Consider the following 55,916-nt stretch of genomic DNA (forward strand, 5'->3'; position numbering starts at 1 on the left):
CCACCGACCAGGAGGAAACCACCCCAGCACTGACCGCCTGACCGAACAGGATCACGCGGCAATCACCCCGTTACACCACCCGTTTGGACTTGACCCCGCCGATCGTCCCCATACATCCCCGCCACCTCCCGACACCGCTCCCCCGACAACAACGGCCCGGTCAACGCATACCCGAACTCATCCAACTCCCGCCCCAACCGCCCCCAATCCTGCCCCGCGACAACATCCGCCACCGACCGCTTCCCCGCCTCCCCACTCACCGCACCCCTCCCTCAACCACTCCCAACCGCCCCACGACCATCTCCTTCCTCGACCGCATTCCACTCACCCCACACCCTCGAGCTCCAACAACCGCCGCTTCCGCTCGATCCCGCCCGCGTACCCCGTGAGCGACCCGTTGGCCCCGATCACCCGATGGCAAGGCCGCACGATCAACAACGGATTGGCCCCGATGGCGGCCCCCACGGCCCGCACCGCCGCCCGCGGCGCCCCCACCCGAGCCGCGATCTCCCCATAACTCACGGTGCTCCCATAAGGAATCTCATCCAACGCCCCCCACACACGCCGCTGAAACTCACTCCCCACCCCCCGAACCTCGACATCGAACCGCCGAACCTCCCCCGCGAAATACCCCCGCAACTGCTCCACGATCCCCGCGAACCCCTCCCCCCACTCCACCCCGCCCCCGGTCCCCCCACCCATCGAAACCCGAGTCAAAACCACCGACCCCCCAACCTTCTCCCCCACCAACACCAACTCCCCCACCGGACTCTCCACCGTGGTGAACACATCCATGACCACTCCTTTCCGATTCCCGTACCCCACCAATCTCCCCCACCCCACCTCCCCACACTGGCGGCAATCGGCCATCACATTCCCCAGGTAAACCACCCCAGCCGCACCCTTTATTCGAATCCGCACCCCTTACAGGGCTATACAACGGGTGCGGATCCGAATAAAGGGTGCGGCTGGGTTCGTGGGCCTGGGGTCAGGAGCGGGAGTCGCGGCCTACCTGGAAGCGGTCGTGGTAGAGCTTCTGGGCCTCGTCGATGACGGTGTCGGAGATGCGGGCGACGGGGGTGATGGCGGTGACGACGGGTTCGTGGTCGGGGCCGCGGCCCACCTCGTGGCCGGTGAGGAGCCAGGCGAAACGGCCTCGCTCGGCGCCGAGTTCGGAGTATTTGCAGAGGCGGCGGGCCACCCATTCGCGGGCGGGGCGGGGCCACCAGGGTTCGGGGACGAGGGTGGTGACCGAGAGGCCGGGGAGGGTGACCTCGGCCTCGTAGTCGCGGCTGGGGCCGGCCTCGGCGTCGGCCTCGGGGCCGTGGGAGTAGCGGAGGTAGAGGGGGTTGTGGGTGATCAGGTCGGTGAGTTCGTCCAGCGTCTCGACAACGGGGAGCTCACTCATCGGGCCACGACCCGCAGCGTCTTCAATTCGGGATCCTGCGGATCGGGGACGTTCAGGCCGTATTCGATTCCGCTGCGCAGATAGTCGACGACGGCCCGATCAATCAACTCGCCGGGCACGATCACCGGAATCCCCGGCGGATACGGCGTCACCTGTTCGGCCGCGATCCGCCCGGCCGCCTGTTCGATCGGTACCGCCTCCGTCGGCCCGAAGAACGCGTCGCGCGGCAGCATGACCGTCTCCAACTGGAGATCGCGCGGCGCGGGCAGATCGATGGGATGCGGTGCGGGATCGGACAATTGGACGCGCCACGCGGTCAACGCGTCCACCAGAGCGTCGACGGTCGTCTTGTCGTCGGCCATCGACAGCGTCGCCAGCACCCGCCGATGATCGCTGTGCCCGAGGTCGATGCGGCGGTTCTCGCGCATCCAGTCCGCCACCTCGTAACCCGAAGCGCCCGTGGCGGATACGTCCATGAGCACCTGCATCCGATCGAGATCGTGCGACGCCTCCACGCCCAGCAGCTGCTCCTCCATCACCTCGATGCCGGGAATCCGCGCCAACTCCTCGCGCGCCCGTCGCGCGGTTTCCAGTGCGGCGCCGAGCAATTCGTTCCCGTGCTCGACCATCTGCCGCCGCCACCCGTCGATCGCCGCGTACAGCAACACATTCGGGCTCGTCGTCATGAGCAGATCCGCGCACAACTTCAACCGACCGAAGTCGACCAGATCGCCCTGTGCGTGGAAGACCGAACCCTGCTCGAAACCCGCACCCATCTTGTGCACGCTCACCACGCAGATATCCGCGCCCGCGTTCATGGCCCAGGTCGGCAGGTCGTCGTGGAACGGCAGATGCGCGCCCCACGCCTCGTCGATGATGAGCGGTTTGCCACGCTCATGGCAGATCTCGGCGATCGCCGCGATATCGGCGCAGGTGCCGTACGGGCTCGGGCTGACGATCAGCGCGCCCGCGGCCTCGGGATGTCGTTCCCACGCCGCGCGCACCTGCTCCGGCGAGGGCGGATGGGAGAAGTGCCGATCCTCGTCCCAGCGCGGCGTGATCCAGTGCGGCTGCACACCGGAGAAGATCAACCCGGCCGTCACGGACTTGTGGCTGTCGCGCCCGAGGATCAGGCCGCCGTCCCCACCCGCGATCGCCATCATCGCCGCCTTGACCGACAACGAACTGCCACACGTGGAGAAGAACGCCATCTCCGCACCCACGGCGTCGGCCATCAACTCCTCGGCGTCACCGAGATACCCGCCGCGCGAAAGCCGGTCGTCCACACCGGGCCCCGCCAGCACATCGACTTGCAGCGCGCCGCCGAGTATCTCGCGCACGCGCGGATCCGCCCCGCGCCCCTGCCGATGCCCGGGCGGGGTGAACCCGTACCGCCCCAGACGCTGGTAGTCGGCCAGTGCTTCCACCATCGGTGCCCGTGAATGGTCCACACCGGCCGCGTACCCACTGACGCCCCCAGCACACCTCCGGCATCAGGCCGGGCCGCGTCCACTCACCGTGAGCGATCCTCGAGGCCGCGGGAATTCACCCCCACCACACTCAGGCTCGCTGCAACGCCGGTGCCCGATCCACCGGCTTCAACGTCCGATCGAGATTGGTGCGCAAGGTCGTGGCGGAGTCGAGCAGGTAGTTCTGCCGCACCTTCCACGGATGCCGATCGCCCTGGCGCGGGAAGTCGGCGATCGAGCGCTGGATGTAGCCGGAGGCGAGGTCCAGCAGCGGATGCTCGGCCAGATCGCCCTCGGGCTCGGGGACCACGCCGCGATAGCCGCGCCGGTCCATGAACGCCAGCACCCGGCACACCAGCCGCGAGGTGAGATCGGCCCGCAACGTCCAGGAGGCGTTGGTGTATCCGATGCACACCGCGAAGTTCGGCACCCCGGTCATCATCGTGCCCTGCCAGACGAACCGCTCGGACAGTTTCACCGGCTCGCCGTCCACGACCAGCGAAATACCGCCGAACGCAAGCAGTTTCAGCCCCGTGGCGGAGACGACGATATCGGCGGGCAGCACCTTCCCCGACGCCAGCTTGATGCCCTCGGGCACGAAGGTGTCGATGCGATCGGTGACCACCTCGGCCTTGCCCTTGCGCATGGCCTTGAAGAAGTCCGCGTCCGGCGCGGCGCACAGCCGCTGATCCCACGGGTTGTAGCTGGGCGTGAAGTGCTCGGCGACCAGCGCCTCGTCCTTGAGGATGCGGGTGGTCAGCCCGGTCAGCAGCTTGCGCGCGGCCTCCGGGCGACGGCGGCAGTACTGGTAGAAGCCCACATTGAACAGGATGTTCTTCGTCCGGATCACCCGATGCGCCAGCGCGGGCGGCAGCAGCTCGCGAATCCGGTCGGCGTACTTGTCGCGCCCGGGCACCGCCGAGATCCAGGTGGGACTGCGCTGCAACATGGTCACCAGCTCGGCCTCGTCGGCCATGGACGGCACCAGCGTCACCGCGGTCGCGCCGCTGCCGATCACCACGACCCGCTTGCCCCGGTAGTCGAGATCCTCCGGCCAGAACTGCGGATGCACCATGGTGCCCGAGAACGACTCCACCCCAGGGAATTCCGGCGAATACCCCTGATCGTAGTCGTAGTATCCCGAGCAGCAGTACAGGAATCCGCAAGTGAGCGAACTCCTTTCGCCGTCGCGCTCGACGGTGAGCGTCCAGCGGGCGTCGCCGGTGGACCACTCGGCCCCGATCACCTTGGTGCGCAACCGGATTCGCTGCTCGATACCGTTGTCGCTCGCGGTCTCCCGGATGTAGCGCAGGATCGACGGGCCGTCGGCGATGGATTTGGCGTCGCGCCAGGGCGCGAACGGATAGCCGAGGGTGAACATGTCCGAATCCGATCGGATGCCCGGATAGCGGAACAGATCCCAGGTGCCGCCGAGGGCGTCGCGGGCCTCGAGGATGGCGTAGCTCTTACCGGGGAGCTCGGTCTGCAACCGGTAGGCGGCGCCGATGCCCGACAGGCCCGCGCCGACGATGACCACGTCGAGATGTTCCATACTTCCAGTTTCCTGACCGACGACCATGACTTCTTGACTCTACGCGACAACTATTTGATTCTGGACGACATGGCGGCGATCAGATCGGCCGGGTTGCGCGGGTTCCGCGCCACGGTCGCGGAATTGGGCGGGAACGCGGACGAATTCGCCGTGCTCGCCGGTCTGCCCGTCGCCGCGCTCGACGCCGACGACCTGCTGATCTCCGATACCAACGTGGCGGCCGTCCTGGAGATCGCCGCCGAGCGGCTGCACTGCCCCGATCTCGGCCTGCGCATCGCCGCCCGCCAGGATCTGGGGATGCTCGGCCCGCTGGCGCTGGCCATCCGCACCTCCCCGACCCTCGCCGACGCGCTCGAGTGCACCTCCCGCTACCTGTTCGTGCACGCCCGCGCCCTGAGCCTGCGCCTCGAGCCCGACCCCTACGGCGACCGCGGCCTGATCGCCCTGCACTACGGGGTGCCGTCGCCCCCGCCCGTGCAGGGCACCGACCTCGGACTGGCGTTCCTGCACCGCGCGATCCAGCGACTCGTCGAGGGTCCCTACGCGCTGCGCTCGGTGGATCTGCCGTATCGGCCGCCCGCCCCGGTGGAGGTGTACGAGCAGTTCTTCGGCGCCCCGGTCCGTTTCGAGCGGCCGCGCGCCATGCTGCGCGTCCCCCGCAGCCTCGCCTCGCACACCCTCGCCGCGGGCGACGAGAAGCTGCGCCGCCTGGCGGTGGCCTTCCTCGCCGAGCAGGCGGGCGACGCCGGAGCCTCCCTGGTCTCCCAGGTCAGCGCCGCCGCCCGGCAGCTCCTGGGCACCACCACTCCCGAAATCGCCGCCGTCGCAAGCCTTCTCACCATGCACCCGCGCACCCTGCAACGCCGCCTCGCCGCCGCGGGCACCTCCTTCGCCACCATCCTCGACGAGGTCCGCCGCACCGAGGCCCACCGCTACCTCACCTCCACCGACCTCCCCCTCAGCCAGGTCGCCTCCCTCATCGGCCTCGCCGACCAATCCACCCTCACCCGCTGCTGCCGCCGCTGGTGGCACACCACCCCCTCCGCGATCCGCCGCGACCACGCCCGCGCCCGAACCGCCTGACCCGACCGCCTCGTCGGCCCATCGGCTCGGCATCGGCCCCTCGGTTCGGCGTCGGCCCCTCGGTTCGGCGTCGGCCGGGGCAAGTACGGCCGCCCTGCCGACGGCGACCCCGCTCGCGCCATTGCGGGCTCGGCTCGCGGCCACCGGGGCCACTGCGGGCTCGGCTCACAACCGCCGACGCCACCGCGCGCTCGACTCGCGACCACCGACGCCACCGCGCACTCGGCTCACGGCCACCGAGGCCACCGCACGCTCGGCTCACAACCGCCGACGCCACCGCGCGCTCGACTTGCGACCACCGAGGCCACCGCGCACTCGACTCGCGGCCACCGACGCCACCGCACGCTCGACTCGCGACCACCGACGCCACCGCGCGCTCGGCTCACGGCCGCCGAGGCTGTTCTGCTCCCGAAGACGCTGAGCCGCATGGGGTTTCCCGATCGGGCGGACCAGGGCGCCCGATGCCGCGCGGCTACGACACCTGGTCCGGCGCCCAGCGATTGGCGGTGAGCGTGAATCCCGGCATCGACGACAGCGGCAGCATCGCCTCGTAGATGCGCTCGTACCCGGTGTGCGCGATCCGCCACCGCCCGCCGTCGAGCCGGTACCGGTCGCGGTAGTAGGCGGCGCCGCGGATCAGCACCCCGTGTTCGGGGACGATGACCGTGTCCTCCAGACACCAACTGCCCGTTGCGGTTTCGCCGTCCACCTCGATGTCCGGATGCGAGCACACGTGCACGGTGACGATATTGCCGCTCAGCGAATCCCGCATGAAGTCCACGATCTCCTGCCGGCTCGCGAACCGCAGCGGCCGCCCGCCCGAGGGCGAGCCGTACTCCCCGACCGCGTCCTCGGCGAGCGTGTCGGCGAACTCGTCCCAGCGCTTGAGGTCCAGCGCGCGCAGGTACCGGTACTTGAGCGCGCGAATCCGCTCCACGGCCACGAGATCCACGATGATCCACCTCCTGGCCGACACTGTAGAACGAGTTTCAGTTTCCCGCGAGCGAAGCCGCCTTTCCGTCCCGGCTCACCGCCGCGACCGCCAATCCGGCGTCGTCGGCGTCGACCCGCACGGTGTCCCCGGGGTTCAGTTCGCCGCCCAGCACGAGGGTGGAGATCCGGTTCTCCAGCTCCCGCTGCACGGTCCGGCGCAACGGCCGCGCCCCGAACTCGGGCTGATACCCGTTCTCCGCCAAGCGATCTCGTGCGGCGTCGGTGACGTCGAGGTCGATGTCCTGGGCGCGCAACCGGCGGCGCGGCCCGTCGAGCACCAGATCCACGATCCGGCGCAGCTGGGTCTTGTCGAGCCGCTGGAACACGATGGTCTCGTCGATCCGGTTGAGGAATTCGGGCCGGAAGTGCTGCCGCAGCCGTTCGGTCAGCTCCGGGGTGAGCGCGTCCACGTCCCCGGCCGGGGCGCGCAGGATGAGGTCGGAGCCGATATTGCTGGTCATGATGACGATGGTGTTCTTGAAGTCGACCGTGCGCCCCTTGGCGTCGGTGACCCGGCCGTCGTCGAGCAGCTGCAACAGCACGTTGAACACGTCCGGATGCGCCTTCTCGACCTCGTCGAACAGGATCACCGAATACGGTTGCCGCCGAACGCGATCGGTGAGCTGGGCCGCGTCGTCGTAGCCGATGTATCCGGGCGGGGCGCCGACCAGCCGGGAGACGGTGTGTTTCTCCTGGAACTCGCTCATATCGAAGCGGATCATCCGGTTCTCGTCGCCGAAGACGGCCTCCGCCAACGCCTTCGCCAGCTCGGTCTTGCCGACGCCGGTCGGCCCGAGGAACAGGAACGAGCCGATGGGCCGGTTCGGATCCTTCATCCCCGCGCGCGCCCGCCGCACCGCCTCGGCCACCGCGACGATGGCCTCGTCCTGCCCGACGACCCGCTTGTGCAGCACCTCCTCGAGCCGCAGCAGGCGCTGCTTCTCCTCGACGGTCAGCTCCGCGACCGGGATGCCGGTCCGGCGGGAGACGATCTCGGCGATGTCGTCGACCCGGACCGTGGGCGAGTCGTCGTTCGCCACGTGCTCGACCCGTTCCTGAGCCGCACCCAACTGTGCCTTGAGTTCGTCGGCGCGGGCGTAGTCCTCGGCCGCGACCGCGGCGTCCTTCTCCCGTTCCAGCCGGGCCAGCTCCTCCTTGGCCTCGCGCAGCTGCGGGCCGGGCATGTGCGCGCGCAACCGGACCCGCGCGCCCGCCTGATCGATCAGGTCGATGGCCTTGTCCGGCATGAAGCGGTCGGTGATGTATCGATCCGACATCTCCGCGGCGGCCACCAGCGCCTCGTCGGCGTAGTGCACCCGATGGTGTTCCTCGTAGGTGTCGACCAGGCCGCGCAGGATCTCGATGGTGTCGGTCACCGAGGGTTCCGACACCAGCACGGGCTGGAAGCGGCGTTCCAGCGCGGCGTCCTTCTCGATGTGGCGGCGGTACTCGTCGATGGTCGTCGCGCCGATGGCGTGCAGTTCGCCGCGGGCCAGGGCTGGTTTGAGCAGATTGCCCGCGTCCATCGAGCCCTCGCCGCCCGATCCCGCGCCGACGATCGTGTGCAGTTCGTCGATGAACAGGATCAGCTCGTCGGAATGCGCGCGCACCTCGTCGAGGACCTTGGTGAGCCGTTCCTCGAATTCGCCGCGATACTTGCTGCCCGCCACCAGCGAGCCGACGTCGAGGGCGACCACCCGCCGCCCGGCGAGGGTGCTGGGCACCTCGTCGTTGACGATGCGCTGGGCCAGCCCCTCCACGATCGCGGTCTTGCCCACGCCCGGATCGCCGATCAGCACCGGATTGTTCTTGCGCCGCCGCGACAGGATCTCGACGGTCTGCTGGATCTCCTCCGCGCGCCCGACCACCGGATCGACCTCGCCCGCGCGGGCCTCGGCGGTCAGATCGCGACCGTACTCGTCGAGCGTGGGGGTGTCGCTCTGCTTGCGCGGCCCCTCGCCGCTGGGCAGCTTGGCACCCGAAAGTGCCTGCGCCGCAGGCGAATCGGAGTTCGAGGCGATGCCGAGCAGAATATGTTCGGGCCCGATGTAACTGGCGCCCGCCTCGGCCGCGCTGCGCTGGGCCGCCCGCAGGGTGAGCCGGGCCGCCGGGCCGAACCCCACCACCCCGTCGTCTTGTCCGGCCGCGCTCGACCCGTTCCGGTTCATGGCCTCCCGCATCTGGTCGGCAATCTTGTCCGGGTCGAGGCCGAGTTCGCCGATCACGGTGCGGGACGGCTGCACTCGCGCGGCGGCGTAGAGGAGATGTTCCGGGGTGATCTCGGAATTTCCCCATTGCCGCGCCGCGTCGCGCGCCTCGGTGAGCAGATTCTTGGCATTATCGCTCAGGAGACGGGCCAGGTCGGTGCGTTGGACGGGTGGCTGAGCGGTGAGGCCGGTGCCGAAGAACCGGCTGAAGATGTCATCGAACGTTCCGAACGAGCTGGGCCAGGCTGCGGTCATGAGCACCCCTCGTCGTGTGGGTCGTTTCGGCGCGGGTACCCCGGTACCCGTGGCGACTAACGAGGTTTGGCGAACTTTTGGCGAACATTATCGGTCGGCATTCGGCGCAAACGATCTTCCCCCGGTGCCACACTCGAAACCGGTTGGGCTCGAGGAGGAACTGTGACCACAGCACCGTCCCGCGACACGCCCCGGATCGACGCGGCCCGGCCCTATCCGCGCCGCTCGGGCCCGAAGGGCTCTCGCGTCTGGGACGTCATGACCACCACCGATCCCAAACTGCTCGGGGTCATGTACATCGTGTCCGCGATGGCGTTCTTCCTCGTCGGCGGGTTGATGGCATTGCTGATGCGCGCGGAGCTGGCCCGGCCGCATCTGCACTTCCTCTCCACCGAGCAGTACAACCAGCTGTTCACCATGCACGGCACGATCATGCTGCTGTTCTACGCGACGCCGATCGTGTTCGGCTTCGCCAACTGCGTGCTGCCGTTGCAGATCGGCGCGCCGGATGTGGCGTTCCCGCGGCTGAACGCGCTGAGCTACTGGATGTACCTGTTCGGCGCGCTGATCGCCACGGGCGGATTCCTCACCCCGGGCGGCGCGGCCGACTTCGGCTGGACCGCCTACACCCCGCTCAGCCTGATCGAGCACTCCCCCGGCGTCGGTGGTGACCTGTGGGTGATGGGCGTGGCGCTGTCGGGTGTCGGCACGATTCTGGGCGGGGTCAACATGATCACGACCGTGGTGTGCCTGCGCGCGCCCGGGATGACCATGTTCCGGATGCCGATCTTCACCTGGAACGTCCTGGTCACCAGCGTGCTTGTGCTGCTGGCCTTTCCGATTCTGACCGCCGCGCTGATGGCCCTCGAGGTGGACCGGCATCTGGGCGGGCACATCTACGATCCGGCCACCGGCGGGCCCATTCTCTACCAGCATCTGTTCTGGTTCTTCGGGCATCCGGAGGTCTACATCGTCGCGCTGCCGTTCTTCGGGATCGTCACCGAGATCATTCCGGTGTTCAGCCGCAAACCGGTGTTCGGGTACACCGCGCTGGTGTACGCGACCCTGAGCATCGCGGCCCTGTCGGTGGCGGTGTGGGCGCATCACATGTATGCCACGGGAGCGGTACTGCTGCCGTTCTTCTCGATCATGACGTTCTTCATCGCGGTGCCGACGGGGGTGAAGTTCTTCAACTGGATCGGGACCATGTGGCGGGGTCAGCTCACGTTCGAGACGCCGATGCTGTGGGCGCTCGGATTCATCGTGACGTTCCTGTTCGGCGGGCTGTCTGGGGTCATTCTGGCGAGCCCGCCGCTGGACTTCCACGTGACCGACTCGTATTTCGTTGTGGCGCATTTCCATTACGTGCTGTTCGGCACGATCGTGTTCGCCACCTTCGGCGGAATCTACTTCTGGTTCCCCAAGATGACCGGCCGCTTCCTCGACGAGCGGCTCGGCCGGTTGCATTTCTGGACCACGTTCTTCGGCTTCCACCTGACCTTCCTCGTGCAGCACTGGCTGGGCGCGGAGGGTTTCCCGCGCCGGTACGCGGACTATCTGCCGACCGACAACTTCACCGTGCTCAACGAGATCTCCACGGTCGGCTCGTTCGTGCTCGGCCTGTCGATGGTCACGTTCGTGTGGAATGTGTTCAAGAGCTACCGGTACGGCGAGGTCGTCGCCGTCGACGACCCCTGGGGTTACGGCAACTCCCTCGAATGGGCCACCACCAGCCCGCCACCCCGCCACAACTTCCACGAGTTGCCCCGAATCCGTTCGGAGCGACCGGCTTTCGAGCTGCACTACCCGCACATGGTGGACCGCATGCGCGCCGAATCCCACGTCGGCTGGGGCGGAAGCTCCCACCGAACCGCCCAGGCCGTGCCCACAGAGGCGCCGCGGTAGGGGCGGTGTGAACCGCAGCTCACGGAGGCAACCCCACAGGACCGGTCCGGTGCCCAACCGCAGCGCACGGAGACGCCGCCACAGGACCGGTATCGTCGCTGTGTGGGTGCACTCCGACGAGCCGTGGTCGCGCTCGTCGGCTCGGTCGTGCTGATCGCGGGTGTCGCCATCGCGGGGCTGCCGGTGTTCGTGCGGCCGCAGATCGATCCGTTGCGGCCGGCCGACGCGATCGTCGTGCTGGGCGGGACGGCCTACGCGCGCTTCGACATCGGGCTCGATCTGGCCCGCCGCGGGTACGCCCCGGATCTGCTCATCTCGCGGTCGACCGGGGCCGACGATCCGGTGATGGACAAGTACTGCGACGGCGAATACCCGTTCCACGTCCAGTGTTTCGTGCCCGACCCGTGGACCACCCAGGGCGAGGCGCAGGAGATCGCGCGGCAGGCGGCGCGGCACGGGTGGCGGCACATCATCGTCGTCACGAACACCCCGCACGTCTCCCGGGCCCGCTACATCGTGGGCAAGTGCTTCTCCGGGGAGATCACCATGCGCGCGAGTCCCGCCGAATCCGGGCTGCGGTATTGGGCGTGGATGTACGTGCGGCAGTCCGGGGGCTATCTGCGCGCGTTCGTGACGCCGGGCTGTTGAATAGGCTGAGCGCCATGCCGACACTGCTGCCCAGTCAGCGCGCCGAGGTGGCCGCGGCCTGCCGACGTCTGGCCGAGGCGGGGTTGCTGATCGGGACCGCGGGCAATGTCAGTGTGCGCGTGGACGATCTGATCGCGATCACCGCGACCGGGACGGTGCTCGGACGGCTCACCGCCGACGAGGTGACCGTGGTCGATCCGGACGGGGCGGTCGTGGCCGGCGGGCTCGCGCCGACCTCGGAGCTGCTGTTGCATCTGGGGATCTATCGGGACTTCCCGGTGCGGGCGGTGGTGCACACCCACGCGCCGCGCGCGATCGCGCTCGGTCTGGTGCGCGACGAACTGCCGGTGATCCACTATCAGCAGCTGCCGCTGGGCGGCGCGACGCCGGTGGTGCCGTTCCACCCGTTCGGCACCCCGGAACTGGCCGCCGCCGTACGGGATTCGCTCGTCGACCGGCACGCGGTGCTGCTCGCCAACCACGGCGCGGTGGCGACCGGGCAGAGCCTCGACCAGGCCGTCGAGCACGCGCTGCTACTCGAGTGGGCATGCGGCATCTACCTCGACGCCGCGAGCATCGGCCAGCCCCGAGCCCTCACCGACGACCAACAGGCCGCCGTCGCCGCGGTCGTCGCACGCCTCGACTACGGCACCCCCAAACCACTCTGACCCGCACGCGACGAAACTTGTCGGACCCCTCCGGCATACTTCTCTCCATCGGACGCCGAACAGGTTGCACCACAAAGTCATCCGCAACCCGAGGAAAGGCGTTATCCATGTCCGAGTCGTACTCGTCGACGTCCGATGCCGGTTCCGCTCGCCTCGCCGCAGAGGCCGAGCGACACCGGGAGTTGCTGCGCAAGCCCGTCGAGGAGTACCGCCGACGGGTAGCGGAGCGGGCACGCTACCTGCAGCCGGCCTCGGCCTCGCTGCTGGACGACCAGGCGGACCGGCACATCGCCGACCTCCTGATCGACCCGGACCGTCATCGAGATCTCGATCTCGACGCCTACCGGGCCATCCGCGACGGCGTCCCGACCCGCTACGACGCACAACGCCACCTCTTCGTGGCCCGAACCACCCACGGCGAGATCGACATCCGCCCCGGCGGCCCGGAGCGACGGCTGGGCATCATCGCCCGGCTGGCCGCGGCGGGAGTCGATCTGGACCAGATCCTGACGGTGGCGGCGGTGGTGGTCACCCACCCCGGCGTCCCGGGCGAGGCGGGGAAGCCGGTCGCCCGGGTGTGGGTTGAGAGGTGAGGTGCGGGGTTCCCGAATCCGATCGGGAACCCCGCATCACGTCCGTAGTGCCGTCACGAGCGGCGGCTAGACCTCCTCGGCCGCGTTCGATCCGACAGCCTCCACCGGCCCCAACTTCCGATGCACATAATGCTGCTGCACGAACGTCCACACACTGTTGGTCGAGAAGTAGATCAAAATCCCGACCGGCATGATCAGCGCGGCGAGCAACGAGCCGATCGGCAACAGCCACAAGGTCATGAAATTGATGACACGGACCTGCGTGGTGGATTCCGTCTGGCGCGCGATCGATGCCCGGGCCGTGAAATGGGTTGCGACAGCGGACATCACGACCAGCGGTATGGCCAATGCCAGGAGCGGAAGAAGATGCCCGCCCGAACCGAAGACCGTGGCCGACAACGGCGCACCGAAAACGTCCGCCCGCAAGAAGGATTGGACCTGATCGGCGCCGAAGACGTAGTTGCGGCCGGCGTGGTCGAACGACCGCAGCACATGCAGCAGACCGACGAAGATCAGCAGCTGGGAGGCGATCGGAACCAGCCCGCTCAGAACGCTGAAGTTGTGCTCCCGCTGCAACTCCCGCATCTCCCGGGCCAACCGCTCACGATCACCGGCGTGCCGGGCCTGCAACTCACGAATCTTCGGCTGCAACACGGCCATCGTGCGCGCGAAACGAACCTGAGCCAGGAACGGCCGATACAACAACAGCCGCAAGGTGATGACCAGAAACACGATGGCCAACGCCCAGGACAAACCGACCGACGCGCCGAAGACAGCGGCGAAGGCCGTATGCCACACCCACAACACAGCGGACACGGGGTAATACACGAAATCGAGCACGAACGAACCACCTCACAAGGCGAAAAGGGAAACAGGGTCGCGGATCAGAAACGATCGCGACCCGGCGCCCTCGGCCGTGCCCGGCCGGGTGTGTCCGGATTGCTCTGCCGCAGGAACGATCCACGGCGCCGACGCTGCGCGGAACTCGGCGGCCCGACGTGGAACCCCAACGCGGGCAACGGGACTCGCGCCGACACCGAGGCGACCACGGCCAATGCCAGCACGGCCGCCGCACCCACGGCCAGCAGCGAATCGGAGGTGGCCGCGGGCAGCAGGACCGCCGCCCACGCGGAGACGACGAAGGCGCACACCAACAGCGCCGCCGAGCGAATCCGCATCACCATGGATTCGAGATTACCGCCTACTGCTTGGGCAGCGCGCCCGCCATGCCGCCGACGTCGGCGACCTTCCAGCCGTTGTTCGGGTCTACGTTCACGGTGTAGGTGACCGTGGTTTGCGCGCCCTCGGGGGTCTGGGCGCTGGTGGAGGTGACGTTCAGGAACACATCGACCTTGTAGACCCCGTTGTCGGTGCTCATCACCTTGGCGGTGATCGGCGTGCCGCTCGAGGTCCACTTCAGCGGGACGAGGATGTCGCGCAGCTTCGGCGCGGTGGCGTCGAATTTGGCGGCCAGCTGCGGGGTGGTGTTCGCCTTGAGCTTGCCCACCCAGGAGTCGACGTCCTGGAAGTTGATGTTCGACGCGCCCAGCGCGTAGTCGGTCGCCACCTGTTCGGCGTGCTTGTCGTTCGCGAGCGCGGCGTCCCGGTCGCTCAGCTCACCGCGCGCGGAGACCCACAACGACGCGAAGACGACGGTCGCGGCGACCAATGCCACCAACGCGACGGATACGGCCACGGTCGACAGCCGCAGCGAGACGGTCCGCGGGGCGCGAGCCTGTTCGGTTCCGGTCACAACGTCGTCCGACATCGCGAGCTCCTTCCTATTTCACGGCTACCCGCACCCGCACCGCGCCGTCCGCGTCGACGTCGCCGAGGGCCTGGGAGATGAGGTCCGAGATATCGATGCGCGGCGCGGTGGCGGTCGTCGCCTCCACCAGCGGCCGCAGCGCGGGGGCCAGGGATTGCAGGTCCGGTTCGAGTCGCCGCAGCGTCTCGATCACCTTGGTCAGCACCGGCACCAGCCCGTTGCCGGTGGTGTACCGCTCGACGGGCTGCCGGTCGACCATGGTACCGACGGTCCCGACCAGCGCGTTCAGCGACCGGGTGAATTCGATCCACTCCGGCGCGGCGGCGAGGGTGGCCGGGCCCGCCCAGTCCATATCGGTGGCGGTGGCCTGGAAGCTGTTCAGCAGTCCGGCGATCTGCGGGGTGCGGCTCATGATCGAGGCCGCGAGCAGATCGCCCGCGCGGGCCAGGTTCGGGATCGATCCGTCGGTGTCGGCCAGCGCCCTCTCCAGCGTGTTCACCAGCGAGCCGACCACCTGCGGATCGAGCTGGTTCAACGTCGTCGTCGCCAGCCGCGCCACATCCGGAATCGACAGCGGCATCCGCACATTCGCGGTCTGGACCCGCTGACCGTCCCGAATGTACGGCCCGCCAACGGAATTCGGCCGGAACTCGACATAGGGTTCGCCGAGCGCGGACAGATGTTCGATGACGACCGTGCTGTCGGTGGGCACGTGCCGATCGGCGGCCAGCCGCAGCCCCACCTCGACCCCGCCGCCGGTATTGCGCACCGAACTCACCCGGCCCACCTCGACCCCGGTGAGCAGAACGGGCGAATTCTCCGCCAGCCCACCGGAATTCGTGAGCACCATGGTGGCGTGGTCGTAGTCCGCGAACGGATCGACCTTGACCACCCCGAAGGTCAGATAGCTCGCGCCGAGCACGGTGATGGCCGCGATGCCGCCGAGCGAGACCAGCGAACCGAGTTTCATCGCACGACTCCGATCATGCGCAGGGTCTGGATGATCCGGTCGGTCTGCTCGGTCGCGGGCATCCCCGCCGCGGCGTCGGTGCGCACCCCGGTGATGTTCACCTTCGGCGCCTGCGCCAGCGGAATGATCTTGTCCCGCACCAGCTCGACGACCGCTCGCAGATTCGACGGCTGGCTCAGATCCAGCGGCCGCGCCGAGGCGACCAGCGGCAGGAAGGCGTTCACCGCTCCGTCGGCGTTCCGCAACAACGGTCCCAGCCATGTCAGCGAGGTGCCGATCGGACCGAGCACGCCGAAGATCTTGGTCACCCCCACGATCGACGGGGCGATGCCGTCCATCTGGTCCACCGAGACCTGTTGCAGCAGATCGAACAGCTCCGGCCGGATCTCGTGCAGCACATTGGGATTGTTGTCCACCCCGTCGAGCAGCGAGTCCAGCTCATCCAGGTGCGCGGCCAGGTCCACGGCGTCGGCGGCGAGGGTCTTGCCGATGCGCGCGGTCTCACTGGTCTGTTGCGGCAGCACGTCGTTGATCCGGTCGATGGTGTCCTGCAACTGCTGCACCGCGCCGCCCTGGGTGAAGGTGGCGATGGCGGCCATCGTATCCTCCAGCTGCACAGGCGGTTTCGTCTGCGCGAGCGGAATGGTGCCGCCGTCGGCGAGGAGGTGCCCGAAGCCGTCGGTCGGGGTGAGCAGGGCGACATGGATGTCGCCGAGCACGGTGTTCTGCCGCAGTTCGGCGCGCGTGGTCGTGGGCAGTCGCACGGAGCGGGAGATGTCGGCGTCGACCACCACGTAGCCGCCGCGCCCCCCGGATGTCGCGGCGTCCCTCAGCGAGACCCCGGTGACCGTCCCGACCTGCGCGCCGTTGGCCATGATCTTGGCGCGCGCGGGCAGGTTGAGGGCGTTGGCGAATTCGATGCGCACCCGGTAGGTATCGCCGGACACGGTCGTGCCGGGCACCGGCACCGAGGACGGGTCGAAGGCGCACCCGGCGGCGGGCAGCACCGCGACCAGCACGAGGGTCAGGCCCGTGAGCAGTCGTCTTCTCATCGCGCCCCTGCCAATCCGAATACCAGCGCCGCCATGTCGACCTTCGCCGCACCGCCCTCGGCGACGCAGCGGCCGGGCGCGAGCGCGTTCACCGCGGCGCACACCTGATCCGCGTTGTCCTGCGGCAGCGCCACTTTCGGCGGCGCGTACCCGATGCCGTGCTCCCCGACCGCGCGGAAGGCGTCGGTCAGCACCGGCGTCATCGAGATCACCTGCGCGAGCGAACCGACGTGCGTGCGAAGGAATTTCACCAGCGGCACCGTCGCGTCCAGACCCCGCATGAGCGGATCGCCGAAGATCGTGGTGAGGTCGTTGAGCACCGGCAGCAACTGCCCCAGCCCGTCGAGCACCTGTGCGCCCGGCTCCAGCAGATCGGTGCGCGCCGCGTTCAGCACGGGCGCGAGCCGGGTCAGCATGGATTGCAGGTCGCCCCAATACTGTTCGACCTTGCTACCCACCGACGCGAACGCGTCGAAGATCCCGGTGAGATTGGCGATATCGGCGTCCGGCGAGGCCAGCGCGGCGCTCAGCTTGGTGACGATCTCGTTGATCTGCGGGCCCGTCCCGGCGGTCGCCACATTCAGCTCGGCCAGGCCGTGCGCGAGCGCGTCGGGCGTCGTGCCGTCGCCGCCGTTGATCTGAGCGGCCAACTGCGCCACCGCGTTCAGCGTCTCGGTGATGCTCTTGGGCGTGAGCGTCTTGGTGATGCACTGCCCGGGATTCCAGTGCGCGGTGTTCTTGCCCGAGGTGACCACGGCCAGCTGCCGGGCGGCGACGATGCTGTCGGCGAGCGTGGTCGCGCCCGCGTCGGCGTAGACCGGTTTGTCCGCCTCGACGGCGAAGCCGACCTTGACGCCCTTGCCCTCCGGTGCGATGGAGGTGACCTTGCCGACCACGATGCCGCGCATGGTGACCTGGTTGCCGACGTAGAGGCCGAGGCTGTCGGGCATGATCGCGCAGTAGCTCTGGGTCTTCTTCATCGGCTGGAAGGCGATCACGTAGCCGACCACAACCACGGCGATCGCGACCACCGTGCCCGCCACCGACATGAACCCGCGCGAGGCGAGAACCTTGTGCAGCATCAGCAGTCCTTCCCCGGCACCGGCACGCACACGGGCGCGGTCACGGTCTGTGCGGACTGGTCGACGGTGATCCCGTTGTCGGGGATGTCCAGCCGCGACAGCTGCTGTTGCAGGTCCCGCACCGAGGCGACGACCGGATCCAGATCCTTGCCGAGCTGTTCCAGGCGCGGCGCGGCGTCGAGCAGCTGTTGCAGCTTCGGCTTCACCGTCGCGTCCCAGGCCGGGGCGAGCACCGCCAGCCGCCCGATGGTCGCGTTGAGCAGGCGCAGACCCTCGCGCAGTTCCGCGCGTTTGTCCAGGACCAGGGTCTCCATCAGGTTCGTGACATCGATCAGCCGGTGCAGCGAACCCTTCGCGCCGTCGTACATGGTGACGTACTCGCTCGCGGCGGCGATCGCCTTGGACACGTCGGTGCGCTGCCGATTCAGCAGGTCCACATAGGTGTTCAGGGTGTCCAGGGTGGTGCGCAGCGCGTCGGGGGCCTGTTCGGCGGTGGTGCCGAGCGCGGCCAGATTGCGGCGCAGGGTGTCGCCGTCGATCTTGCGCAGCGGTTCGGCCGCGTCCTGGAAGGTCTGCACCAGGCTGTAGGGCAGCCGCACCCGGTCCACAGGAATGTGCTTGTCGCCCAGGGCGTTCCGCCCCGACGGGAACAGCGCGACGTAGTTGCCGCCGATGATGGTGAGCATCCGCACGTCGAGGGTGGACTGGTCGCCGACGAACACCTTGCGGTCGACGGTGAACCGCATGAGCACCCGATCCGGTCGCAGCTCCAGCGATTTCACGGTGCCGACGGGGATTCCGGCGACGCGGATGTCGTCGCCAGCCTTGACCGACTGCGCCTCGGCCAGTTCGGCGACATAGGTCCTCTTCCCGAACGGCACCACGTACAGCGCGCCCGCCACGACCACGCACAGTGTCACCAGCACCGCGCCGATGACGCCGAGCCGCACCTCGCGACGGCGCTTGTCGGCGTCGCCGACCACGCGGCGCTCGGCGAACAGCCTCATCCGTTGCATATCGCCACCCGCTGTCCCGCGACGAGCACGCCCAGCACCTGCGGCACCTCCGCGTTTCCCTTGCTGCACTGCGGTTTCCAGCCCGCGCCGGACTTCGGCACGGCCGCGTCCAGTCCGGCGAGCAGGCCGGGCAGCTTGTCGAACACCTCGACGGCCTGCTGCGGATCGGGGAAGATCTGGCGGATCAGCGCGTCGACGTCGTCGGGGGTCCGCAGGCCGAGGGCGTCGAACAGGTTGTCCAGCGGTCCCAGCACCGAGGGCGCGGCCATCGCGAACTGCGCCAGGCCGGCCATATTCGATTGCAGCCCTTGGAAGATGTCGGCGAGCCGGGACAGCAGCGGCACCAGGTAGTGGATGTTGCCGCCGGTGGTGTCGTTGAGGTCGGCCAGATTGTGGATGACCGTATCGATGACGGCCTGGCGGTCCTTGACGTGCGAGGCGAGTTTGGCGATCGCGTCGAAGGCCGGGCCGACCCCGCCGCCGTCGCCCTCGATCAATGCGACCATGCTGGCGCTGAACTGGTTGATCTCCTCGGGGGAGATGGTGGCCAGCACCGGTTTCAGGCCGTTGAACACGCTGGTCACATCGAACGACGGCACGGTGCGGTCGGTGCCGATGGTGACCCCGGCGGCCAGCCGCGCGCCCGGCTGCGGCTGCTGTTGCAGGTCGATGTAGCGCTGGCCGGTGAGGTTCTGGTAGCGGATCGCCAGCTTCGAGTTGTCGTAGACCGGGGCATCGGTCTTCAGCGACAGGCGAACCCGCGCCCGCGTCCCGTCGAGTTCGATGCCGTCGACCTTGCCGATCTGCACGCCGTTCATGCGCACGTCGTCGCCGACCTTCAGCCCGTTGGCGTCGGTGAACAGCGCGTCGTGAGCCTCGGTCGGCCCGGCCACCGGCCGCTTGATCGCGGTGAACACCAGCCCGAGCACGACGATCATCACGACGGCGAACAGCCCCAGCCGCCACGCGGCGGCCCCGACCTTCACCGGGCACCTCCCCACGGAAGCGCCACGGACACAACGGAGTTCATCGCACCGTTCAGCAGCGGAACCGTCATCGCCACAGCGGTGGGGCCTTCCCGCGACGGGATCGGCTCGGGCACACCGGGATTCATCGGGCACCTCCCAGCAGCGGGGCCAGCACCGGCACACCGCTCAGATCGATCTCGGCGTTCAGCGCGGGCCCGGTGCCGGTCTCCGGCATGGCCGCGCGCAGGCGTCGGAGCAGTTCGGTCAGATCCGCGCCGGACTGCCGGGGAGTCGGGACCATCTGGGCGAGCAGCGCGAGCACCGGGGCCAGCATGTCGGTGGTGCCGGACAGGCCCGCGCCCGCGGCCGCGCCGAGGGCGGCGAGGCCGGGCAGCAGTTGGTCGGTCTGCATCCGCACGCCCGCGTCGAAGCTGTCCCGATCCGCTTGCAGCCGTGGGATATTGCGGATCAGGTCCATCATCTGGATGGTGGCCCCGGCGAACGCGCCGCCGCCGTAGAACGCCGGGCCGAGCGCACCGGCCAGCTGCGAGGGCGGCATCTTCTGGTTGTCGGTGACGATCTGCGCCACCGTGATGATGGCCTGCGCCAGCGGCGTGAACGCCCGCATATCGCGCGACACCTGCGAAATCGCCTGCGCCAGTTGCGGAGTCAGCACCGCGTCGCCGGTCTGGGACAGCCCGCGCAGCATCGCGCCCATGGTGGCGTCGAAGACCGCGTCGGAGCGGCTGCCGGTCAGATCGATCACGCTGTCGTCGCGCAGCGCGGAACCGCCCGGGCCGCGGCGCAATTCGAGTTCGCTGATGCCGAACAGATTGCCCGGCGCGTAGTCGACCTGGAGGCTGTCGTCGATGCCGTGCAGCTGGGAGGCGTCCAGCCGCAATGTGATTCGCTGGGTGCCGCGATCGGCGGGCGCGATGCCGGTCACCGAGCCGACCTGCACGCCGTCCACCCGCACCGGCGTGCCCGCGAGCACGCCGTCACCGATCTGCTCGGTGTGCAGGGCGACGCGCAGTCCGTCGTCGGAGCGCAGCTCGCGGTGCACCGCCACCGCCGCCACCAGGGCCGCGATCACCCCGACCGCGACCACCCCGACCAGCCGGGACCGCCGCCGATCGACGGCCACGCCGGGCATTCCGTACTTCGGCATAGTTCCGCTACCCCGTGAAACTGATCGTCGCGTTGAAGCCCCACAGCGCGAGCGTGAGCACCATGTCGATGGCCACGATCGCCACCGAGGAGGCGCGCACCGCGCGGCCCGACGCGATCCCCACGCCCTCGGGGCCGCCGGTGGCGAAGAAGCCGTAGTAGCTGTGGATGAGGATCACGACCGTGGCGAAGACCGCCACCTTGATCACCGCCGCGATCACGTCGAAGCCGGAGACGAACTGGAAGAAGTAGTGGTCGTACACGCCCGCGGACTGCCCGTGCACCAACGTGATCAGGCCCCGGCACGACAGATACGCCAGGATCAGCCCGATCAGGAACGTCGGCACGATCGAGATGGCCCCGGCGATCACGCGGGTGGTCACCACGAACGGCACCGAGCGGAGGCCGAGCGCCTCGATGGCGTCGATCTCCTCGGAGATGCGCATGGAGCCGATCTCGGCGGTGATGCGGCAGCCCGCCTGCGCGGCGAACCCGATGGCCGCCACGATCGGCGCGAGCTCGCGGGTGGTGGCGAAGGCGGAGACGATGCCGCTGACCGGGCCCATGCCCAGGATGTTCAGCATCGTGAACGACTCCACGCCCACCGACGCGCCCATCACCAGACCGAGCACGATCATCATCGGCACCGTGCCGCCGCCGACGATAACCGAGCCGCGGCCCCAGGTCATATCGGAGATGATCCGCAGCGTCTCGTCGCGATACCGCTCGAGCGTCAACGGAATCGACGACAGCACCTGCCAGATGAAGGCCAGCACGAATCCGAGCGCGTCGAGGCGCGCGAGCAGCAGCCCGCGGCGGCGGTAGAACCGCGCGAACCGAGCCAGCCCCTTGGGGGCGTAGGTGGAGACGGCCATCTCACACCAACCTGGTCGGCAGGAACATCTCGACGATCTGGGTGACGCCGAGGTTGACGATCGCGATGGACACCACCGACAGCACCACGGCCGCGTTCACCGCGTCGGCCACCCCGCGCGGCCCGCCCTTGGCCTCGAGCCCGCGCTGGCAGGCGATGACCACGACGAGGAACCCGAACATGGCCGCCTTGAGCAGCGACACCCAGACGTCGGCGATCGTGGTGAAGGAGCCGAAGGTGGCCCAGTAGCTGCCCGGGGTCACGTTCTGCCCGCCGACCGCGACCGCGTACCCGGCGACGATGCCCACGAAGATGATGAGGATGTTCAGCAGCGGCGCGACGAGGATCATCGCGACCAGCCGCGGAATGACAAGGCGCGGAATGGGACTGATGCCCATGGTGTTGAGCGCGTCGATCTCCTCGCGGATCGTGCGCGCGCCCAGATCGGCCGCGATCGCCGCCGCGCCCGCGCCGCCGAGCAGGAAGCCGGTCGCCAGCGGCGCGCCCTGTTTGATCACGCCCAGCCCGCCGGTCGCGCCGAGCAGCGAGTCCGCGCCGAGATTGTGGATGAGGTTGCCGACCTGGACCGACACGATCACGCCGAACGGGATCGCGATCAGGATCGCCGGGATCGCGGTGACCGTCACCAGCCGCCACGCCTGCAGAATGGCCTCGCGCCACTGGAATTGACCGCGCGCGATGCCGCTGACCGTGCCGGTCACCGATTCCCGCGCGATGTCGACCGCCCGGCCGAAGGTCCGCAGCGACGAGACGACGGTGTCCGAGAAGTTCTCGCGGACGGTGCGAACGGCGGAGACGCGGGAGCGGACCCGGGTCACCGACGCCATGCGCGCTCGGTCCTCGAATGTCGTGTCTCGGGTTTCACCGTACTTCTCTCCGTGATCGGCAACACTGCCAACACGAAGCTATCGGTAACAACGGGTTACAGTAAAGTCGGTCACGGTGTGAGCCTCACCTCTGATCCGAGGGGGCTTCGTCCGATAAGTCCGCAGATCAACGGCTTTCGACGGGCGCGATTCTTCCATTCTGAAACACGTTCCCAGCCGATTCGACTATGGGTGTGACACGGCTCATGCCCGTTTCGGGCTAATTTCGAGCATGGTTACGGGCTCACCGCGAGGAAGACGAACGCGGCCAGCAGGACCAGATGCACGCCGCCCTGCAACAGGGTCGCGCGGCCCGGGACCACGGTCAGCACGCCGGTGACGACGGTCAACGCGAGCAGCACCATCTGGGTCGCGCCCAGGCCCAACGTGAGCGGCGTGGGTATCCAGATCGACGCCAGCGCGATCGCCGGAATGGTCAGCCCGATACTCGCCATGGCCGACCCGAGCGCGAGGTTGAGGCTGATCTGCACCCGGTCGCGGCGCGCGGCCCGCAGCGCGGCCAGCGTCTCGGGCAGCAGGACGAGCAGGGCGATCACCACGCCGACCACCGCGCGCGGCAGGCCCGCCGCGTGCACGCCCTGCTCGATCGACGGCGACACCGTCTTGGCCAGCCCCACCACGCCCACCAGGGCGACCAGCAGCAATCCGCCGCTGCGCAATGCCGTTGCGGCGGAGGGCCTTTCGGGCGTGACCGCGTCGTCGGCCGCCCGTTCGACGGGCAGGAAGTCGTCGCGATGCCGCACGGTCTGGACCATGACGAACAGGCCGTACAGCACCAGCGAGGCCACCGCCGCGAAAGCCAGTTGCGCCGTGGAGAATTCCGGTCCGGGCCTGCTCGTGGTGAAGGTCGGCAGCACCAGGCTCAAGGTCGCCAGCGTCGCGACTGTCGCCAGCGCGGCGCCCGTGCCCTCGGCATTGAACACCGCCACCCGCCGCCGCAACGCCCCCACCAGCAGGGACAGCCCGAAGATCCCATTGCAGGTGATCATGACCGCCGCGAAGACGGTGTCGCGCGCCAGCGACGACGCGTCCGCCCCGCCCGAGGCCATCAAGGTGACGATGAGCCCCACCTCGATCACCGTGACCGCCACCGCGAGCACCAGCGCGCCCAACGGCTCCCCCACCCGATGCGCCACCACCTCGGCGTGCCACACGGCCGCCAGCACCGCGCCCGCGAGCGCGACCACCGGCACGAGCACGGCCGCTCCGGTGGGATGCGCGAACCACGCGTACACCAAGGCGATCGCGGCCAGGAGCGGAACGGCGGTGGTCCAGTGTCGGTCGAGCGCGCGGATCATAATCTCCATCGTCCCAGCGAATGAACAGCTTTCGGACAAAAGAGACATTCGTCGCTTCGCGACGCCGGTTGTATCAGTCCTTGCGCGCGAGGAGCAGATGCCCCTTCATCCGGCTGTCGGGCACCTCGCGATGCTCGACGGCGAGGCCGGATCGTTCCAGGACGGCGGCGATCTCCGCGGGCGGGCGCAGGGTGAAGCGATGGTCGGTGAACGGCAGCGCGGCCATGGCGTCGGGGTCGCCGATGGCGACGACCGCCCGACCGCCGGGGCGCAGGACGCGGGCCAGTTCCGCGGCGACCGGGGTGAGGTCGGGGACGAAGTAGACGGTGTTGGCGGTGATCAACGCGTCGAGGCCGGCGTCGGCCAGCGGCAGTTCGGTGAGCGAACCGGTGAGCAGGCGCAGGCGGCCCGCGCCGACCTCGGAGACGAACCGGGAGCGGGCGCGGGCGACCATATCGGGGGCGAGGTCCACGCCGTGCACGGTCCCGGTGTCGCCGACGCGCTCCAGCAACAGCGAAAGTCCCACGCCGCCACCGAATCCGACGTCGGCGGCGTGCTGCCCGGCGCGGACGTCCGCGGCGCGCACCGCGGCCTCGATGAGCCGCCGGTTGGTCCGGTTCAGCAGCAGCGCCACCCCCTTGCCGAGCACTCCGTGCGGGAGACCCAGCTGACCTGCGAGGGCTGCGGAAACGCGGCCGAGAACGGGGTTCACGGATGCGATGCTAATCGGCCTAGTCTGCTTTCCGTGGACGAGATCAGCGACGAAACGCATCCGCACGAACCGCACGGCGCGGGGCTGGGCTCGCGGCTGAACTGGTTGCGCGCCGGGGTGCTGGGCGCGAACGACGGCATCGTGTCCACGGCCGGGCTCGTGGTCGGCGTGGCGTCCGCGACCGCGAGCACCACCCCGATCCTCACCGCGGGCGTGGCGGGTCTGGTCGCGGGCGCGCTCTCGATGGCGGCCGGGGAGTACGTGTCGGTCAGCACCCAACGCGACAGCGAACGGGCGCTGCTGTCGAAGGAGAAGCGGGAACTGGCCGAGGAGCCGGACTACGAACTCGCCGAACTGGCCGAGATCTACCGGCGCAAGGGGTTGTCCGAGGCGACGGCGCGGCGGGTCGCGCAGGAACTCACCGCGCACGACGCCTTCACCGCGCACGCCGAGGCCGAATTGGGTTTGGATCCCAGGGAACTCACCAACCCGTGGCAGGCCGCCTTCTCCTCGGCGGTGTCGTTCACCCTCGGCGCGCTGTTGCCGCTGCTGGCCATCCTGCTGCCGCCGCCGACGTGGCGGGTGCCGGTGACCTTCGCGGCGGTGCTGGTCGCGCTGGCGGTCACCGGATCGATCAGTTCCCGGCTCGGGGGCGGCAATCCGCGCCGGGCGGTGGCGCGGGTGGTGATCGGCGGCGCTTTGGCCATGGCGGTCACCTACGCGATCGGGCAGATTCCCGGGGTCTCGGCGTAATCGAGCAGGCCGATCGCGGCGCGCGCGGCACGCACCTTGGGCCGCGCGACGCGCCGGGCCGCGGCGGCGCCCGATCCCAGCAGTTCGCTCGGGTCCGCGGCGGCGAGTTCGGCGTATCGGCGCTGGATCGGCTCGAGCACGGCGATGACCGCGTCGGCGACCGCGCGCTTGAGTTCGCCGTAGCCACCGAAGGTTTCGGCCGCGGCCTCCGGGGTCACGCCGGTGCAGGCGGACAGGATGGTCAGCAGATTCGCCACGCCGGGCCGGGCGACGGGATCGCAGGTCACCGCGTCGCTGGTATCGGTGGTCGCGCGCATCACCTTGCGGCGCAGCACATCCGGCGGGTCGAGCAGGCGCAGCGCGCCCGCCGGGGAGACCGATTTGCTCATCTTCGCGGTGGGTGTCGCCAGGTCCATGATGCGCGCCGCCACGGGCGGGTTGACCGCGCGCGGGACCGTGAACACCGGACCGTAGTCGGCGTTGAACCGGACCGCGAGGTCGCGGGCCAGTTCGACGTGCTGTCGCTGATCCTCCCCGACCGGCACCTCCTCGGTGTCGTAGAGCAGGATGTCGGCGGCCATGAGGATCGGATAGGTCAGCAGCGACAGCCGAACCCGTTGTCCGCGTGCGGATTTCTCCTTGAACTGGATCATCCGCCGCGCCTCGCCGAATCCGGTCGCGCATTCGAGCAGATAGTGCAGTTCGGTGTGTTCGGGGACGTGCGACTGGACCGCGAACAGGCTCCGAGCCGGATCCACGCCGCAGGCCAGCAGTAGTCTGGCGAATTCGGTTGTGCGCGTGCGAACCTCGGCGGGGTCGTGCGGCAGGGTCAGCGCGTGCAGGTCGGAGACGAAGACGAAGGTCTCGCCGGGGACCTGTGCGCGCACGAGCGGTTCGATCGCGCCGAAGTAGTTGCCGAGGTGCAGATCGCCGGAGGGGGTGAAGGCGGTGAGTCGCCGGGGCATGACAGCGTCCTTTCGGGTCCTGCCACCCGGCCGGGGACGCGCGGGGCCGCCCGAACCGGGCGGCCGTGATGTGGGGTGTGCGTGCGCGGGCCGCCCGTCAGGGCAGCCACCACGCGCCGTGCACACCGATTCGCATGTGCCGAACGCTACCGCCCGGCACCCGCGACCGCCACCGGCTTTTCCGGCCGGTCCAGCGATCGGCGACTGGCTCTGTCGGATGAGGCCAGTACGCCCGCATGCTGAGTGCCATGCTCCTTCGCCGACTCTGCGCGCTGTATGTCGGGCTGTGGCTCTACGGCCTGTCCATGGCGGTGATGATCCGCGCGAACCTCGGGCTCGACCCGTGGGACGTGTTCCACCAGGGCGTCGCCCGGCACGTTCCGATCAGCTTCGGCACGGTGACCGCGCTGACCGGGGTGGCCGTGCTGCTGGCCTGGATTCCGTTGCGGCAGCGCCCCGGTCTGGGCACGATCAGCAATGTCGTGGTCATCGCGATCTCCGTCGACGCCGGGCTGTGGCTGCTGCCGCAGTGGCACGCCCTGGTTCCCCGGGTGCTGGCCATGTTCGCCGCGGTCCTGCTCAACGCCGTCGCGACGGTCCTCTACATCGGCGCGGGGATGGGCCCGGGCCCGCGCGACGGCCTGATGACCGGCCTGGTCGCCCGCACCGGCTGGCCGGTGTGGGCGGTGCGCACCGGCATCGAGGCGACCGTGCTGGTCACCGGTTTCCTGCTCGGCGGCGGTGTCGGCGTCGGAACCCTGGTGTACGCCTTCGGTATCGGGCCGTTGATCCATCTGCTGATCCCGCTGGCGGATCGGTGGCTGCCCGGCTTCCACACCGACCGGGCCGAACCGGCGGTGGCCGCTCAGTGATCCGGGCGCAGCCCGAGCACCGCGAGCCGAACCCGGTTGCTCGCACCGGTTTTCGCCATCAGATTCGCGATGTGGGTCTTGACGGTGGTGACGCCCACCTGGAGGCGTTCGGCGATCTCGGCATTGGACAGCCCCTGCGAAACCAGGTGCAGCACTTGGCTTTCCCGCTCGGTTAGGTTCGCGCGGGCGAGTGGCGGCGCGGGGGGCGCGGTGCGGGCGTCGACCGCGGATTCGACCACCCGGGCGAGCACCTCCGGCGAGAACGGCCGCTCCCCGCGGGCGGCGCGGCGGATGCCGTCGAGCAGGTCGGTGGGCGAGGCGTCCTTGACGAGGAAGCCGCACGCCCCGGCGGCGAGGGCGGGGTAGAGGTGGTCGTCGTCGTCGAAGGTGGTCAGCGCGAGCACCCGGGTGGCGGGGCGGGCCGCGAGAATCGTTGCGGTGGCGCGGATTCCGTCCATGCCCGGCATCCGTAGATCCATCAGGACCACATCGGGGCGGGTGCGTTCGGCCAGCCGGACCGCCTCGGCGCCGGAGGCGGCCTCGCCGACCACCTCCAGGTCGGCGGCGTTCGAGCACAGCATCCGCAGGCCGGCGCGGACCAGCCGCTGATCGTCGACGAGCAGGACGCGGATCGTCATGCGGGCCGCCCGGGCAGGGTCGCGGTCATCTGCCAGCCGGTGCCGGTCGGTCCCGCGGTGAAGGCGCCGCCGAGCAGTTCGACCCGTTCGGCCAGACCGATCAGCCCGAGTCCGGTGGAAGCGGGCGCGGTCCCGGCGCGTCCGGTGTCGGTCAGCTCGAAACGGGTCTCCGGCCCGGTCGAGATGCTCAGGCGCGCTTCACAATCCGGCCCGGCGTGCCGGACGACATTGGTCAGCCCCTCCTGGGTGAGGCGCAGCAGGGTCAGCGCCGTGACCGCGTCGAGCGCGGACACGTCCCCGATCTCCGCGGTGACGCGCGGGCCGAGCCGCCGGGTACGCGTCACGGCCGCGGCGAGCGCGGCGGGAAGTTCGGCCGGGCCGACGAACGATTCGCCCGTCGCGGCCGGGTCGCGCAGGATCGTCACCAATGTGCGGAGATCCGCGAGGGTTTCGCGGCCGGAGGCGTGGATGTCGTCGAGGACCTCGCGCAGCGCGGGCGGGGCGTCGGGCACGGCGTGCCGGGCGACACCGGCCCGGAGCACGGTCGAGGAGATGTGATGGGCCAGCAGGTCGTGCAGTTCGCGGGCGATGGCGGTGCGCTCGGCGGCCCGCACGGCCGCCACCTCGGCCGCGCGGCGACGGCTCGCCGCGGCCGCCTCCGACCGGGCGCGCCGGACGGTGTCGAGCGCGCCGCGCAACAGACCGCCGAGCAGCAGCGGCAGCCCGGCCATGACGACAGCACGGTATCCGGTCGCGGCGGTGCCGCCCGCGGTGTGCAGCAGATACGTTCCGGCGAGGGCGACCGCGCCCAGCCAGGGCCGCCAGCCGCTCTGTCGCGCGGCCAGTTCCGCGAGCGCGACCGCGGCCGCGACCTTCCCCACGATCGGTCCGGAATCGCCGACCAGGAAGCCCAGCGCCAGCAGTCCGGTCGTCGCCAGCGACGTCGTCGAGGGCCATCGCGCTCCCCCGGCGGTCGCCAGCACCGCGCCGATCCCCAGCGCCCAATCCACGACGGTCGGCGAATCATACAGCGACAGTAGGCATCCCGCGCCCAGCAGGAGCAACACCGGCAGCCGCACGGGCAGCGAACGCTCGTCGAGCAGCCATTCGACCCCCCGCGCGACGGTCGCGTCGGGCGAGCGGATCCCGGCGCGCCCGTGCGGGTGCGCGGCCGCCGTACCCGGGAGATCCACCACGTCCTCATCATGCCGGGTGCGCGGGCGCCTCGTCTCCTCCCAGCGGAGGAGGCGGCCTCGTCCCGGCGGCCGACGATCGGGACCGAGGACGGATTCGCGGGCCGGGGTCGACGGGGATCGTGGTCGGTATGAACGAGACGGACGATCCGACCACCCCCCGCCCGCCGCAGCCCGGACGACGAAAACTGTTGAGCGCCATGGCCGCCACCGGACTCGCCGCCGGAGCGGCCGGGCTCGCGGGCGGGGTGGCCCTGGGCCGGGACGCCGATCCGCCGCCCGAACGACCCAGCGGCCTGCGGCGCTTCGCCGACAAGACGGTGCTCGTCACGGGCGCGACCTCGGGCATCGGCGCGGCCGCGGCCCGGTTGTTCGCGGCCGAGGGGGCGCGGGTGGCGTTCTGCGGGCGCCGCGTCGAGCGCGGGACCGTGGTGGAGCGCGAGATCCGCGCGGCCGGTGGTGAGGCCACCTACCTCCGGGCCGACGTGCTGATCGAGGACGACGTGCGCCGATTCGTGGACGCCGCGGCCGAGCGGTACGGCGGGGTGCACGTCGCCTTCAACAACGCCGGGATCACGATTCAGAAGAAGCTGCACGAGTACAGCGCCGACGAGTTCGACCGGGTCGTGCACACCAATCTGCGCGGGGTGTTCCTCGCCATGAAATATCAAGTCCCCCACATGATTCGGGCGGGCGGCGGCACGATCGTGGTGACCTCGTCCTCGAACGCGCTGGCGACCGATGCCGGGCGCGCGGCCTACACCGCGAGCAAGCGCGCTCTGGTCGGCCTGGTCCAGTCCGCGGCGCTCGACTACGCCGGGGACGGCATCCGGGTCAACGCCCTCGTCCCCGGCACCACCGACACCGACCTGGTCCGTCGCGCCAGCCCGATCGGCGACCTCCCCGACGACGCCTACGAGGTCGCCATGCGCCAGTGGGCCCGCACCAACGTCCCCGGCCTCGGCCGCCTCGCCACCCCCGAGGAGATCGCGTCCTTCGCCCTGACCCTCGCGGCCGCGGACCATCCGTATCTCACCGGGGCCCAACTCGTCATCGACGGGGGCAAGACGGCGCACGCGTAGACCAGTTGTGCTGCGGAATCAATTGTCCCGCGCGATGATTCCGGCGGCGCGGGCCTGGATCAGTTGTCCCGCACAATGATCCCGGCGGCGCGAGCGAAAGCCGGGGCGAGGTCCATCAGTTGGGGGGTGCTGATGGTGGCACCCTTCAGGGCGGCGATACCGGCGACGAGGTCGAGGGTGTGGGCGCCGCGCAGGTCGACCTCATGGAGGGTCGCGCCGTGCAGGGCCACACCCTCGAGGCGGGAGCCGGGGAAGGTCACCCGGCGGAGGGTGGCCTCGCCGAAATCGGTGTCGCGCAGGACGCACTCGGCGAAGACGACGTCCTGGAGCGTCGAGTTGCGCAGGTTCACCGAATCGAATTTGCATCCCTCGAACCGGATTCGGCGCAGCTGGGAGCCGACCGCCTCCACCCCGGACAGCGCCGAATCGACGAATTCGCTACCCAGCCAATTGGATTGGCCGAGATTGGTGCCGACCCAGCGGACATTGCGCAGCCAGACGTCGTCGAACCGCGCGTAGCGCAGCACGCCCCCGGCGAATTCGACGGCGGTGAAGGCGGATTCGCCGAACCGCACGCCCCCGGCGTCGAGATCGGCGAAGGTGACGCCGTCGAGGTGCTCGGACTCGTAGTCCATATCCGATTCCGGCTCGCCCTCGAAGGGCCGCAGATGCCGGGCGTAGGGCAGATCGGCGAGCTCACGGGGCACGCCGGTCACCGCACCGGATCGAAATCGGTCTTGCCGGTGTCGGTGACCGAATACAGCCCCGGCGCGAGATCGACGGCGATGACCGTGCGGGCCGCGGCCTCGTCGATGTGGATGCGGGGCGGATCCGGATAGGCGGTCGGATCGGGGTAGTAGGTATCGGGACCGAAGAACTGGCCGTAGCGCAGCACCACACCGTCCGCCTCGAGCACCGACTTCTCCAGGTACTCCTTGGCGGCCTGGCCCTCGCCGCTCATCTCCCACGCCACGCTCTGCGCGAGCACCCGCCGCACCCCCGCGGCCTGCGCGGCGGCGAGCAGATTGGCGGTGCCCTCGCGCCGGATGCGGGCATTGGCCGAGCGCCCCGCGGGCAGATTCGCGCTGTCGTCGGGCAGATCGGTGAGCTGATGCATGAGCATGTCGGGGGCGTAGGCGCGCACGGCCCGTTCCAGCGCGTCCGCGTCGTAGACATCGCACACCACGGGTTCGGCGCCGAGCCTCGCCAACAGCTCGGCCTTCTCCGGCGACCGGGTCATCCCCGCCACCTCACATCCGGTCGCGACCAGCAGGGGCGTCAGTCTGGTACCCAGCACACCGCTGGCACCGGCCAAAAAGATCCGCACGCTCACCCACACTATCGAACTCCCCACTCCCCATGCCCGACGCCCGGACCGACAGCCCCAAGACCGCACCGGAGGCGGGAAATCAAGTTCCGCGCCCGGCGCTCGGACCGACAGACGCGACGGCGCGCCACCGCCTGCACAGGGCACGCCACGAAAGTCGTCGCGCGCGACGCTAAATCAGGCAGAGCAGCAGGCCGGAGGCCGCGACGCTAGATCAAGCAGAGCAGCAGGCCCGAGGCCGCGACGCTAGATCAAGCAGAGCAGCAGGCCCGAGGCCGCGCCCACGACCAGTAGCGGGGCGAGGACGGCAACGCCGATGCCGGTCAGCAGGGCGGCGCGGATTCGGCGCAGGCGGGTGCGGGGGGACACCAGGCGTTCGGCGCGGGCGAGGACGTCGGCGCCGCTGGCGGCCAGCGCGCCCGCCGGGGCGACGCCCGAAAGCGCGAGCAGGCCCGACAGCAGGGGCTCTCGGCCGTGGCGGCGCACGGCGATATCGTCGGCGGACATCTCCAGCAGCCGCGCGACCTCGCGGGCGCCCACGGGAAACAGACCCACCCGGGCGAAGGTGGCGGCCAGACCGCGAGTCACGGTGAGCAGCAACGGATGTCGCCGCATCAGGTGCGCGTGCTCGTGCGCCAGGACCGCGGCCAGCTCCCGCCGCCGCAGCGCCGCGACCGCACCGCTGGTCACCACCACCACATTCGGCGAACCGGCCACACAGTAGGCCGCGCGTTCCGCCGAGTCGAGCAGCACCACATCCGCGTAGGAATGCCGGTGCACGCGAGTTCCGGTGAGCCGCAAGGCATCCGCGTGCTCCCGCGCCCGCAGCCGCATACGCACCTGCGACCGGGCGAGCCGCCCGAACAGGATCACCGCGAGGACGGCCGGTACCGCGGTCACGAGGAGCAGCGCGAGCTGGGCGGCGAGCCCCTCGTGTCCGGTGACGATGACCTCCGCCTCGTGCAGCCCCGAGAGCACGAGCCGATCGGCGTGCAGCCAGGTGTGCGCGGCGTCCGCCACCGCGATCAGCACCGCGGCGCCCCACGAGCCGAGCACGCTCCCCATCACCGAGAGCCACGCGGCGACACCGAGATTCGGGTCCACCCCGTGCCGGGTGAGCCGGGGCAGCACGCGGGGCGCGAGGAACGCCATCGCGACCGCGTAGCCGAAGAGTCCGACCGCGACGGTCACGCGCCCTCCGCCAGCCGCCGCAGCGCCGCGCGCAACCGCTCGGACTCCTCCGGGCCGATCTGCTCGACGAAGTGCGCGAGCACCAGTTCGGCCCGGCCGCCGTCGTCGAGGGCCTCACGCATCAGCCGGGCGCTGTGCTGTTCGCGGGTCAGGGTCGGCCAGTAGCGGAACGCCTTGCCCTCGCGGCGGCGCTCGAGCCAGCCCTTGCGGAACAGGTTGTCCATCGTCGACATGACCGTGGTGTAGGCGATCTCCCGCTCACCCGCCAGCTCGTCGAACAGCTCCCGAACCGTGGTGGGCTCGCCGTCTCGATTCCAGAGCCGGTCCATGACCACGGCCTCGAGCTCCCCGAATCCGCGTGTGCGCACTGCACCTCCTCGTCGTGCGGCCGCGCCGGGTGACGGACGACCCACGGGCCATACTATCTACGTAGCCAATCCGTAGGTCCGCTTCGTCCGGCTCCCTCCGACACTTGCGCGACATGAACCAGTCATCTACTGTCTACGTACGTAGATAGTACTTCGGCGTCGCGCGAGCTTCCGGCGCGGCGCGCCGACCGTCACGAGGTGCCCGCGCGATCGCGTCGCGGCCGCCGGGATCTCCCTCATCGGTCCTGGCCGGCCGTTCGGCGATTGGGGACAACAACGCCGCGCGCTCGACCGCGACGCCCGTGACACGCACCGCCCCCGGATCGAGCGCCGGCACGCTCGGTTCGGGGGCGGTCGCCGTCTCAGGCGACGAACTGATGATCGGTCCGGATGCGGCCGTCGTCGGCGAGGGTCAGCACCTCCAGTCCCGATCCGGCCACGCCGCCGTCGCCCCGGGCGCGCATCAGCCACCCGAGGGTGACCGCCCCGCCCGGCTGCCGACGCGCCTCACCGTCGAGTTCGAACGCGAATTCGCCTGCGGCCACGAACCTTTCGTAGGCCCGACCCACCCGCGCGTCGAGCGCGACATGGCCGTGCGCCTCGAGCGACGGCGGGACGACGGCCAGTTCGGCCGCGCTCTCGCGCACGCCCTGCGGCGGGTTGACCAGGACGTGCCGGGCGTCGGGCGACCACAGTTCCCGGATCAGGGCCCGGCGGCGTTCGGCGTCGGGTTCGTTCCATTGGGCGACGTAGCGATCGGCCAGCTGCTTCAGTTCCACATCGGTGAGATCCACGCTCATGCCGTCGAGCCTGGCGAGCCGCGAGCCGATCCGCGATTCCCTCGAGGGTATGGCACGACCGCGCGGCGGCGGTCAGGATGGCGATATGACGACGGCAGTGGCACAACCCGGCCCCTTCGCCCGCGAGTTGCGGCGCTGGCGAGGGCTGCGGCGCTGGAGTCAGCTCGATCTGGCGATCCGCGCGGACACGACCCAGCGCTATCTCAGCTATCTCGAACAGGGCCGCTCCCAGCCCGGCCGCGCGATGGTGGTGCGGCTGGCCGAATCGCTGGGTCTGACGCTCCGCGAGCGCAACGCCCTGCTGACCGCCGCCGGATACGCGCCCGCGTTCGACGAATCCGGCTGGGCGGCACCCGAATTGGGCCCGGTACGCGACGCACTGCGCAGCGTGCTGCACGGGCACATGCCGTATCCGGCCCTGATCGTGGACCGGCACAGCGTCCTGATCGAGGCGAATCCCGCCATGGACGTGTTCTTCGACGGCTGCGCGCCCGAATTGCTCCGGCCGCCGGTGAACGTCCGCCGCCTGGCCCTGCACCCGGACGGCCTGGGGCCGCGCGTACTCAACCTCCCCGAATGGGGACGCCACGTGACCGAAGGACTCCGCACCCGCCTCCGCGTCAGCCCCGATCCCGACCTCGAGGACTTCGTCGCCGAACTGGAGAGCTACCTCCCGCCGACCGACCCCGGCCCCGGCTACCTCGGCTTCGCCGTCCCGCTCCGATTACGCTGCGACACCGGCGAACTACGCCTCATCACCACCCTCACCTCGTTCGCCACCGCCACCGACATCTCCCTGTCCGAACTCCAACTCGAGGCCTTCCTGCCCGCCGACGAGGCCACCGCCCAGATCCTGCGGGAACGCTTCGGCTGATCACCACGTTCGCCCCGCCGCGAGCAGCGCGTCGTGCACGAGATCCACGTGGGCCGAGGCGGGGGCTCCGGCGCGGCGGGCGAGGAAGGCGGTGTTGATCGGGGGATCTTCCGGGTCGAGCAGGGGTACCAGCGTTCCCGAATTCAGTTGTGCGGCAATGAGATAGCGGGGTAGCACGCTGATTCCGCCGCCCGCGGCCACCAGCGCGGCGACCGCCCGGAGGTCCGCGACCACCACCGCGGGTTCGGCGTCGAGCCGGATTCCGAACACGTGTCGCCAGTATCGGCGCAGGATGGGCAGATCCGCGGCGTAGGACACCAGCGGGAGGTCGGCGGAATCGGTTCCCGCGCCGCGGATTTCGGCCGGATCGAGCCCGGCGGCCACGCTCGGCGCGGCGACGAGCAGGAACTCCTCGTCCATGAGCGGTTCGGCCCGCACGGTCCGCCCGCGCGGGCGCACGGTCGAGATCACCAGGTCGTACTGTCCGGCGCGCAACCCGGTCAGCAGATCCTCGGCCAGTCCGGCGGTGACGGTGAGCCGCACGCCCCGCGCGACCGGACCGGCCAGGGCCGGAAGTGCCAGCGCCCCCAGCATTTCCGCGGGCCCGGCCAGATGCACCGGCGGGTGCGGCGCGGGCTCGTCCGCGGCGCCGCCCGCGATCGCCTCCAGCGCGTCCATCGGCCCGGCCAGCCGCACGGCCAGTTCGTCGGCGGCCGAGGTCGGCGTCACCCCGCGCGGCAACCGCTCGAAAAGTTGTCGGCCCAAACGCTTTTCGAGTTCCTGGAGCTGGGTGGTCACCGTCGGCTGGGACAGCCCGACCAGCCGGGCCGCCGCGGTCACCGACCCCGCCCGATACACGGCCAGGAACGTGCGCAACTGCGTCAAATCGAGACCGCCCCCGGCCCCTCCCCTGCCACTCACCCCTCCGAGTGTAGAACGCTACTTGTGTACGAATACTCGTAGACGTATATTCGTTGACGAGCAAGGAGGTGACATGGCGAAACAACGCAAGGTCGGCAATCTGTTGGCCCTGTCCATCCTGGCCACCCTGTTCGAGCGCCCCATGCATCGCTACGAGATCGCGGCCCGGCTGCGCGAGCGCGGCAAAGAAGGCCAGCTGGACATCAAATGGGGTTCGCTGTACACCGTCGTGCAGAACCTGGAGAAGCACGGCTACCTCGAGACAGTCGGCACCGAGCGCGCGGGCTCCCGCCCCGAACGGACCATCTACCGCGTCACCGACGCCGGTCGCGCCGAGACCGAGGACTGGATCCGCGAACTGCTGGCCACCGTCGAACCCGAGCACAGCCGGTTCGTCGCCGGCATGTCGCACTGGATGATGATCCCGCCCGACGAGGTGATCGACCTGCTCGGCGAGCGTCTCGCGCGGCTGACCACCCTGATCACGGCCGAACAGGCCGCACTCGACGAACTCGCGCCCACGCTGCCGCGACTGTTCCTCGTCGAGGAGGAGTATCGGCTCACCATGCGCCGCGCCGAGGCGGAGTGGGTGCGCGCCCTGCGCGACGAACTGGTCTCGGGCACCTTCCCGAACCTGGAGTGGTGGCGGCGGATGCACGCCGAGAACATCGACCCGGCCGAGCTCGTGGAAATGGTCGAGAGAGGGGAGATCGCCGACCCGAATTAACGGATGACACAACGCAACCGGGCCCGGCGAGGTGCGGCAACACCTGCGCCGAGCCCGATCGAAACACCCTCCCGAACCGCATTCGTCGCGAACGAACCCGGACCGAGTTTGGCAACTACAGGATAACCGGGCTCCCCGCACGCGAATCGGATCGGGCAATTCACCCACTCCGAAAGGGAGATTCCCATGTCCATCCGGACCGCTCTGGTCATCGGCGGCGGCATCGCCGGACCCGTGACCGCCACCGCCCTGCACAAGGCCGGTATCGACGCCCGCGTGTACGAGGCGTACCCGGGCCCCGCCTACAACATCGGCAGCTCGCTCGGCTTCCAGCCCAACGGGCTGGCCGCGCTCGACGTCATCGGCGCGGGCGACGTCGTCCGCGAAATCGCCATGCCCATCCGGCATTCGGTGATGGCGTTCGGCGACCGGCGGGTCGAACTGCCCGCCGACCCCGACGCCCCCCTGCAACTGGTCCAGCGCAGCGATCTGCACCGCGTCCTGCACGATTTCGCGGTCGCGGCGGGCGTGCCGTTCGAATACGACAAGCGCCTGGTCGGCGTCGACGAGGGCCGCGACGGCGTCACGGCCCGTTTCGCCGACGGGTCCACCGCGACCGCCGACGTGCTCATCGGGGCCGACGGGGTGAAGTCGTTCGTGCGCACGCTCATCGATCCGCACGCCCCCGACGCCGACTACACCGGCCTGCTCGGATTCGGCGCGATCATCGACAGCCCCGTCGCCGCCGACCCCGAGACCATGTACTTCACCTTCGGCAAGAACGCCTACTACCTGTACTCGCTCATGCCCGACGGGCGGATCGGCTGGGGCGGCAATCTGCCGAGCAAGCGGTACATGACCCTGCGGGAGGCCCGCGCGGTCCCGGCCGAGCAGTGGCTGGCGACGCTGCTCGAGGTCTACGGCGACGACACCCCCGGCGGCGATCTCGTGCGCGCCATCCATCCCGAGGACCTCGAGGTCATCGGCGGCCTGCACATCATGCCGCCCGTACCGAACTGGTACCGCGACCGTATGGTGCTGGTCGGCGACGCCGTGCACGCCCCCTCCAACAGCACCGGCCAGGGCGCGTCGCTGGCCATCGAGAGCGGTATCCAACTGGCCCGCTGCCTGCGCGACTGCGCCGACCCCGCAACGGCTTTCGCGGCCTACGAACGAATCCGCCGCCCGCGCGTGGAAACGATCGCCGCCCGCGGCGCCAAGATCAACCACGCCAAGGCCCCCGGCCCGGTGATGCGCCGCATCATGCCCATGCTGATGCCCGTGGTGTTCCGCGCCGCCAAGGTAGGCGAAACCATGCGCCGCGAAACCGCGTACACCATCGACTGGGACGCCCGCGTGTGAGACCGACGGCCCGGGCGCGCAAAGCGCCCGGGCCCGAGGCCGAACGCCCCTGGCGGACAGCGCGGGAGCGACGGAACGCCCGACTCCGGGGCCAGCCGCCCCGCCCGCAGTGCCTCGGGTCGGACGGCTGGTGCGGGGCCGCCGGTCGCGCCGCTGGGGCGGGAACTTGTGAGGGCCGCAGGTCGAGCGGCGGGGCGGGAACGTGGTGGGGGCCGCAGGCCGGGCGGCCGGGGCGAGAACGTCGTGAGGGGCCGCAGACCGGGCGGCTGGGGCGGAGGGACGCGGGGTTCAGACCACGCGGGCGGGGAGGGCGTCGGGGCGGTCGGCCTCGTCGAGCAGTTTGGCGGCGATATTGGCTACGGCCTGGTCGAGGAGGGCTCGGTCGGCGGGGTCGGCGCAGTCCCAGTCGTCGAGGTAGCCGCACAGCCAGCGTCGCCATGCCTCCTGGACACGTTCGAGTTCGGCCCGGCCCGCAGAAGTGAGTTGCATTGTGTCGCCGTGGAATTCGACGTAACCGTCCGCGGTGACCCGGTCGAACACCGGCTCCAGGACCTCCGGCGGCAGCCGGTGCGCGCGGGCGATCGCCGCGAGCGTCGCGCTGCCGCGCACCCGGTTCAGCATTCGGACCTGACCGATGGCCCAGGCCCGGTCGGGGGTCAACGGGCTGTCGGCGGCGGCCAGGATGCGCGGGTCGGGCACCTCGTCGGTGCGCAGCCGGCGCATCATGGCGGCCAGCGAATGTTCCAGGCGCACAACGCGATCGGAGGAGTCCGGCATCGCGAAACCGGAGCCCACATCGGAGGCGTCGGCGCGCACGGTGTCGCGCAGCGGCACCTGTTTCAGGAACCAGGCCACCACGAATCCGAGCAGCGCCACCGGCACCGCCCAGCGGAACATGTAGGCGATGGTGTCGGCGTAGGCGTCGATGATCGGGACGGCCCGCTCGTACGGAAGCCGGTGCAGCAGTTGGGGACTCCCGGCCGCGGCGGGATCGACACCCGGATCGTTCGCCAACGCCTCGCGCAGATTCGGGGTGAGCCGATTGCTGTACAGCGTGCCGAACACCGACGCCCCGAACGTGCTGCCCAGCGTCCGGAAGAACGTGACCCCCGAGGTCGCGGTGCCCAGATCGGCGTAGGGCACGGTGTTCTGCACGACGATCGTGAGCACCTGCATCGCCAGGCCGAGGCCCAGCCCCAGCACCAGCATGTAGGCCGATTCGGTCCAGAACCCGGTGGTGCGGTCCATGGTCGACATCAGGTACAGACCCAGCGCGGTCACCGCGATCCCGGCGATCGGGAAGACCTTGTACTTCCCGGTGCGCCCGACGATCTGCCCGGAGATGATCGAGGTGATGAACAACCCCACCACCATCGGCAGCGTGCGGAATCCGGAGGCCGTGGCCGACAGGCCGTTGACGTATTGCAGATAGGCCGGAAGGTAGGTCAGCGCGCCCATCATGGCGAAGCCGACGATGAAGCTCAGGATCGAGCACACGGTGAAGGCGTTGCTGCGGAACAGATGCATCGGCAGCATCGGCTCCTTCGCCCGGAACTCCACGAACACGAAGCAGGCCAACAGGATTGCCGCCGCGGCGAACAGCCCGAGGATCGTGGCCGACCCCCAGGGGTACTCCTGCCCGCCCCACTCCAGCCCCAGCACCAGGCAGCTCACCCCGACGGCCACCAGCGCGATGCCCGCGTAGTCGATGACCGGCCGCACCGCGCTGCGGATGCTCGGAATCGCCCGCGCCGCAACGACGATCATGAGGATCGCCAGCGGCACGTTCACGTAGAAGCACCAGCGCCAGCTGGCGTGATCGGTGAACAGCCCGCCCAGCGTGGGACCGATGACGGTGGTCACGCCGAAGACCGCGCCCAGCGCGCCCTGATACTTGCCGCGTTCGCGCAGCGGGATCACATCGGCGATGAGGGCCATCGCCGTCACCATGAGCCCGCCCGCGCCCAACCCCTGGATGGCCCGCGCGACGACGAGCAGGGTCATGCCGTTGGCCAGTCCGGCGATCATCGAACCGACGATGAAGATCAGGCCGCTGATCTGGAAGACCCGTTTGCGGCCGAACAGGTCGCCGAACTTGCCCGCCAGCGCGGTCGCGACGGCCTCGGCCAGCAGATACGAGGTCACCACCCAGGCCAGATGACCCGCGCCGCCGAGGTCGGCGACGATCGTGGGCAGCGCGGTCGACACGATGGTCTGATCCAGGGCGGCCATGAGCATGCCGAGCACGACCGTGATGAACACGACGTTGGCGCGGGTGTGGCTCACGGGGGCGGGCGAATCGGCGACTTCCGCGACACTGGCCATTAGCTCAGTATGTGCTGGGAGCGCCGGTTTCCACGGTAAGACCGCCTGATGGCTTTTCATCCGAGGTTTTCGGAATAGCCGGTTCGGTGCCGAGGATCGTTTTCCGTTCGCCTCTATCGCGCGGAACTTACTTGGCAGTAAGGTTGGGCGCACAGACACTGTTCAGACTGTTCACAATGGTAGTGAGGTCCCGACCATGGCGTGGAAACCCAGCCGGATTGCCGATCAGACCGGGCGCACGTTCGTCGTCACCGGCGCCAACGGCGGCATCGGCAAGCACACCACCAGGCAATTGGCCGCCCACGGGGCCACGGTGGTCATGGCCTGCCGCAATACCGAGACCGCCCAGCGGGTGGCCGACGGCATCCAGGGCGATGTCCGGGTGGAACGGCTCGATCTGGCCGACCTCGCCTCGATTCGCGAATTCGCCGGGCGCATGGGCGAATTCGATGTGCTGATCAACAACGCCGGGCTGATGTACATCCCGTTCGCCCGGACCAAGGACGGCTTCGAAATGCAGTGGGGGGTCAATCATCTCGGGCATTTCGCGCTGACCGGTCTGCTGCTGGATCGCATCGGCGACCGGGTGGTGACGCTGTCGAGCATCGGGCACAAGCAGATGCCGCCCACGCTGCACATCGACGACCTCAACTACGAGCATCGCCGGTATGTGCGCGGATTCGCCTACGCGCAGTCCAAGCTGTCGAATCTGATGTTCGCGCGGGAGTTGCAACGGCGGTTCGAGGAGAAGGGGTCGAGCAAGCGGTCCTACGCGGTGCATCCGGGGGTGTCGGCGACGGACCTGTTCGCGCGGACCGAGACGCCGCTGGACTACATCTCCAAGCCGATGGTCGCGATCGTCGGGCACTCGCCCGCCAAGGCGGCGGAGTCGAGCCTGTTCGCGGCGACCGAACCGGACGCGGATCCGAACGTGTATTGGGGGCCGACCTGGTTGTTCGGCTCGCAGGGTCCGGTCCGGCCCTCGCCGTCGTCGGCGTTGTCGAAGGATCGCGAGCTGTGGCGGCGGCTGTGGGCGGAGTCGGAGCGGTTGACCGGGGTCACGTACCAGTTCTAGGCGGGACCTACCCTCTACGGTCGGTGTAGTAGACAGGTACCGTGGTAGGCGTGTCCGCTCCGCACCGCCGCCCGGCCCTGATCCTGTTGGTGATCGTGGCCGCGCTCGCCTGCCTCGGGTTGGGCTGGTGGCAGTGGGGCCGGTTCGAATCGGCGAGCGGCACCGCCCAGAACCTCGGCTACGCGTTGCAGTGGCCGCTGTTCGCGGGGTTCGTGGTCTTCGCCTACTTCCGCTTCGTGCGGCTCGAGCGCGAGACCGGCGACCCGGAGGCGGAGAAACCGGCGAAACCCGTTGCGCCGCGCGAGATTCCGCCCGGCATCCTGCCCGAGCGGCCGACCGCGGCGCGCCCGGACGATCCGGTGCTCGCCGAATACAACAAGTACCTGGCCGAACTGCACGCGCGCGATCTGCACGAACAGACGCGCGCCGCCGGGCTCGACGCCCGCGACACCGAGAGGAGCGCCGGTTGAGCGCCGACACCCCGACCGCCGCCACCGCCACCCGCGACACCGCCCGCATCCGCTCGGCCCTGACCCGCTACCGGGCGCTGGCCTACATCACCGGCGTCTGGCTCCTGGTCCTCTGCGGCGAAATGGTCTACAAGTACCTGATCCTCGACGACAGCGCCAAGGCCCCCCACTGGCTCTTCTACATCGGCCAGATCCACGGCATCTTCTACATGCTCTACCTGGTCTTCACCATCGACCTCGCCATCAAGACCCGCTGGACCCCCCTAACCACGGTCTACACCGCCCTCGCCGGCACCATCCCCTTCCTCTCCTTCGTCTGCGAGCACTACCGCACCCGCCAGGTCCGCACCACCTACAACCTCTGACAGGCCCGGTCCCCAGGCCCGGCAACCCGATCCGCACCCTTTATTCGGATTCGCACCCTCTGTAGTGCCCTGTAAAGGGTGCGGATTCGAATAAAGGGTGCGGCTGAGTTGCCCCGGCCTGGGTACCCCGGGCCTTCTGGGATGGCTGGTCTTCTGAGGTGTGGCAACCCGATTCGCACTCCTTGTTTGGATCCGCACCCTTTGCAGGGGTCTGAAGGGGGTGCGGATTCGGATAAAGGGTGCGGTTGGGGTGGGGGTCAGGGGGTGGTTAGGGATTGGAGGGCGGGGAGGAGGGCTCGGAGGGCTCTTGCTCGGTGGGAGTGGGTGTCTTTTTCGGTGGGGGTGAGTTCGGCGGCGGTGCGGGATTCGGTGTCGGGGAGGAAGAGGGGGTCGTAGCCGAAGCCGTTGTGGCCCTTGGGGGTTCGGAGGATGCGGCCGGGCCATTCGCCGAGGGCGATGGTTTCGGTGCCGTCGGCGACCAGGGCGCAGGCGGAGACGAAGCGGGCGGTGCGGCGGTCGTCGGGGACGTCGGCGAGTTGGGCGAGGAGGAGGGCGTTGTTGGCCTCGTCGTCGCCGTGGCGGCCGGACCAGCGGGCCGACAGGACGCCGGGCATGCCGTTGAGGGCGTCGACGGCGATACCGGAATCGTCTGCGACACAAGGCAATCCGGTGGCGGCTGCGCCGTCGCGGGCCTTGGCGAGGGCGTTCTCCTCGAAGGTCGCGCCGGTTTCGGGGGCCTCGTCGTAGGGCGGGACCTCGTCGAGGCCCACGATCTCGAGGCCCGCGATGCCCGCGTCGGCGAGGATGCGCCGCAACTCGTTCAGCTTCTTGGCGTTACGGCTGGCGACGAGGACGCGGCGCGTCATCACTTCCTCTTCTCGGCCGAGGGCAGCACGCCCGGATACGGCAGCGCCAGCGCCTCCTTCTGAATGACGAACAACCGCTCGCACCCGGCCAGCGCGGAGTCGAGCAACTTGTCCAGCGTCGAGCGCGGGAAGGTCGCGCCCTCGCCGGTGCCCTGGATCTCGACCAGCGTACCGGTGTCGGTCGCGACCACGTTCATGTCGACCTCGGCGCGCGAATCCTCCTCGTAGGGCAGGTCCAGCCGCACCCGGCCGTCGACCACCCCGACGCTGACCGCCGCGATCATGCACGACAAGGGCTGCGGATCCAGCAACTTCCCGGCCGCGCCCAGATAGGTGATCGCGTCCGAGAGCGCCACATACGCCCCGGTGATCGCCGCGGTCCGGGTGCCGCCGTCGGCTTGGAGGACATCGCAGTCGATCGCGATGGTGTTCTCCCCGATGGTCGCCAGATCGATGCAGGCCCGCAGCGACCGTCCGACCAATCGGCTGATCTCCTGCGTACGACCGCCGACCCGGCCCTTGACCGACTCGCGGCCGCTGCGCGTGTGCGTGGCCGCGGGCAGCATCGCGTATTCGGCTGTGAGCCAGCCCAATCCGGATTCGCGCCGCCACGGCGGCACCCCGTCGGTCACGCTCGCGGTGCACATGACCCGCGTCTGCCCGAACTCCACCAGCACCGACCCCGCCGGGTGCGTGGTGAATCCACGGGTGATCCGTACCTCGCGGAGTTCGTCGTCCGCCCTGCCATCGGCTCGTCTAGACACAGCGTGCAGCCTAACGGGCAGCGGCCGATCCGAGGCCGAGGGGCTCGGCCGGGTGCTAGATCTCGATGACCTCGCCCGGCGACACCGCGTGCACCGGACCGCTGAATTCGGCCTTGGCCTCGGCGATGACGTCCTCGCGGGAGGTCCACGGCGGGATGTGGGTGAGCAGGAGTTCGCCGACTCCCGCTCGGGCCGCGATCATTCCGGCCTCGGTGCCCGAAAGGTGAATGCCCGGTGGACGATTGGCGGGGTCGTGGGTCCACGACGCCTCCGAGAGGAGGATGTCCGCGCCCTGCGCGAGTTCGAAGACCGCGTCGCACAACGCGGTGTCACCCGTGTAGACGAGTGTGCGACCCGCGGCCGTGGTGATCCGCAGGCCATAGGACTCCGGCGGATGGAACATGCGGCGCGCGAGGACGGTATGGCCGGGGCCGAAGGTGATTTCGCGGCCCTCTTCCCACAGCCGCATATCGATCACGTCGGACCAGTCGTCGCATTCGCCGCCGATCTCGGCCGAGGCGTTGCCGATTCGCAGCGAGGTGTCCGAGGGGCCGTGCACGATCGCGCGCCCGCTCGGCGGGTTCGGATGATAGCGCCGCCACACCAGCAGGCCCGGCATGTCCAGGCAGTGGTCCGCGTGCAGATGAGTGAGGAAGATGTCGACCTCACCGGGATCGAGATAGCGCTGCAGAGCGCCCAATACGCCGGGACCGAAATCGATGACCGTGGGAGTGGTGTCCGGACCCGTCAACAGATAACCCGACGCTGGGGAATCCGGGCCGGACACACTGCCCGAACACCCGAGGACGGTGAGCCGCATTCCCCCATGCTGCCACGCTGCATTCTCAGTCAAGAGGGGATCCCCCAAATCGCCGGCCGGGCTCCGCAGTCACCCCGATCCCGCGGGGCGGCCGACACTATCCCCGCGACGATGACGACGTACATGGGAGGAGAGTACCCACGCGGCAATCACTCCACCCACCGCCCCGAAAAGATGCCCTTGCCAAGAGATTCCGGGTTGTCCGGGCAGCACGCCCCACAGGATCGAGCCGTACAGCAACCCCACGACCACACCGAGCAGTATCTGCCACGGCTGGCGGGTGAAGAAGCCGCGCGAGATCAGATAGGTCAGCCAGCCGAACACCAGCACCGAGGCGCCCAGATGGTTCGAGCCGGAGTCGCCGGTGAGCCACTGGCCCAATCCGCCCACGATCCAGATGACGGCCGTGGCGGCGAGCCCGCGGCCGATGCCCGTCAGCAGGGTGAGCAGGCCGAGGATCAGGATCGGCAGGGTGTTGCCGATCAGGTGCGGCCAGCCCGCGTGCAGCAGCGGGGCGAACGCGATGCCGTCGAGGCCGTCGAACGTCCGCGGGTGCACGCCGCCGTTGTCGAGCCTGTGGTGCACCAGGGTGTCGACGCCCTCGATCGCGTAGAGCAGCGCGACGAAACCGAGGGTCAGCGCGATTGCCCGCTGCCACAACAACTTCCGCGCCGCCGAATCCCGCTTCACCGGCGCCGTGCCGGTCTGCCCCCGCAGGGCCGCGATCCGATCGGGATCGAACGAGGAACCCATCCCGGCGGTCACCGCCATCACCTCCTGACGAGGGAGTACGGACCTCGCCTGGTATCGTGCGTACCGACAGCGCGCGCGATCAGGCCCAGAGCTGGCCCTCGAGCCGGTCCTCGGCCTCGTCGAGGGTGCCCTCGTAGGCCCCGGTGGACAGATACTTCCAGCCGCCGTCGGCGACGACGAAGGCGATGTCCGCCCGCGTGCCCGCCTTCAGCGCCTTGGCCCCCACGCCGAGCGCGGCGTGCAGGATCGCGCCGGTGGAGATGCCCGCGAAAATGCCCTCCTCGCCGACCAGTTCGCGGGTGCGGCGCACGGCGTCGTACGGGCCGACGGAGAAGCGCGAGGTGAGTACGGATTCGTCGTACAGCTCGGGGACGAAGCCCTCCTCGAGGTTGCGCAATCCGTACACGAGTTCGCCGTAGCGCGGTTCGGCGGCGACGATATCGATGGCCGGGACGTTCTCGCGCAGGTAGCGGCCGGTGCCCATGAGCGTTCCCGTGGTGCCCAGGCCCGCGACGAAGTGCGTGATCTCCGGCAGGTCGGCGAGGATCTCCGGTCCGGTGCCCTCGTAGTGGGCGAGCGCGTTGGCCGGATTGCCGTACTGGTAGAGCATGATCCAGTCGGGGTTCTCGGCGGCGATCTTCTTCGCCAGTGCCACGGCCTGATTGGAGCCGCCCGCGGCCGGGGAGTCGATGATCTCCGCGCCGAACATGGTCAGCAGCTGGCGGCGTTCGACCGAGGTGTTCTCCGGCATCACGCACACCAGCCGGTAGCCCTTGAGCTTGGCGGCCATGGCCAGCGAGATGCCGGTGTTGCCGCTGGTCGGCTCGAGGATGGTGCAGCCCGGGCGCAGTGTGCCGTCGGACTCGGCCCGCTCGATCATGCGCAGGGCCGGGCGGTCCTTGATCGAGCCGGTCGGATTGTGGTCCTCGAGTTTGGCCCACAGCCGCACGTGGTCGTCGCCGTCCCATTTCGGAGACAGCCTGCGCAGGCCGACCAACGGCGTGTTGCCGAGGGTGTCGATCAGCGATTCGTACCGTGCCACGGAACTACCGCGCGCCCCCGGCCACGGCCGGGAGGATCGTCACGGTGCCGCCCTCGGGCACCTCGGCCTCGAGGCCGCCCGAGAAGCGGACGTCCTCGTCGTTGACGTAGATGTTCACGTAGCGGTTGAGCTTCCCGTCCGACAGCAGTCGCTCCTTGAGGCCGGTGTAGTTGGCCTCGAGGTCATCGATGACCGCCGCGAGGGTCGCACCGGTGGCCTCGACCCGCTTCTCCCCTCCGGTGTGCGTCCGCATGATGGTCGGGATCGACACGGTTACCGGCATTGCACGCTCCTTGCGATTGTTCCTGTTGTGGCACGCGGGCCTTGGGTTCCCGGGGTGCTGGGCGTTCCCGCTGCTGGGCCGTTCTGTCGTTCCGGCATGCTGGGCACTTCCTGTTCCCGGCATGCTGGGCACTTCCTGTTCCCAGCACGCTGGGCACTTCCTGTTCCCAGCACGCTGGGCACTTCTTGCTCCCGGCACGCTGGGCACTTCTTGCTCCCGGCACGCTGGGCACTTCTTGCTCCCGGCACGCTGGGCACTTCTTGTTCCCAGCACGTCGAGCACTTCTTGTTCCCAGCACGTTGAGCACTTTCTGTTCCCGGCACGCTTTTTCGCCGGGATCACACGATCTTGACCGGTTCCTCGGTGACCTCGCCCTCGCGGATCCGAAAGCTGCGCAGTTCATGGTGTTCCGGGTCGCGGGTCGAGATCAGGACGTAGTGGGCGTTGGGTTCGGAGGCGTAGGAGATGTCGGTGCGGCTCGGGTACGCCTCGGTCGCGGTGTGCGAGTGGTAGATGACCACCGGCTCCTCGTCCCGCTCGTCCATCTCGCGCCACACCCGCAGCTGTTCCCCGGAATCGAAGCGATAGAACGTCGGCGATCGCTCGGCGTTGATCATGGCCACGAACCGCTCCGGCCGATCCGACCCCTCCGGCCCGGCGATCACCCCACAGGCCTCGTCCGGATGATCGGCCCGCGCATGCGCGACCATCGCATCCACGAGATCACCCCTGATCACCAGCACAACCGCATCCTTCCGTACACCCGACGCCCACGGCCCCGGCCGAACGCTGTCGTCAACCCCCCACAATATTCACCTATTCCCGACAACTCCCCCGAGGGTCCCACCCCCAGGCCCACGAACCCAGCCGCACCCTTTATTCGGATCCGCACCCTTTGCATAGCCGTGGAAGGGGTGCGGATTCGAATAAGGGGTGCGGCTGGGTTGCCGAACGTGGGGGTCAGGGTGGGGGGAAAAGGTCTGTGTAGGTGGGGATTTGGGCTATGGAGTGGGCGGTGAGGATGGCGTTTAGGACGGCTCGTTCGGTGCAGAGGGCCGCGGCTGTGCAGAGTTCGTCGAGGAGGAGTAGGTCGGGTGGGAAGGCTGGGGGGAGGGCGGGAGGGGTGGGGGGTTGGGTTCGGGCGGTGGAGAGGGCGAAGAGGGTGTCGCCGTCCAGGGGGGAGTGGACGGGGCGGATGGCTCGGGCCAGGCCGTCGTGGGCGGTGGTGGCCAGGCGGCGGCAGGCGGCGGGGTCGAGGGGGGCGTCGGTCGCTATGACGCCGATGGTGGTGTTGAGGAGGGTGGTCTTGACGGGGAGGGCGTTGGCTCGGGCGAGTTGGGCGGGGGTGGCAGGGCGGAGGTTGTGGTGGGCGGGGCCGTCGGTGCCGGTGCCCCAGGGGAGACCGGTCCGGGGGTCGAAGACCGAGCCGACGGGGTTGGCCACCACGAGGGCGCCGACCGTGACGCCCGCCGCGGGGCCCTCGGTGAAAGTGATGCTGGCGGAACCGATTCCGCCCTTGAGGGAGCCCGCTCGCGCGCCGACTCCGGCGCCCGCGGTGCCGCGTTCGAAATCCACGGCGGCCGCAGCGGCGGCGCGGTAACCGAACTCGGCGGTCGGGCGGATGTCCCAGGAGCCGACGGGCAGGTCGAAGATGACCGCCCCGGGGACGATGGGCACCACCCGGCGGGGGTCGGCGGGATCCATGGGGATGCCCTCGCCGTGTTCCTCGAGCCAGCGCATGACGCCGTCGGCGGCGGCCAGCCCGTAGGCACTGCCGCCGGTGAGCAGCACCGCGTTCACCCGGCGAACGGTGTTGGCGGGGTCGAGCAGATCCGTCTCGCGGGTGCCGGGGCCGCCGCCGCGCACGTCCACCGCGGCCGTCGCCCCGCCGGGCACCCGGACCACCGTGCAACCGGTGGCCGCGCCGGAACCCAGCGTGACCTCCTCGTCGAGGACGTGATGGTGCCCGACGAGCACGCCGCTCACGTCGGTGATCGAATCACGCTGTCCCGCTTGACCATTCACGGCGCGAGCGCCTGCAACAGCGAATCCTGCATCCAGGTCAGCCAGTGGTACACGTCCAGATGCGGCGCGCGCGGATCGCCGGGCTCGAGCTGGTCGGGGGTGTCGGCCTCGATACCGAGCGCGGTGCCCAGCGCGAGCCGCACATCGTTGAGCGCGGTCAGCCAGGCGTCGGCCTGCTCGGGGGTGATCATGATCTTGCCGCCCTCGGCGGGCAGCGTCTCCAGCACGACCGAACCGGCCGCCACCTTGGCCTCGATGATGTCCGGCTCGTGCAGGCTGCGCAGCGCGTTGTTGAGGCCCGCGCGTTCGGCGTCGGGTGAGCCGGGTTCGGCGCGATGGAAGTCCGGTAACAGCCGGGCCAGCCGGGGATCGTCCGGCGGATTGCTGTTGCCGGTGCGTAGCCCGGTCAGCGCGGCCAGATCGTCCTCGGGGGCCGAACGGGCTCGGTCGGTGAGCAGCCCGGTCACCGCGCCCACCAGCGAGCGCAGCACCTCGGCTTCCCGCGCGTCCATCTCCGACCGCAGCTTGAGCCCGCTCAGCGAGTTCTTCCTGCTCCACTTGCGCACGGGCACTACGGTAGTCGCCGACTCAGTCGTCGCGCTGCATGGTGGCCCAGAGCCCGGCGGCGTGTAACCGCTGCACGTCGTGCTCCATCCTGTCCCGCGACCCCGACGACACCACCGCCTTGCCCTCGTTGTGCACCTTGAGCATCAATTCGGTTGCCTTGGCTTTGCTGTAGCCGAACAACTTCTGGAAGATGTAGGTGACGTAGTGCATGAGATTGACCGGGTCGTCCCACACCACGGTCACCCAGGGCCGGTCCTCCGCCTCGAGGATCTCGGTGACCTCGATCGCTTCCGGGGTCGCCTGCGCCGCCGACAGTGTCACGCGGGCGCCGACCGGACCGGCGGCGACCCGGACAGCGTCTTCCATGCACAGACCCATAGCCTTCAGAGTACGACTCGGCCCCGAATACACAACACCCGCCGGATGTCGTTTTGCCGGACTCCGGCTGTCTACAGTGACGACGTGACCACAACGGACGCCGGTGCCAGTACCGCGCTGCTGACCGATCAATACGAACTGACCATGCTCGCGGCCGCGCTCGCGGACGACTCGGCCCAGCGCCGCTGCACCTTCGAAGTGTTCGCTCGACGGTTGCCACACGGCAGGCGTTACGGCGTGGTCGCGGGAACCGGCCGATTGCTCGACGCCCTGGCCGACTTCCGGTTCGGCGCCGCCGAACTGGAGGTCGCCGCCCGCTTCCTCGACCCGCGCACCCTGGATTGGCTGCGCGAGTACCGCTTCGGCGGCGATATCGACGGCTACCGCGAGGGCGAACTCTACTTCCCGGGCTCGCCGATCCTGTCGGTGCGCGGCACCTTCGCCGAATGCGTCGTGCTCGAGACGCTGATCCTGTCCATCCTCAATCACGACAGCGCCGTCGCCGCCGCGGCGGCCCGCATGGTCAGCGCCGCCGCGGGACGCCGGACCATCGAGATGGGGTCGCGCCGCACCCACGAGCAGGCGGCCCCGGCCAGCGCGCGGGCCGCCTATCTGGCCGGGTTCGACGCCACCTCCAATCTGGAAGCGGTGCGGCGCTACGGCATTCCGGGCGCGGGCACCAGCGCGCACGCGTTCACCCTGCTGCACAGCAGCCGGGACGGCCAGCAGGAGGCCGCGGCGTTCCGCAGCCAGATCGAGGCGCTGGGCATCGGCACCACCCTGCTGGTCGACACCTTCGACATCACCCGCGGCGTGGCCACCGCGATTGAGGTGGCCGGACCCGAATTGGGCGGGGTCCGAATCGATTCCGGCGATCTGGGGGTGCTGGCCCGGCAGGTGCGCGATCAGCTCGACGGGCTCGGGGCCACCGGCACCCGCATCGTGGTGTCGGGGGATCTGGACGAGTACGCCATCGCGGCGCTGCGGGCCGAGCCGGTGGATGTGTACGGCGTGGGTACCTCCCTGGTGACGGGGTCGGGGGCGCCGACCGCGGGCATGGTCTACAAGCTGGTCGAGGTCGACGGTCTGCCGGTGGCCAAGCGCAGCAGCCACAAGGAGTCGCGCGGCGGCACCAAACGCGCTGTGCGCCTGGCCCGTTCGACCGGCACGATCGTCGAGGAGATCGTCTACCCGGCCGCCGGGGAACGCCCGCCCGCCAACGGTCACGACAGCCGCGACCTGCTGGTGCCGCTGGTCCGCAAGGGCGAGACCGTCGGCGACCTGCCCACCCTGGCCGACGCCCGCGCACTGGTGGCCGCCGGTCTGGTGAGCCTGCCGTGGGAGGGCCTCAAGCTCTCCGCCGGCGAGCCCGCGATCCCCACGACCTTCCTACAATGAGCGCGAAACCGGAGGTGTGAGTCATGAGCAGGGCCCTGATCGTGGTCGATGTCCAGAACGACTTCTGCGAGGGCGGTTCGCTGGCCGTCGCGGGCGGCGCGGCCTTGGCCGGGCGGATCAGCGACTATCTCGGCGTCGCCGATTACGCGGCCATCGTCGCGACCCGCGACTGGCACATCGAACCCGGATCGCACTTCTCCGACCATCCGGATTACGTCGACAGCTGGCCGCCGCACTGCCGGGCCGGGACGCCGGGCGCGGACTTCCACCCGAATCTCGACACCGCGAACATCGAACAGGTCTTCTCCAAGGGCGCCTACTCCGCGGGCTACTCCGGCTTCGAGGGCAGCACCGAGGAGGACCTCTCGCTGGAGGAGTGGTTGCGCCACAAGGAGATCGACGCGGTCGATATCTGCGGCATCGCCACCGACCACTGCGTGCGCGCCACCGCGCTGGACGCGCGGTCGGCGGGATTCGACACCCGGCTGCTGCTGGGACTCAGCGCGGGCGTCGCACCGGCGAGCATCGAGAGGGCGCTCGGCGAGATGCGCGCGGCCGGGGTGGAGATCGCGGATCAGCCGGAGTCCTGACCGTCCGGGGACAGGAACTCGGTGAGCGCCGCGCGCACCGAGGCGGGATCCTCGAGCATCGGCCAGTGCCCGACCGGGGGCGGCGCGTCCAGTACGACGAACCGCGCGCCGGGCAGCCGCTCGCGCAGCCGGGGCAGCAGGTGGCCGCCGCTGATGGGGTCGGCCGGGCCCCAGACGAACAGCGTTGGGCCGGAATAGCTTTCGAGCGCGCGTTGCCAGCGTTCGGCGTGTTCGCGGCGTTCGGCGTGGTAGCGGTTGAGGCCCCACTGGACGCGGGTGCCGCCGTCGCCGGAGGTGGCGAGCCACATCTGGTGCAGGACGTCGTCGGACAGCGGGCGGCCCAGCGTTCGGCGGATCGTCATCCGGTAGGTGGGCTCGGACATCAACGGGCCCAACACCTTTCCGAGCGGGGAGAGCATCACCCGCTGGATGGGCATGGGGCGGTACAGATCCACGTACAGCCCGCCGTTGAACCAGGCCATCCGGGTGATCCGCGCGGGATCGCGGGCCAGCAGCTCCTGGGCCACGCTCACCCCGTAATCGTGTGCCACCAGCGCCGTTTCGGTGATGTCGAGGTGTCGCCACAGCGCCTCGACCAGGTCGGCCTGTTCGGTCATCCGGTAGTCGTGACCGCGGGGCTTGGCGCTGGCGCCGAACCCCAGGAAGTCCAGAAACGTGACGCGACAACCCGATTCGACCAGCGCGGGCAGTACGAGCGCCCAGTCGTGCGACGACGTCGGATATCCGTGCAACACGGTGACCGGCCGCCCGCGCGCCGGGCCGTCCTGCCGGTAGAAGATCGAATGGCCGCCCAGCTCGACCCGCTCGCCACCGGCGACCCACTCGTCCAGCGATTTCATGACACTCCCCTTCCCCTGCTCCTCGACTGCGGATCAACCTAGCGCAGACCACCGACACGAACGGGCGATCCGAGTCGGGCCCTCGGCTGTCGGTGCGGGGCGCTACTCTGCCTGGGTGCCCGAACTCCCGCCCGTCCCCACCCTGTTGGCGACCGCCGTCGAGGCCCTCGGTGGCAAGGCGCGCAAGGGTCAGCAGACGATGGCGGCCGCGGTCGCGCATTCCATCGACACCAAGGAGCACCTCGCAGTCCAGGCCGGTACCGGCACCGGGAAATCGCTGGCCTATCTGGTGCCCAGCCTGCGGCACGCGGTGGAGACCGGCCGCACGGTCGTGGTGTCGACCGCGACGATCGCGCTGCAACGCCAGCTCGTCGACCGCGATCTGCCGCGCCTGTCCGAGGCGCTGGCCGGGCCGCTGGGCCGTCGGCCGCAGTTCGCGATCCTCAAGGGCCGCAACAACTATCTGTGCCTGAACAAGATCAACAGCGCGATTCCGGACGAACCCGCCGAGACCGAGTTGTTCGACGCGTTCGCGGTCTCGCGACTGGGCCGGGAGGTGCAGCGGCTCAACGAATGGGCCTCCGACACCGAGACCGGCGACCGGGACGAACTGGTGCCGGGCGTGACCGATCGCGCGTGGCGGCAGGTCAGCGTCTCCTCGCGGGAATGCCTGGGCAAGACGCGCTGCCCGTTCGGCACCGACTGCTTCGCCGAGCGCGCCCGCGCCGAATCGGGGCAGGCCGACGTCGTGGTCACCAATCACGCGCTGCTGGCCATCGACGCCATCAGCGGCGTGCAGGTCCTGCCCGAACACGATGTGGTCGTCATCGACGAGGCGCACGAACTGGTCGATCGGATCACCGGCGTCGCCACCGCCGAGCTTTCCACCGCGGCCATCAGCGCGGCCGCCAAACGCTGCGCCAAACTCGTCGACGAGCAGGAGATCGATCGGCTCGAGGCCGCGGCCGAGGCGTGGCACGATCTGCTCGACGAGCTGCCGCCCGGCCGCTGGGACGAACTGCCCACCGGTGCGGGACCGGTGCTCGCGCTGATCCGCGACGCCGCGTGGAACGTGCGGACCGCGCTCGCGCCGCAGGGTTCCCAAGCGCCGCAAGGCGATCCGGAGGCCGCGGCCGCGCGCAATATGGCCCTCGCGGCGGTGGAGGAGGTGCACGACGCGGCGGTGCGCGCGCTGACCACCTTCGAGGAGTCCGATCCGGCCGCGCGCCGGGATGTCATCTGGTTGTCGAGCGAGGATGTGCGCGGGGTGGCGCGCCGCACGGTGCACATGGCCCCGCTGTCGGTGGGTGGGCTGTTGCGCAGTCGCCTGTTCGGCACGTCCACGGTGGTGCTGACCTCGGCGACGTTGCAGATCGGCGGGTCGTTCGACAGTCTGGCCGTCACCTGGGGGTTGCCGCCGCAATCATCCAATCGGGTCGATCCGGCATTGGCCAACGGCGGTGAGGCGCCCTCGGATTCGGCGTCGTTGCGGTGGAACTCCCTCGATGTGGGTTCGCCGTTCGATCACGCCAAGTCCGGAATCCTGTATGTCGCAAAGCATCTGCCCACGCCGGGCCGCGACGGCTTGGCGCCCGCCTATCTGGACGAGATCCATCGTTTGATCAGTGCCGCGGGCGGGCGCACGCTGGGGCTGTTCTCCTCGATGCGAGCGGCCAAGGCGGCCACCGAGATTCTGCGCGAACGGCTCGACACGCCGGTGCTGTGCCAGGGCGACGACGCGACCGGCACGCTGGTGAAGCGGTTCGCCGAGGATCCGGCGACCTCGCTGTTCGGCACGCTGTCGCTGTGGCAGGGCGTCGATGTCCCCGGACCGTCGCTGAGCCTGGTGATCCTGGACCGGATCCCGTTCCCTCGCCCCGACGATCCGCTGCTGGTCGCGCGGCAGAAGGCCGTGGAATCCCGTGGGGGCAACGGATTCCTGACCGTCGCCGCCAATCACGCGGCGCTGCTGCTCGCCCAGGGCACGGGCCGGTTGCTGCGCAGCGTCGACGACCGCGGCGTCGTGGCGATCCTGGATCCGCGCCTGGTCACCGCCCGCTACGGCTCCTACCTCCGCGCCTCCCTGCCGCCCTACTGGGAAACCTCGGACCCGGAAGTCGTCCTCAAGGCCCTGCACCGCCTCACCGGCACCCCGGTCAACGCGTGACACCGCTCACAAACATGGTCCACACTTTCGGCCGGAAGTAAATTGGATGGCCGGTACCCGGTGTCCCCCAATTCCCGCACCGGGTATCCGAGTCCCCGCGCCAAGCCCTGCACACGGCGCGGGGACACTGTGAACGGCCCCTCCGAAAGACGTTGCGACGCTGAGCTTTCCGCCTAGAACGCCCACTTGAACACGAGGGTGATCACCGCGGCGATCACGGCCAGGGCGATGGCTGCTATGCCCCAGGCGAGTCCGTGCCGCGCCCAGGGGCGGTTGTGGTCGAGGGAGAAGCGGCCTGGGCCGGTGAAGGCGAGGGCGGTGGCGGCTACGCCGAAGAGGAGGGCGCCCTCGTAGCCTTCCAGGCCGTGGTGCCAGGTCACGTTCATCGCGTTGATCATGGTGCCGAGGGCGATGGCGGCGGCCAGGGGGGTGAACAGGCCGAGCAGAAGTAGTGCGCCGCCGGTGAATTCGCACAGGCCCGCGAGGGTGCCGAAGACGCGGCCGGGGTTGTAGCCCATGTGGTCGAATCCGGTGGTGGTCTGGTGCCAGCCGGGGCCGTTGAACCAGCCGAACAGTTTCTGGCTGCCGTGGACGAACATCAGGCCGCCGAAGAAGATCCGCAGGACGAGCAGTCCGACGTCGAGGGCGAGCGGATCGGCGGCGCCGGTGGGTCGGCGCTCGGTGGGGGCGGTGAGATCGGCTGTCATGGTTGTCCTCCTTCGTCAGATCAGGACACGGTGCACGGCCGCGGCCGGTTCAGGGGCTCAGTCGGCGAGGAAGATGAAGTACGCCAGGAACACCAGCATCAGCACCCACATGATCGGGTGCACCTCGCGGATCCGGCGTCGGGCGATCATGACGATCGGGTAGAACAGCAACCCCATGGCGATGCCGTTGGCGATCGAGTAGGTCAGCGGCATCATCACGATGGTGATGAACGCCGGGACCGCGTATTCCAGTCGCTGCCAATCAATTTGGCCGAGCGCCCGGGACATCAGCACGCCCACCACGATGAGCGCGGGCGCGGTCACCGACGGCGCGTCGGCGACCACCGAGAACAGCGGGAAGAAGAACAGCGCGACCAGGAACCAGCCCGCGGTCGACAGGGCCGTCAACCCGGTTCGACCGCCCGCGCTCACCCCCGCGGTCGACTCCACGTAGGCCGTGGTGGTGGAGGTGCCGATGATCGCGCCCGCGGTGGTGCCGATGGAGTCGGCGGCCAGCGCCTGGGCCGCGCGCGGCAGTTTGCCGTCCGGCCCCAGCAGCCCGGCCTGGTTGGCGATGCCGATCAAGGTGCCGGAGGCGTCGAAGAAGTCGACGAACAACATGGTGAGCACGACAATCGCCATCTGCCCGGTGAACGCGTGCGGCAGATTGACGATGGCCTCGCCGAACGTCCGGTCCAGCCCGTGCGGCATGGCCACCACCGAATGCGGCAGTTCGACCAGCCCGCTGACAATCCCGACGAGCGCGGTCGCCACGATCCCGTACAGCACCGC

Annotated in this window: 59 protein-coding genes (1 of these 59 running past the window's edge); 17 read left to right on the top strand and 42 right to left on the bottom strand. The window is 69.6% G+C overall.

Annotated elements, in window-relative coordinates; all coding sequences use genetic code 11:
* Window positions 1-324: 324 nt before the first annotated feature.
* The 4 genes from ACWDSJ_RS33225 to ACWDSJ_RS33240 form a co-directional block, all read right to left on the bottom strand.
* Window positions 325-795 (bottom strand): methylated-DNA--[protein]-cysteine S-methyltransferase, encoded by a 471-nt coding sequence (locus ACWDSJ_RS33225; protein ID WP_450036669.1) that lies wholly within the window; start codon window positions 793-795, stop codon window positions 325-327.
* A gap of 193 nt (window positions 796-988) precedes the next feature.
* Window positions 989-1,408 carry a DUF6098 family protein gene (locus ACWDSJ_RS33230; protein ID WP_387366775.1) on the bottom strand — a complete coding sequence of 140 codons (420 nt, stop codon included), beginning with the start codon at window positions 1,406-1,408 and terminating at the stop codon, window positions 989-991.
* Window positions 1,405-2,859: an aminotransferase class I/II-fold pyridoxal phosphate-dependent enzyme gene (locus tag ACWDSJ_RS33235; RefSeq protein WP_450036672.1), complete on the bottom strand. Its 1,455-nt coding sequence runs from the start codon at window positions 2,857-2,859 to the stop codon at window positions 1,405-1,407. Before ACWDSJ_RS33235 ends, ACWDSJ_RS33230 begins: the two co-directional genes overlap by 4 nt.
* A gap of 109 nt (window positions 2,860-2,968) precedes the next feature.
* Window positions 2,969-4,429, bottom strand: coding sequence for a flavin-containing monooxygenase (locus ACWDSJ_RS33240; RefSeq protein ID WP_450036674.1), 1,461 nt, complete (start codon window positions 4,427-4,429; stop codon window positions 2,969-2,971).
* Between the two features lie 33 nt (window positions 4,430-4,462).
* Here ACWDSJ_RS33240 and ACWDSJ_RS33245 point away from each other — a divergent pair, with 33 nt between their 5' ends.
* Window positions 4,463-5,512, top strand: coding sequence for an AraC family transcriptional regulator (locus ACWDSJ_RS33245; RefSeq protein WP_450036676.1), 1,050 nt, complete (start codon window positions 4,463-4,465; stop codon window positions 5,510-5,512).
* A gap of 472 nt (window positions 5,513-5,984) precedes the next feature.
* Here the strand turns inward: ACWDSJ_RS33245 and ACWDSJ_RS33250 are convergent, their stop codons facing one another.
* Window positions 5,985-6,464, bottom strand: coding sequence for a nuclear transport factor 2 family protein (locus ACWDSJ_RS33250; RefSeq protein WP_387366786.1), 480 nt, complete (start codon window positions 6,462-6,464; stop codon window positions 5,985-5,987).
* A 37-nt stretch (window positions 6,465-6,501) separates the two neighbouring features.
* The gene (locus tag ACWDSJ_RS33255; protein WP_450036678.1) at window positions 6,502-8,967 is read right to left on the bottom strand and encodes an ATP-dependent Clp protease ATP-binding subunit; all 2,466 of its coding nucleotides are present in this window, start codon (window positions 8,965-8,967) and stop codon (window positions 6,502-6,504) included.
* A 162-nt stretch (window positions 8,968-9,129) separates the two neighbouring features.
* Here ACWDSJ_RS33255 and ctaD point away from each other — a divergent pair, with 162 nt between their 5' ends.
* The 4 genes from ctaD to ACWDSJ_RS33275 all read left to right on the top strand — a co-directional run bounded on the left by ctaD (window position 9,130) and on the right by ACWDSJ_RS33275 (window position 12,781).
* Window positions 9,130-10,872, top strand: a complete 1,743-nt coding sequence (gene ctaD / locus ACWDSJ_RS33260) for an aa3-type cytochrome oxidase subunit I (RefSeq protein WP_450036680.1) — start codon at window positions 9,130-9,132, stop codon at window positions 10,870-10,872.
* Between the two features lie 102 nt (window positions 10,873-10,974).
* Complete coding sequence (locus ACWDSJ_RS33265) at window positions 10,975-11,520, top strand: YdcF family protein (RefSeq protein WP_387366795.1); 546 nt, start codon at window positions 10,975-10,977, stop codon at window positions 11,518-11,520.
* Between the two features lie 14 nt (window positions 11,521-11,534).
* Window positions 11,535-12,188 carry a class II aldolase/adducin family protein gene (locus ACWDSJ_RS33270; RefSeq protein ID WP_450036682.1) on the top strand — a complete coding sequence of 218 codons (654 nt, stop codon included), beginning with the start codon at window positions 11,535-11,537 and terminating at the stop codon, window positions 12,186-12,188.
* A gap of 107 nt (window positions 12,189-12,295) precedes the next feature.
* A complete protein-coding gene (locus tag ACWDSJ_RS33275; RefSeq protein WP_450036684.1) occupies window positions 12,296-12,781 on the top strand; it encodes a hypothetical protein in 486 nt (161 codons plus the stop codon).
* A 66-nt stretch (window positions 12,782-12,847) separates the two neighbouring features.
* Here the strand turns inward: ACWDSJ_RS33275 and yidC are convergent, their stop codons facing one another.
* From yidC to ACWDSJ_RS33340, 13 genes are all read right to left on the bottom strand, one after another.
* The gene (yidC, locus tag ACWDSJ_RS33280) at window positions 12,848-13,621 is read right to left on the bottom strand and encodes a membrane protein insertase YidC (RefSeq protein WP_450036686.1); all 774 of its coding nucleotides are present in this window, start codon (window positions 13,619-13,621) and stop codon (window positions 12,848-12,850) included.
* Window positions 13,622-13,665: 44 nt separating this feature from the next.
* Complete coding sequence (locus ACWDSJ_RS33285) at window positions 13,666-13,965, bottom strand: DUF6412 domain-containing protein (RefSeq protein WP_387366806.1); 300 nt, start codon at window positions 13,963-13,965, stop codon at window positions 13,666-13,668.
* Window positions 13,966-13,982: 17 nt separating this feature from the next.
* Window positions 13,983-14,549 (bottom strand): hypothetical protein, encoded by a 567-nt coding sequence (locus tag ACWDSJ_RS33290; protein WP_450036689.1) that lies wholly within the window; start codon window positions 14,547-14,549, stop codon window positions 13,983-13,985.
* A gap of 13 nt (window positions 14,550-14,562) precedes the next feature.
* Window positions 14,563-15,519, bottom strand: a complete 957-nt coding sequence (locus ACWDSJ_RS33295) for an MlaD family protein (protein ID WP_450036691.1) — start codon at window positions 15,517-15,519, stop codon at window positions 14,563-14,565.
* Window positions 15,516-16,571: an MlaD family protein gene (locus ACWDSJ_RS33300; RefSeq protein WP_450036693.1), complete on the bottom strand. Its 1,056-nt coding sequence runs from the start codon at window positions 16,569-16,571 to the stop codon at window positions 15,516-15,518. The genes ACWDSJ_RS33295 and ACWDSJ_RS33300 overlap by 4 nt, the downstream gene beginning before the upstream one ends.
* On the bottom strand, window positions 16,568-17,653 hold the full coding sequence (locus ACWDSJ_RS33305) for an MlaD family protein (protein ID WP_450036695.1): 1,086 nt from the start codon (window positions 17,651-17,653) through the stop codon (window positions 16,568-16,570). The genes ACWDSJ_RS33300 and ACWDSJ_RS33305 overlap by 4 nt, the downstream gene beginning before the upstream one ends.
* The gene (locus tag ACWDSJ_RS33310; protein WP_450036697.1) at window positions 17,653-18,669 is read right to left on the bottom strand and encodes an MlaD family protein; all 1,017 of its coding nucleotides are present in this window, start codon (window positions 18,667-18,669) and stop codon (window positions 17,653-17,655) included. Before ACWDSJ_RS33310 ends, ACWDSJ_RS33305 begins: the two co-directional genes overlap by 1 nt.
* Window positions 18,657-19,655 (bottom strand): MlaD family protein, encoded by a 999-nt coding sequence (locus ACWDSJ_RS33315; RefSeq protein ID WP_387366823.1) that lies wholly within the window; start codon window positions 19,653-19,655, stop codon window positions 18,657-18,659. Before ACWDSJ_RS33315 ends, ACWDSJ_RS33310 begins: the two co-directional genes overlap by 13 nt.
* 124 nt (window positions 19,656-19,779) lie before the next feature.
* The gene (locus ACWDSJ_RS33320) at window positions 19,780-20,805 is read right to left on the bottom strand and encodes an MlaD family protein (RefSeq protein WP_450036698.1); all 1,026 of its coding nucleotides are present in this window, start codon (window positions 20,803-20,805) and stop codon (window positions 19,780-19,782) included.
* A 7-nt stretch (window positions 20,806-20,812) separates the two neighbouring features.
* Window positions 20,813-21,679, bottom strand: a complete 867-nt coding sequence (locus tag ACWDSJ_RS33325; protein ID WP_450036700.1) for an ABC transporter permease — start codon at window positions 21,677-21,679, stop codon at window positions 20,813-20,815.
* Window position 21,680: 1 nt separating this feature from the next.
* A complete protein-coding gene (locus ACWDSJ_RS33330; protein WP_387366832.1) occupies window positions 21,681-22,526 on the bottom strand; it encodes an ABC transporter permease in 846 nt (281 codons plus the stop codon).
* A gap of 275 nt (window positions 22,527-22,801) precedes the next feature.
* Entirely contained in the window at window positions 22,802-23,893 is a 1,092-nt protein-coding gene (locus ACWDSJ_RS33335) for a calcium:proton antiporter (protein ID WP_387366835.1), read from the bottom strand.
* A gap of 64 nt (window positions 23,894-23,957) precedes the next feature.
* Window positions 23,958-24,596: a class I SAM-dependent methyltransferase gene (locus ACWDSJ_RS33340; protein WP_450036701.1), complete on the bottom strand. Its 639-nt coding sequence runs from the start codon at window positions 24,594-24,596 to the stop codon at window positions 23,958-23,960.
* Between the two features lie 42 nt (window positions 24,597-24,638).
* Here ACWDSJ_RS33340 and ACWDSJ_RS33345 point away from each other — a divergent pair, with 42 nt between their 5' ends.
* Entirely contained in the window at window positions 24,639-25,349 is a 711-nt protein-coding gene (locus ACWDSJ_RS33345) for a VIT1/CCC1 transporter family protein (protein WP_450036749.1), read from the top strand.
* Here ACWDSJ_RS33345 and trpS read toward each other — a convergent pair.
* A complete protein-coding gene (gene trpS, locus ACWDSJ_RS33350) occupies window positions 25,313-26,314 on the bottom strand; it encodes a tryptophan--tRNA ligase (protein ID WP_450036702.1) in 1,002 nt (333 codons plus the stop codon). The genes ACWDSJ_RS33345 and trpS overlap by 37 nt on opposite strands.
* A gap of 248 nt (window positions 26,315-26,562) precedes the next feature.
* Between trpS and yczE the strand changes: the two genes are divergently transcribed.
* The gene (gene yczE, locus ACWDSJ_RS33355; RefSeq protein WP_450036703.1) at window positions 26,563-27,186 is read left to right on the top strand and encodes a membrane protein YczE; all 624 of its coding nucleotides are present in this window, start codon (window positions 26,563-26,565) and stop codon (window positions 27,184-27,186) included.
* Here yczE and ACWDSJ_RS33360 read toward each other — a convergent pair.
* Together ACWDSJ_RS33360 and ACWDSJ_RS33365 are read right to left on the bottom strand one after the other, a co-directional pair.
* A complete protein-coding gene (locus ACWDSJ_RS33360) occupies window positions 27,180-27,824 on the bottom strand; it encodes a response regulator (RefSeq protein WP_450036704.1) in 645 nt (214 codons plus the stop codon). The two genes, yczE and ACWDSJ_RS33360, sit on opposite strands and share 7 nt — an antisense overlap.
* Window positions 27,821-29,020, bottom strand: coding sequence for a sensor histidine kinase (locus ACWDSJ_RS33365; protein ID WP_450036706.1), 1,200 nt, complete (start codon window positions 29,018-29,020; stop codon window positions 27,821-27,823). Before ACWDSJ_RS33365 ends, ACWDSJ_RS33360 begins: the two co-directional genes overlap by 4 nt.
* Window positions 29,021-29,148: 128 nt before the next feature.
* On the opposite strand from ACWDSJ_RS33365, the gene ACWDSJ_RS33370 reads away from it, so the two are divergent.
* The gene (locus ACWDSJ_RS33370) at window positions 29,149-30,099 is read left to right on the top strand and encodes an SDR family NAD(P)-dependent oxidoreductase (RefSeq protein WP_450036707.1); all 951 of its coding nucleotides are present in this window, start codon (window positions 29,149-29,151) and stop codon (window positions 30,097-30,099) included.
* Between the two features lie 59 nt (window positions 30,100-30,158).
* On the opposite strand, the gene ACWDSJ_RS33375 is transcribed toward ACWDSJ_RS33370, so the two are convergent.
* From ACWDSJ_RS33375 to ACWDSJ_RS33395, 5 genes are all read right to left on the bottom strand, one after another.
* Window positions 30,159-30,806 (bottom strand): pentapeptide repeat-containing protein, encoded by a 648-nt coding sequence (locus ACWDSJ_RS33375; protein WP_450036709.1) that lies wholly within the window; start codon window positions 30,804-30,806, stop codon window positions 30,159-30,161.
* Window positions 30,807-30,811: 5 nt separating this feature from the next.
* Complete coding sequence (locus tag ACWDSJ_RS33380; protein ID WP_387366859.1) at window positions 30,812-31,432, bottom strand: NAD(P)H-binding protein; 621 nt, start codon at window positions 31,430-31,432, stop codon at window positions 30,812-30,814.
* A 240-nt stretch (window positions 31,433-31,672) separates the two neighbouring features.
* Complete coding sequence (locus ACWDSJ_RS33385; RefSeq protein ID WP_450036710.1) at window positions 31,673-32,617, bottom strand: M56 family metallopeptidase; 945 nt, start codon at window positions 32,615-32,617, stop codon at window positions 31,673-31,675.
* On the bottom strand, window positions 32,614-32,985 hold the full coding sequence (locus tag ACWDSJ_RS33390; protein ID WP_387371094.1) for a BlaI/MecI/CopY family transcriptional regulator: 372 nt from the start codon (window positions 32,983-32,985) through the stop codon (window positions 32,614-32,616). Before ACWDSJ_RS33390 ends, ACWDSJ_RS33385 begins: the two co-directional genes overlap by 4 nt.
* Window positions 32,986-33,347: 362 nt before the next feature.
* Window positions 33,348-33,785 carry a hypothetical protein gene (locus ACWDSJ_RS33395; protein WP_450036711.1) on the bottom strand — a complete coding sequence of 146 codons (438 nt, stop codon included), beginning with the start codon at window positions 33,783-33,785 and terminating at the stop codon, window positions 33,348-33,350.
* A gap of 85 nt (window positions 33,786-33,870) precedes the next feature.
* Between ACWDSJ_RS33395 and ACWDSJ_RS33400 the strand changes: the two genes are divergently transcribed.
* Window positions 33,871-34,659, top strand: coding sequence for a helix-turn-helix domain-containing protein (locus tag ACWDSJ_RS33400; protein ID WP_450036712.1), 789 nt, complete (start codon window positions 33,871-33,873; stop codon window positions 34,657-34,659).
* Here ACWDSJ_RS33400 and ACWDSJ_RS33405 read toward each other — a convergent pair whose 3' ends face one another.
* On the bottom strand, window positions 34,660-35,580 hold the full coding sequence (locus ACWDSJ_RS33405) for a LysR family transcriptional regulator (RefSeq protein WP_450036713.1): 921 nt from the start codon (window positions 35,578-35,580) through the stop codon (window positions 34,660-34,662). It lies immediately after the preceding gene.
* A gap of 73 nt (window positions 35,581-35,653) precedes the next feature.
* Between ACWDSJ_RS33405 and ACWDSJ_RS33410 the strand changes: the two genes are divergently transcribed.
* Window positions 35,654-36,307 (top strand): PadR family transcriptional regulator, encoded by a 654-nt coding sequence (locus ACWDSJ_RS33410; RefSeq protein WP_450036714.1) that lies wholly within the window; start codon window positions 35,654-35,656, stop codon window positions 36,305-36,307.
* Between the two features lie 186 nt (window positions 36,308-36,493).
* A complete protein-coding gene (locus ACWDSJ_RS33415; protein WP_450036716.1) occupies window positions 36,494-37,669 on the top strand; it encodes an FAD-dependent oxidoreductase in 1,176 nt (391 codons plus the stop codon).
* 288 nt (window positions 37,670-37,957) lie between these two features.
* On the opposite strand, the gene ACWDSJ_RS33420 is transcribed toward ACWDSJ_RS33415, so the two are convergent.
* Entirely contained in the window at window positions 37,958-39,994 is a 2,037-nt protein-coding gene (locus tag ACWDSJ_RS33420) for a DHA2 family efflux MFS transporter permease subunit (RefSeq protein ID WP_450036717.1), read from the bottom strand.
* Between the two features lie 196 nt (window positions 39,995-40,190).
* Here ACWDSJ_RS33420 and ACWDSJ_RS33425 point away from each other — a divergent pair, with 196 nt between their 5' ends.
* The 3 genes from ACWDSJ_RS33425 to ACWDSJ_RS33435 are packed head-to-tail and all read left to right on the top strand — an operon-like array spanning window position 40,191 to window position 41,904.
* A complete protein-coding gene (locus ACWDSJ_RS33425; protein WP_450036718.1) occupies window positions 40,191-41,069 on the top strand; it encodes an oxidoreductase in 879 nt (292 codons plus the stop codon).
* Window positions 41,070-41,119: 50 nt separating this feature from the next.
* A complete protein-coding gene (locus ACWDSJ_RS33430) occupies window positions 41,120-41,539 on the top strand; it encodes a transcriptional regulator (RefSeq protein ID WP_450036720.1) in 420 nt (139 codons plus the stop codon).
* Window positions 41,536-41,904, top strand: coding sequence for a DUF3817 domain-containing protein (locus tag ACWDSJ_RS33435; RefSeq protein ID WP_387371076.1), 369 nt, complete (start codon window positions 41,536-41,538; stop codon window positions 41,902-41,904). Before ACWDSJ_RS33430 ends, ACWDSJ_RS33435 begins: the two co-directional genes overlap by 4 nt.
* Before the next feature lie 257 nt (window positions 41,905-42,161).
* Here the strand turns inward: ACWDSJ_RS33435 and rdgB are convergent, their stop codons facing one another.
* The 10 genes from rdgB to clpS all read right to left on the bottom strand — a co-directional run bounded on the left by rdgB (window position 42,162) and on the right by clpS (window position 49,390).
* Window positions 42,162-42,770 (bottom strand): RdgB/HAM1 family non-canonical purine NTP pyrophosphatase, encoded by a 609-nt coding sequence (gene rdgB / locus ACWDSJ_RS33440; protein ID WP_450036722.1) that lies wholly within the window; start codon window positions 42,768-42,770, stop codon window positions 42,162-42,164.
* Window positions 42,770-43,534 (bottom strand): ribonuclease PH, encoded by a 765-nt coding sequence (gene rph, locus ACWDSJ_RS33445; RefSeq protein WP_387371072.1) that lies wholly within the window; start codon window positions 43,532-43,534, stop codon window positions 42,770-42,772. The genes rdgB and rph overlap by 1 nt, the downstream gene beginning before the upstream one ends.
* A 55-nt stretch (window positions 43,535-43,589) precedes the next feature.
* Window positions 43,590-44,354, bottom strand: coding sequence for a cyclic nucleotide-degrading phosphodiesterase (locus ACWDSJ_RS33450; protein WP_450036723.1), 765 nt, complete (start codon window positions 44,352-44,354; stop codon window positions 43,590-43,592).
* Window positions 44,355-44,423: 69 nt separating this feature from the next.
* The gene (locus ACWDSJ_RS33455; protein ID WP_450036751.1) at window positions 44,424-45,107 is read right to left on the bottom strand and encodes a rhomboid family intramembrane serine protease; all 684 of its coding nucleotides are present in this window, start codon (window positions 45,105-45,107) and stop codon (window positions 44,424-44,426) included.
* Between the two features lie 79 nt (window positions 45,108-45,186).
* Window positions 45,187-46,149, bottom strand: coding sequence for a PLP-dependent cysteine synthase family protein (locus ACWDSJ_RS33460; RefSeq protein WP_450036724.1), 963 nt, complete (start codon window positions 46,147-46,149; stop codon window positions 45,187-45,189).
* 4 nt (window positions 46,150-46,153) lie between these two features.
* On the bottom strand, window positions 46,154-46,432 hold the full coding sequence (locus ACWDSJ_RS33465) for a MoaD/ThiS family protein (RefSeq protein ID WP_450036725.1): 279 nt from the start codon (window positions 46,430-46,432) through the stop codon (window positions 46,154-46,156).
* A 338-nt stretch (window positions 46,433-46,770) separates the two neighbouring features.
* On the bottom strand, window positions 46,771-47,175 hold the full coding sequence (locus tag ACWDSJ_RS33470) for a Mov34/MPN/PAD-1 family protein (protein ID WP_387371064.1): 405 nt from the start codon (window positions 47,173-47,175) through the stop codon (window positions 46,771-46,773).
* A gap of 217 nt (window positions 47,176-47,392) precedes the next feature.
* The gene (locus ACWDSJ_RS33475; protein WP_450036726.1) at window positions 47,393-48,457 is read right to left on the bottom strand and encodes a P1 family peptidase; all 1,065 of its coding nucleotides are present in this window, start codon (window positions 48,455-48,457) and stop codon (window positions 47,393-47,395) included.
* Window positions 48,454-49,023, bottom strand: coding sequence for an oxidative stress transcriptional regulator AosR (aosR, locus tag ACWDSJ_RS33480; protein WP_387371060.1), 570 nt, complete (start codon window positions 49,021-49,023; stop codon window positions 48,454-48,456). Before aosR ends, ACWDSJ_RS33475 begins: the two co-directional genes overlap by 4 nt.
* Window positions 49,024-49,045: 22 nt before the next feature.
* Window positions 49,046-49,390, bottom strand: a complete 345-nt coding sequence (gene clpS / locus ACWDSJ_RS33485) for an ATP-dependent Clp protease adapter ClpS (RefSeq protein ID WP_387371058.1) — start codon at window positions 49,388-49,390, stop codon at window positions 49,046-49,048.
* 57 nt (window positions 49,391-49,447) lie between these two features.
* Here clpS and ACWDSJ_RS33490 point away from each other — a divergent pair, with 57 nt between their 5' ends.
* Together ACWDSJ_RS33490 and ACWDSJ_RS33495 are read left to right on the top strand one after the other, a co-directional pair.
* Window positions 49,448-50,800 carry a nicotinate phosphoribosyltransferase gene (locus ACWDSJ_RS33490; protein WP_450036728.1) on the top strand — a complete coding sequence of 451 codons (1,353 nt, stop codon included), beginning with the start codon at window positions 49,448-49,450 and terminating at the stop codon, window positions 50,798-50,800.
* A gap of 23 nt (window positions 50,801-50,823) precedes the next feature.
* Window positions 50,824-51,390, top strand: coding sequence for an isochorismatase family protein (locus tag ACWDSJ_RS33495; protein ID WP_450036729.1), 567 nt, complete (start codon window positions 50,824-50,826; stop codon window positions 51,388-51,390).
* Here the strand turns inward: ACWDSJ_RS33495 and ACWDSJ_RS33500 are convergent.
* A complete protein-coding gene (locus ACWDSJ_RS33500) occupies window positions 51,375-52,250 on the bottom strand; it encodes an alpha/beta fold hydrolase (RefSeq protein ID WP_450036731.1) in 876 nt (291 codons plus the stop codon). The two genes, ACWDSJ_RS33495 and ACWDSJ_RS33500, sit on opposite strands and share 16 nt — an antisense overlap.
* Window positions 52,251-52,365: 115 nt before the next feature.
* Here ACWDSJ_RS33500 and ACWDSJ_RS33505 point away from each other — a divergent pair, with 115 nt between their 5' ends.
* Window positions 52,366-54,417: an ATP-dependent DNA helicase gene (locus ACWDSJ_RS33505; protein WP_450036732.1), complete on the top strand. Its 2,052-nt coding sequence runs from the start codon at window positions 52,366-52,368 to the stop codon at window positions 54,415-54,417.
* A gap of 173 nt (window positions 54,418-54,590) precedes the next feature.
* On the opposite strand, the gene ACWDSJ_RS33510 is transcribed toward ACWDSJ_RS33505, so the two are convergent.
* Entirely contained in the window at window positions 54,591-55,124 is a 534-nt protein-coding gene (locus ACWDSJ_RS33510) for a DoxX family protein (protein WP_387371048.1), read from the bottom strand.
* 57 nt (window positions 55,125-55,181) lie between these two features.
* Window positions 55,182-55,916, bottom strand: the 3' portion of a protein-coding gene (locus ACWDSJ_RS33515) for an NCS2 family permease (RefSeq protein WP_450036733.1). Its footprint extends 627 nt past the window's final position; 735 of the gene's 1,362 nt are visible here — the last part of the coding sequence; the start codon falls outside the window, past its right edge; its stop codon occupies window positions 55,182-55,184.

The organism is Nocardia sp. NPDC003482, from assembly GCF_053588115.1.

Bases quoted from the DNA above. Each gene is read 5' to 3' on its own strand.
- ACWDSJ_RS33410 (WP_450036714.1), top strand. From the start codon at position 35,654: ATGGCGAAACAACGCAAGGTCGGCAATCTGTTGGCCCTGTCCATCCTG.
- ACWDSJ_RS33290 (WP_450036689.1), bottom strand. From the start codon at position 14,549: ATGTCGGACGACGTTGTGACCGGAACCGAACAGGCTCGCGCCCCGCGG.
- ACWDSJ_RS33275 (WP_450036684.1), top strand. From the start codon at position 12,296: ATGTCCGAGTCGTACTCGTCGACGTCCGATGCCGGTTCCGCTCGCCTC.
- ACWDSJ_RS33300 (WP_450036693.1), bottom strand. From the start codon at position 16,571: ATGAGAAGACGACTGCTCACGGGCCTGACCCTCGTGCTGGTCGCGGTG.
- ACWDSJ_RS33500 (WP_450036731.1), bottom strand. From the start codon at position 52,250: ATGAAATCGCTGGACGAGTGGGTCGCCGGTGGCGAGCGGGTCGAGCTG.
- ACWDSJ_RS33305 (WP_450036695.1), bottom strand. From the start codon at position 17,653: ATGCTGCACAAGGTTCTCGCCTCGCGCGGGTTCATGTCGGTGGCGGGC.
- ACWDSJ_RS33310 (WP_450036697.1), bottom strand. From the start codon at position 18,669: ATGCAACGGATGAGGCTGTTCGCCGAGCGCCGCGTGGTCGGCGACGCC.
- ACWDSJ_RS33325 (WP_450036700.1), bottom strand. From the start codon at position 21,679: ATGGCCGTCTCCACCTACGCCCCCAAGGGGCTGGCTCGGTTCGCGCGG.
- ACWDSJ_RS33400 (WP_450036712.1), top strand. From the start codon at position 33,871: ATGACGACGGCAGTGGCACAACCCGGCCCCTTCGCCCGCGAGTTGCGG.
- rdgB (WP_450036722.1), bottom strand. From the start codon at position 42,770: ATGACGCGCCGCGTCCTCGTCGCCAGCCGTAACGCCAAGAAGCTGAAC.
- ACWDSJ_RS33230 (WP_387366775.1), bottom strand. From the start codon at position 1,408: ATGAGTGAGCTCCCCGTTGTCGAGACGCTGGACGAACTCACCGACCTG.
- ACWDSJ_RS33370 (WP_450036707.1), top strand. From the start codon at position 29,149: ATGAACGAGACGGACGATCCGACCACCCCCCGCCCGCCGCAGCCCGGA.
- ACWDSJ_RS33285 (WP_387366806.1), bottom strand. From the start codon at position 13,965: ATGGTGATGCGGATTCGCTCGGCGGCGCTGTTGGTGTGCGCCTTCGTC.
- ACWDSJ_RS33295 (WP_450036691.1), bottom strand. From the start codon at position 15,519: ATGAAACTCGGTTCGCTGGTCTCGCTCGGCGGCATCGCGGCCATCACC.
- ACWDSJ_RS33465 (WP_450036725.1), bottom strand. From the start codon at position 46,432: ATGCCGGTAACCGTGTCGATCCCGACCATCATGCGGACGCACACCGGA.
- ACWDSJ_RS33360 (WP_450036704.1), bottom strand. From the start codon at position 27,824: ATGACGATCCGCGTCCTGCTCGTCGACGATCAGCGGCTGGTCCGCGCC.
- ACWDSJ_RS33270 (WP_450036682.1), top strand. From the start codon at position 11,535: ATGCCGACACTGCTGCCCAGTCAGCGCGCCGAGGTGGCCGCGGCCTGC.
- ACWDSJ_RS33225 (WP_450036669.1), bottom strand. From the start codon at position 795: ATGGATGTGTTCACCACGGTGGAGAGTCCGGTGGGGGAGTTGGTGTTG.
- trpS (WP_450036702.1), bottom strand. From the start codon at position 26,314: ATGCCCCGGCGACTCACCGCCTTCACCCCCTCCGGCGATCTGCACCTC.
- clpS (WP_387371058.1), bottom strand. From the start codon at position 49,390: ATGGAAGACGCTGTCCGGGTCGCCGCCGGTCCGGTCGGCGCCCGCGTG.
- yczE (WP_450036703.1), top strand. From the start codon at position 26,563: ATGCTCCTTCGCCGACTCTGCGCGCTGTATGTCGGGCTGTGGCTCTAC.
- ACWDSJ_RS33450 (WP_450036723.1), bottom strand. From the start codon at position 44,354: ATGCGGCTCACCGTCCTCGGGTGTTCGGGCAGTGTGTCCGGCCCGGAT.
- ACWDSJ_RS33335 (WP_387366835.1), bottom strand. From the start codon at position 23,893: ATGGAGATTATGATCCGCGCGCTCGACCGACACTGGACCACCGCCGTT.
- ACWDSJ_RS33395 (WP_450036711.1), bottom strand. From the start codon at position 33,785: ATGAGCGTGGATCTCACCGATGTGGAACTGAAGCAGCTGGCCGATCGC.
- ACWDSJ_RS33320 (WP_450036698.1), bottom strand. From the start codon at position 20,805: ATGCCGAAGTACGGAATGCCCGGCGTGGCCGTCGATCGGCGGCGGTCC.
- ACWDSJ_RS33490 (WP_450036728.1), top strand. From the start codon at position 49,448: ATGTCGTTTTGCCGGACTCCGGCTGTCTACAGTGACGACGTGACCACA.
- ACWDSJ_RS33240 (WP_450036674.1), bottom strand. From the start codon at position 4,429: ATGGAACATCTCGACGTGGTCATCGTCGGCGCGGGCCTGTCGGGCATC.
- ACWDSJ_RS33255 (WP_450036678.1), bottom strand. From the start codon at position 8,967: ATGACCGCAGCCTGGCCCAGCTCGTTCGGAACGTTCGATGACATCTTC.
- ACWDSJ_RS33425 (WP_450036718.1), top strand. From the start codon at position 40,191: ATGGCGTGGAAACCCAGCCGGATTGCCGATCAGACCGGGCGCACGTTC.
- ACWDSJ_RS33495 (WP_450036729.1), top strand. From the start codon at position 50,824: ATGAGCAGGGCCCTGATCGTGGTCGATGTCCAGAACGACTTCTGCGAG.
- ACWDSJ_RS33510 (WP_387371048.1), bottom strand. From the start codon at position 55,124: ATGACAGCCGATCTCACCGCCCCCACCGAGCGCCGACCCACCGGCGCC.
- ACWDSJ_RS33415 (WP_450036716.1), top strand. From the start codon at position 36,494: ATGTCCATCCGGACCGCTCTGGTCATCGGCGGCGGCATCGCCGGACCC.
- ACWDSJ_RS33420 (WP_450036717.1), bottom strand. From the start codon at position 39,994: ATGGCCAGTGTCGCGGAAGTCGCCGATTCGCCCGCCCCCGTGAGCCAC.
- ACWDSJ_RS33330 (WP_387366832.1), bottom strand. From the start codon at position 22,526: ATGGCGTCGGTGACCCGGGTCCGCTCCCGCGTCTCCGCCGTTCGCACC.
- ACWDSJ_RS33455 (WP_450036751.1), bottom strand. From the start codon at position 45,107: ATGGGTTCCTCGTTCGATCCCGATCGGATCGCGGCCCTGCGGGGGCAG.